This window comes from Pseudomonas aylmerensis, assembly GCF_001702265.1.
Taxonomy (GTDB): domain Bacteria; phylum Pseudomonadota; class Gammaproteobacteria; order Pseudomonadales; family Pseudomonadaceae; genus Aquipseudomonas; species Aquipseudomonas aylmerensis.
Genome location: NZ_MAUE01000028.1, coordinates 1 through 56,775, shown reverse-complemented (window position 1 = coordinate 56,775; position 56,775 = coordinate 1). Strand labels below are relative to the sequence as shown.

Sequence of the window (56,775 nt, the reverse complement as noted above, 5' to 3'; positions counted from 1 at the left end):
CACGAACGCGCCGCTGCCGAGGAACTCCACCAACCCCGACTGATCACCCGCCCCCACCGAATGCCCGGTGAGTTGCAGCGTGCGCAGCAGCGCTGGACGCAGCGCCTTGGGCACCACCATGAAGCCCACGCGCAGGCCGGGGAACAGGTTCTTGTTGAAGCTGCCGCAGTAGATCACCCGGTCGCTGGAGTCCAGGGACTTGAGCGCGGCCAGCGGCGCGGCGTTGTAGTTGTACTCGCTGTCGTAATCGTCTTCGACCACCCACGCCTCGGCACGGGCGGCCCAGTCCAGCAGCGCCAGGCGGCGCGACACCGACAGGGTCATGCCCAGCGGGGCCTGGTGCGCCGGGGTCACATAGGCCAGGCGCGCCGTGTCGGGGAGTTGGTCGGTGTCCAGGCCTTCGGCGGTCACCGGCACCGCGTGGATATGCGCACCTGCCAGGCTGAACAGGCGGCGCGCCGGCGGGTAGCCAGGGTCCTCGACACAGGCGGTGTCACCGGATTTGAGCAGCGTGCGGGCGATCAGGTCGAGCGCATGGCGAATGCCGGTGGTGACGATCACCTCGTCGGCCTCGCACTGCAGGCCACGGTAGCTGCGCAGGTAATCGGCGATCTGCGCGCGCAGCTGCGGCAGGCCCGCAGGGTGCGCGGCCTCAAGCACGCCGGGGCCCACAGACAGCAGCCCACGGGAAATACAGCGGGCCCAGGTTTTCAGATCGAACAGGCTCGCGTCCGGTCGCCGCGCGACAAAAGGCACGTGGCTCTGCACGCCAGCGTCCGGCTGATCCGGCACCACGGCGCGACGCGGCGCCTGCGCCACCGTCGGCGCGGCCATGAATTGTTCGGGGATCACCGCGCAGACCCGCGTGCCGGAGCCGGCCACCCGCTGCACATAGCCTTCGCTGTGCAGGCGCTCGAATGCCGCTTCCAGGGTGCCACGCGATACCTGCCAGCGCTCCGCCAGGCTGCGCGTGGACGGCAAGCGACCGCCTGCCGGCAACTGCCGATTGAGGATCGCACCCCGCAACGCCGCGTAGGCACCTTGTTGCTTGCTGGCATCGAGGCCATCGGGACGGGGCAGGTCCAGGGCGGAAGCAGCTTTTCCTCGGCTCATAGTGGTCCACTCTTTCCAGGCATAAATGGCCCACAGGATTAAACCACAAAGCCGCTAGAGTTCGGGCTCTACTCATTGCAAAGAAGCGTGCCATGACCCAACGCGCCCTCTCCTTCAGGTTCTGGCTGGTGCTGCTCACCATGCTGATCGGCCTGCCCCGCATCACCCTCGACATGCACCTGCCGGCCCTGCCCGCCATGGCCGACTATTTCCACACCCGCGACAGCCAGCTGCAGCTGATCCTCACCCTGTACACCCTTGGCTCGGCGATTTCCCTGCTGGTCAGCGGTCCGCTGACGGATCGCTTCGGCCGCCGCCCGGTGTTGCTGGCGGGCTTGTTCACGTACGTGGTCGCCACCGTCGCGTGTGCGCTGGCCGACAGCCTCGGCGTGCTGATCATTGCCCGGTTGTTCCAGGCCCTGGGCGGGTGCTGCACCACGGTCATTGGCCGGGTGATCGTGCGCGACTACTTCGACCGCCATGAACAGGCGCGGCTGCTGGGCCTGATCTCCATAGCCATGGCCGTCTCGCCAATGGCCGCGCCGGTGCTGGGCAGCCTGCTGTTGCCGCTGGTGAATTGGCGCGGGCTATTCGTGCTGCTCGGCCTCATCGGCGCGGTGCTGTACCTGGTGGTGTATCGCCGCCTGCCCGAAACCCGTCCGCCGGAGGTGGCCGCCGCGCCGCCGAGCAACCTGCTGCGGATTTATGCCCAACTGCTGCGCGATCGCTACTTCCTGCGCTATTCCCTGGCGATCGGCTGCGTGTACAGCACCTATTTCCCCTTCATCAGCGAGTCGTCGGCGCTGCTGCAGCGTGGTTTTCACCTGACGGCGACCGCCTATGCGCTGGTGTTCGCCGCCACCATCAGTGGCTACATGCTCGGTGCCAACCTGTTCCGTCGGCTGGTGCAGCGATTCGAACCGGATCGCCTGATCAACGCGGCGATTGCCCTGAATGTGCTGGGCAGCCTGCTGCTCGCACTCGCCACCCTGGCGTTGCCGCAGCAATGGCTGGCGATTGTGCTGCCGATGGTGGTGATCATGGTGTCGGTGGGGATGGTGATTCCGGCGTGCCAGCTGTCGGTGCTGCAGCCCTACGGCGCAATCGCCGGGACGGCGTCTGGCCTGTTCTTCTTTACCCAGATGTTCCTGACGGCGCTGAGCAGCTGGGTTACCGGCCTGCTGTCCAACGGCACCTCGCGGCCCCTGGTGATCATGACCGCGCTGGCGAGCGGCTTGCTGCTGACCAGTTGGCTGGCCCTGCGCACAAACAAACGTGGGAGCGGGCTTGCCGGCGAAAACGTTGTGTCAGTCAACTCATGAGTCACTGACACCGCGCATTCGCCAACAAGCCCGCTCCCACGTATTTACCGATTAAGACGGCAATCAGTGCATAAAGATCGCGATCAGGATGATCACCGGAATAGGCACACCGAGGAACCAAAGCAGTAATGAGCGCATGTTGTTCTCCTTGAATTAACGAACGAAGTGTTCAGTTTCGACATACACCACCGCATCCCGGCGACGACCGCCGAAGGTTGCAGCGAAGCTGGCGAAAAACGCACCGATCAGCAGGGCCACGAACATCCACAGGGACGTCCAGGCAGCAACTTTGGCGGCGGTATCAGCGGCTTGCTTGGCTTTGAGCTTGGCGTCTTCGAGGGCTTTACGGGCGTCACCGTAGACCTTGTCGATACGCGCCTCGGCGTCAGCCTGGCTGAGGTTGGTGCGCTGGCTGATCAACTGGGCCAGGTAGGCACGGTCTTCAGGGGCCAGTTGGCCGTCGTTGCTCAGGGTGCGGGCAAAGATGCGCGCAACCACGCCGTGGACCGCGTCATCACTGACGGCGGCTGGGCGGTCGTCCCGGAACAGGCTGTCGACGTAGTAGCCGAAGTCCTGGCCGTTGGCACCTTTGGCCGCACTGCCGGCGGCCTGGGTGACACCGCTGGCAGCACCGGACGCCACGCTGGCACCTGCTTGCACGCCACCGCTGACCACGCTGCTGACCGAGCCGACCACCAGGGTCGCGGTAATCAACGTGGCCACGGCCCAGGCCAGGAAGCCATGGGCGGTGTCGCGAAAATACACCTCATCGCCGTGCATATTGGCCCATTTCACGCGCAACCGGCCGGCGATGTAACCGCCCAGGCCGGAGGCGACGATCTGGGTAAACGCCAGCCAGATAATGGTGGAAATGCCAAGCCCCTTGGCGCTGATGCCGCTATCGGCCCACGGCGACACCGCCGAAAAGCCCAGGCCGAAACCCAGCAGTACCAGAATCAGTGACAGTGCAGCCGCGGCTGCGGCCCCGGCAAAAATCGCCCCCCAGGAAACCCCGGAGAGCGCGCTCGACTCTTGCAGCGTGGATGAGGATGTGATCATTGTTGTTTTGCTCCCGGCAGGAAAAATAGTGTTACAACTCTCAAAAGGGACAGTGCAGGCAGCGTGCCAGTCGCTCGAAAATTTAAAATCCTTATATTTCAACAAGTTAACTAAATTGAACTAATTTGAACCATGCAACTTGCAAGAAATGACCGAACAAGGCGGGCGTTATGCAATCCCAGGCTGAACACTCACCTGTAGGCGCCGGCGTGTCGGCGATAGCGCGATTCCCGGCGCCCAAAGCGCTGACGGACACACCCCTATCGCCAGCAAGACGGCGCCAGCGGGATCGCGTGCCAAGTGATGAAATTTTTGTCAGTTTTGCCAACATGACGTTTTATTTAGGAAGCGTTCAGCCATTTATTGGCAAAATGCTCCCACTTCTGTACGCGCCGGCTTGCCGGCGATTGCGGTTTTCCTGTGTGAAAGGTAATCCCATGACCCGTATTTTGACCATCGAGGATGACGCCGTAACGGCCCGCGAGATCGTCGCCGAGCTGAGTAGCCATGGACTGGACGTAGATTGGGTGGACAACGGCCGCGAAGGCCTGGTCCGTGCCGTGAGCGGTGATTACGATCTGATCACCCTCGACCGCATGCTGCCCGAACTCGATGGCCTGGCCATCGTCACCACCCTGCGCACCATCGGCGTCTCCACGCCGATCCTGATGATCAGCGCCCTCTCCGACGTCGACGAGCGCGTGCGCGGCCTGCGCGCCGGCGGCGATGACTACCTGACCAAGCCTTTCGCCTCGGATGAAATGGCCGCCCGCGTCGAAGTGCTGCTGCGGCGTAAAAGCACGGTCAAGGAATTCGAGACCGCCCTGCGCGTGGCCGACCTGGAACTCAACCTGATCAGCCGCGAAGCCAGCCGTGCCGAACAGCCGCTGAGCCTGCTGCCGACCGAATACAAACTGCTCGAATTCCTGATGCGCAACACCGGGCAGATCCTGTCGCGGATGATGATCTTCGAGGAAGTCTGGGGGTATCACTTCGACCCGGGCACCAACCTGATCGATGTGCACATCGGTCGCCTGCGCAAGAAAATCGATCCACCGGGCCTCACGCCGCTGATCCGCACGGTACGAGGTTCCGGTTATGTCATTGCTGAACCCCTCTAAGGGCTGGCGTTCCTCCAGCAGCCGCCTGCTGGCGCTGTACAGCTCGTTGTTCGTGGCCTGGAGCTGCATCCTCATGGGGGTGCTGTACTACGAAGTGTCGGGTTACCTGGGTGATCTGTCGCGCCATTCGCTGATGCAGCGCCAACATTTGTTCCAGCGTTTCGACGGCGAGGAACTGGTGGAAGCCCTGACCACCAGCATGACCTTCGACATGAAGGGCGTGGACGCCTACGGCCTGTTCGACGAGCAGTTTCGCCCCTTGAGCGGGCCGATCCGCGCGATTCCTCCCGACTTGCCGCTGGACGGCAAGATCCACGCGCTGGCCAACTGCGTCGATTCCGACGACCCCAAACTGCCCAAGGACAGCTGCGACGCCGTGGCCACCCACACCGACGACGGCCGCTGGCTGGTGCTGGTGCGGGCCAACGGCTCGTTGTTTGGCGTGACACGGATCATCTGGCACGCGCTGTTGTGGGCGCTGTCGCTGACGATCATTCCCGGCGCCGCTGGCTGGCATTTGCTGCGCCGCCGCCCGTTGCGCCGGATCCGTGGGATCCAGGCCAGCGCCGAAGCCATCGTCGCCGGCGACCTCACTCACCGCCTGCCGCTGTCCAACCGGCGTGACGAACTGGACATGCTCGCGGCCATCGTCAACGCCATGCTCGACCGCATCGAGAAGCTGATGAACGAGGTCAAGGGCGTGTGCGACAACATCGCCCACGACTTGCGCACGCCGCTGACCCGCCTGCGGGCGCAGCTCTACCGCATCCGCCAGGAAGCGGAGGCCGACTCGCACTACGCGGTAAAACTCGACGATGCAATTACCGAGACCGACACCCTGATGGCACGCTTTCGCGGGCTGCTGCGGATCTCGGAATTGGAGGACCATCAGCGCCGCTCAGGCTTCCTGGTGATGGACCCGCTGCCACTGCTGCGCGAACTGCATGACTTCTACCTGCCCCTGGCGGAAGAAGGCGAGTTGCAGCTGCGCCTTGAAGTCCCCGAGTCCTTGCCGTGGATCACCGGCGACCGCGCACTGTTGTTCGAAGCGTTGGCCAACCTGCTGAGCAACTCGATCAAGTTCTCCCCACCGGGTGGCGAGGTGATCCTGCGGGGTCTCAACGATGCCGGCAGCACGCGCATCGAAGTCCACGACTCCGGCCCGGGCATCCCGGCCGCCGAACGTGATGCGGTGTTCCAGCGCTTCTACCGCGTGGATGAAGGCGACCAGCAAGGCGGGTTTGGCTTGGGCTTGTCGATTGTCGCGGCGATCATCAACCTGCACGGGTTCAAGCTCGAAGTCGGCAGCAGCGAGCAAGGTGGCGCCCGCCTGATTCTCGAGTGCCGCCAGCAACTGATGCCGGAAGCCTGAGGTCTCCCCCGGGTCAATAAATGTGGGAGCGGGCTTGCTCGCGAAAGCGGTCTGTCAGTCACCAACAGTATCGGCTGATCCACCGCATTCGCGAGCAAGCCCGCTCCCACATTGGAATGGTGTTGCCTGGCTGATCGAGTCAGGCCGGGAAATTGGCCCGCAGCGCCTCAAGCCCGCCGCTGTACACCCCGGCAAACAACTCTTCCACCGCCGCGTCCGTGGTTCCCGCCGCCGGCGTGAACACGCCGGACCAGGTCACTTTCGCCGACGATTCGCCAAGGGCCTCGACCTGCAAGGTCGCGAGGTAAGCACTCACCGGAAACGGCGATTGCTCAATGGTGTAGCTGTAAGTGCGCCCGACGTTATCGAAGGCCTGCAGGCGCTCGACCACCACGCCGCCGTCGGCAGTCTGCAGGTGCCGCACGCGGCCGCCATCGCTGGGCTCGCTCTTGACGATGAACGGCAGCCAGTCCGGCAGGCTGTTGAAGCCGCCCACCAATTGCCAGACCTGATCGGCCGACACCGGAATTTCAATCACAGAAGACGCTGTTGCCACGATAAATACTCCAGAAGGTAAAAAATTCAGATCGCCATGCTATCGACGACACCACCATCGACCCGCAACGCGGCACCGGTGGTCGCGGAGGACAGGGGTGAAGCAATGTACGCCACCAGGTTCGCCACTTCATCCACATTCGCTGCGCGCTGGATGATCGAGGTGGGTCGCGCGTTTCGCACAAACACATCGGCCTCGTCCCGTGCGCTGCGCCCGGACTTCGCGGTGGCGTCCTTGAGCATCTGCTCCAGGCCGTCGGTGAAAGTCGGGCCCGGCAGCACCGCGTTGACGGTCACCCCAGTGCCGGCCAGGCGCTTGGCCAAGCCATGGGACACGGCCAGGTTGGCGCTCTTGGTCACGCCGTAGTTGATCATGTCCGCCGGCGTTGCCACCCCGGATTCCGAGGACAGGAAAATCACCCGCCCCCAGGCCTGCTCGACCATGCCTGGCACGTAGTGCCGCGCCAGGCGCACACCGGAGATCACGTTGACCTCGTAGAAGCGTGTCCATTCGCTGTCCGGCGCTTCGAAGAAATCCACATCGTTGAAGATGCCCAGGTTGTTGACCAGGATGTCGGCACGCGGTTCGGCGGCGAACAGTGTGTCGGCGCCCTCAACGGTGCCCAGGTCCGCCACCAGCCCGCGCAGGTTGGCGCCGGGCACCGCCTGGCGAATGCTCGCCAGTGCGTCATCGACCTTGCCCGCTTCGCGCCCGATCACCACCACGGTGGCGCCGGACGCTGCCAGGGCCTGGCTGATACCCAGGCCGATGCCTGCCGTGCTGCCGCTGACGATGGCTACTTTGCCGCTTACATCAATCTTCATGCTTGAATCCTCGTATTAGAGCGGCAGTGGTGCGCGGTCCGAGACCAAGTGGGCATCGCGCAGGGCCTGCCAGAAGGCTGCCGGAATCTTCTCTGACAACGCCGCGACGTCTTCGGCAATCCGCCCCGGACGACTGGCACCCGGAATGACCGCCGCCACGGCAGGATGCGCCAGGGAGAACTGCAGCGCCGCCGCCTTCACACTCACGCCAAAGGCCTGGGCAATCGCCTTGATCTGCTCGACCTTGTGGATGATCGCCGGGCTCGCTGGCTGGTATTCGAAGTGCGCGCCCCCGGCGAGGATCCCCGAGCTGTACGGGCCACCGACGACGATTTCGACCTGCTGCGCCAGGGCGGCGTCCATCAAGCGCTGCAGGGCGCGGTCGTGGTCCAGCAAGGTGTAGCGGCCGGCCAGCAGGAAACCGTCGGGTTGGGCTTCGGCAAGGTCCAGGGTCAGCTCGCAGGGCTCGACGCGATTCACGCCCAGGCCCCAGGCCTTGATCACGCCCTCTTCACGCAGGCGGGTCAGCACCTTGAAGGCGCCGGTACGGGCCTGGTTGAAGTAGTCCAGCCACTGGTCGCCGTAGAAGTCCTGGGCGATGTCGTGAATCCAGACGATATCCAGGCGATCGGTCTGCAGGCGGTTCAGGCTGTCTTCGATGGAGCGCAAGGTGGCATCGGCGCTGTAGTCGTTGACCATCTTGTTCGGGCGACCGTGTTCGAACACGCCGCTTTTTTCACCGAGATCACGCGCGCTTTCTTCGACTTCGTCGAGGATCAGGCGGCCGACCTTGGTGCTGAGCACGAAGTCGTCGCGACGGTATTGCGACAGGGCCTGGCCGAGGCGGATTTCCGACAGGCCCGAACCGTAGAACGGCGCGGTATCGAAGTAGCGCACGCCCTGGTTCCAGGCGGCCTCGACAGTGGCCTGGGCTTCTTCCTCAGGGATGGCGCGGAACATGTTGCCCAGCGGGGCCGTGCCAAAGCCCAGTTGGCCGGGCAATTTGTCTTTCAAGCTCATGGTGGATCCTCAATCGGGTTCAGGGTCGCTGTGACCGTTGAGCAGATCGTAGATTGCCTAGATCGGACCGTCCAAGACATACTGCGACCAACTTGAGTCCCAAGAGGTCTTACATGATTGATCTACGCCAGTTGCGCTACTTCGAAGTGGTCGCTGAAGAAGAACACGTCGGCCGCGCCGCCGAGCGCCTGCATATCTCGCAGTCGCCGTTGAGCCGGCAGATTGCCCAGCTCGAAGAACGCCTGGGCCTGACCCTGTTCGAGCGCAGCCAGCAACGCATCCGCCTGACCCGCGACGGGCAGACTTTTCTCGCCGAGACCAAGGCCCTGCTGACCCACGCCAATCGCCTCGAATCCCTGGGCAAGCGCCTCGGCCGTGGTGAAGAAGGTGGCCTGTGCATCGGCTACATCGAGAACGCCATGCACGCCGGCGTGCTGCCGAATGCCTTGCGCATCCTGCGCGACGACCGGCCCACCGTGCACATCAAGCTGTACAACCTGCCCTCCCTCGAACAACTCGAAGGCCTGCGCCAGCGCAGCCTGGACATCGCCCTGGTGGCGGAACCACCGGCCGCCGATGACCCGGACCTGACTGCCCTGCAAGTGCTGGACGACCCGATGCTCCTGGCCCTGCCCGAGCATCACCCGCTGGCCAGGCAGACTGAACTGCTGCCCGAGCACCTGGCCGATCAGGAGTGGATTGGCGTGCAGCGCAAACCCGGCGCCAACCCCGCCGATGACTTTGTCGCCGCCTGCATCCGCGCCGGTTTCACCCCGCAGATTCCCATGGAAGCCAGCGAGCCGTTCACCGCCTTGGGCCTGGTCGCCTCCGGCTTGGGGGTGGCGATGGTGCAAAAAGGCCTGAGCCGCAATGCACCGCCGGGCGTGGTGCTGCGCGAACTGCCCTGGCTGACCTACACCACGCCACTGTGGGCGGCGTGGCACCGGATCAACCTGCGCCCGCTGGTGGAAACGTTCCGCAAGGTACTCACCGAACCCACGGGCGAATAGGACTCCAACCGTCAACACCTTCAGCCACGACGCCAATCCTGAGCCCTGCATACATCCAAAATGTGGGAGCGGGCTTGCTCGCGAAGGCGTTGGTCCAGCCAATACATGCGGTGACTGACAGACCGTATTCGCGAGCAAGCCCGCTCCCACATTTGGAGGGCGGCGTCGGCTAGATCCATTCCTTCAGGCGATACCACAGCATCCCCAACGCCAGCAGTGGCGAACGCAAGGCCTTGCCGCCGGGGAAGGTCATGTGCGGCACCTGGCTGAAGATATCCAGCCCCTTGCTGTGGCCGGCGTGGATACCTTCGGCCAGCAGCCGTGCGCACCAGTGAGTGACGTTGAGCCCATGCCCGGAATAGCCCTGGGCATAGAACACATTCGGGTACTGCTGCAAGCGCCCGACCTGGGGAAAACGATTGGCCGTGATGCCGATCTTGCCGCCCCACTGGAACTCGATGGCCGTGTTGGCCAGTTGCGGGAATACCTTGAGCATTTTCGGCTGCATATAGGCGGCAATGTCCGCTGGATCGCGTCCGGAGTAGTGACAGGCGCCGCCGAACAGCAGGCGGCGGTCGGCGGACAACCGGTAGTAATCCAGGCCGACTTTCTGGTCGCACAGCGCCAGGTTGTGCGGGATCAACTGGTTGGCCATCTCCTCCGACAACGGCTCGGTGGCGATGATGTAGCTGCCCGCCGGCAGCACCTTGCCGCTCAGGCGCGGCTCCAATTCGTCCAGGTGCGCATTGCACGCCAGCACCAGGTTGGCGGCGCGCACGGTGCCGCCGGCACAGCGCACCTGCACCGTGTCGCCGTGGAGCAGTTCCAGCACTTCAGTGTGCTCGAAAATCCGCACGCCGAGGGACTCGGCCACATGCGCCTCGCCCAGCACCAGGTTCAACGGGTGCAAATGCCCGGAGCCCATGTCCACCAGGCCCCCGGCATACAGCGTTGAGCCGACCACTTGCTGAATATCCCCAGGGCCGACCAGGCGCGTTTCATGGGTATATCCCAGCGCTGCCAGGTGCGCCTGCTCGCCCTTGAACGCGGCGAACTGTGCCGGCGTATTCGCCAACTCACAAAAGCCCCAGCGCAGGTCGCAGTCGATGCCGTGCGCGCGAATCCGCTCGCCCACCAACGCCACCGACTCGATGCCCGCGCGCTCCAGGTAACGCACGCCCTCCTCGCCCACGTACTTGGCAAACCCCGAGACGTCATGACCAATCCCGCGAATCAACTGCCCGCCGTTACGCCCGCTGGCGCCCCAGCCAATGCGCCGGGCCTCCAGCAGGATCACCGAGAGCCCGCGCTGGGCCAACTCGATGGCGGTGTTGACGCCGGTGAAACCGCCGCCGATCACACACACATCGGCCGTCAGGTCGGCGCCCAGCGACGGGCGCGCCGGCATGGCGTTGGCCGAGGCGCGGTAGTAGGAACGGGCGTGGTCACTGGATGGGATCATTTATTGGTCTTCACTTTGCTCCAGGCGCGGGTCATCAGGCGCATGGTCGCCGGGGTCGGCGTGGTGGATATGTAGAGTTTGTCGAGCACTTCCTGGGACGGGTACACCTCAGGGTTGTTCACCAGTTCCGGGTCCATGAACGCCTTGGCCGCGGGGTTGGCGTTGGCATAGCCGACCGAGGCACTGACTTTGGCGATCACTTCGGGGTCGAGCAGATAGTTGATGAAGGCATGGGCTTCCTTCGGGTTGCTGGCATCGGCGGGAATCGCCAGCAGGTCGAACCACAGGTTGGAACCTTCCTTGGGAATCGAGTAGGCAATGTTCACGCCGTTCTTGGCTTCCTTGGCGCGGTTGGCGGCCTGGAAGACGTCGCCGGAGTAACCGAAGGCCACGCAGATATCGCCGTTGGCCAGATCCGAGATGTACTTGGAGGAATGGAAGTAGGTGATGTAGGGACGCAGCGTCAGCAGCTTGGCTTCAGCTTCCTGATAGTCCTTGGGATTCTCGCTGCGTGGGTCCTTGCCCATGTAGTTGAGGATCGCCGGGAACAGCTCATCTGCCGAGTCGAGGAACGCCACGCCGCACTGGTTGAGCTTCTTGATGTTCTCTGGCTCGAACAGCACCGCCCACGAATCGATATGGTCGATGCCCAGCACTTGCTTGACCTTGTCGACGTTGTAGCCGATGCCATTGGTGCCCCACAGGTACGGCACCGAGTGCGCATTGCCCGGGTCGTTTTTCTCCAGCAGCTTGAGCAGCTTGGGGTCGAGGTTCTTGAAGTTGGGCAGCTGCGCACGGTCGAGCTTGAGGAACGCGCCGGCCTTCACCTGGCGTGCCAGGAAGTGGTTGGACGGCACCACCACGTCATAGCCGGTGCGCCCCGCGAGCAACTTGCCCTCCAGGGTTTCGTTGGAGTCGAACACGTCGTAGATCACCTTGATCCCGGTCTTGGCCTGGAAATCGGCCAAGGTGGTCTCGCCGATGTAGTCGGTCCAGTTGTAGACGCTCACTGTCGGCGCGGCCTGGCTGGCACTGCTGAACGCGGCCACCAGGGCCAGCGGGAGAAGCTTTTTCACGAGACGCATATCGACACCCCTTTTTTGGTTTTTTTAGACGCTCAGCAACAGGAACTCACGTTCCCAGGAGCTGATCACCCGCTTGAAATTCTCGTGCTCGGCGCGCTTGACCGCGACGTAGCCGCGCACAAACTTTTCGCCCAGGTACTGCTTGACTGTGTCGCAATCCTCCATGCGCGCCAGGGCGTCTTCGAGGGTGAACGGCAAGCGCAGGTTGCGGCGCTCATAGGCACGGCCTTCGACCGGCGCACTGGGTTCGATCTGCTCGATCATGCCCAGGTAGCCACACAGCAGACTAGCCGCAATCGCCAGGTAAGGATTGGCATCGGCGCCCGGCAGGCGGTTTTCCACGCGCATCGCGTCGGGGCTCGAGGTCGGCACGCGCAGGCCGACGGTGCGGTTCTCTTCACCCCATTCCACGTTGACCGGCGCCGAGGTGTCCGGCAGGAAGCGGCGGAACGAATTGACGTTCGGCGCGAACATCGGCAACAGCTTGGGGATGTATTTCTGCAGGCCGCCGATATGGTGCAGGAACAGTTGGCTCATGCTGCCGTCGGCGTCGACAAACACCGGCTTGCCGGTGGCGATGTCGACCACGCTCTGGTGCAGGTGCATGGCGCTGCCCGGCTCGTCGGCCACTGGCTTGGCCATGAAGGTCGCGGCCACGTTGTGCTTGAGTGCGGCTTCGCGCAGGGTGCGCTTGAACACGGTGATCTGGTCGGCGAGGTCGAGGGCGTCGCCGTGGCGGAAGTTGATTTCCATCTGCGCCGGGCCGTCTTCGTGGATCAGCGTATCGAGGTCCAGGCCCTGCGCTTCGCACCAGTCATAGACGTCTTCGAACAGCGGGTCGAACTCGTTGGCGGCGTCGATGGAAAATGACTGGCGTCCGGTTTCGGCGCGACCGGAACGGCCAATCGGGGTCTTCAATGGCAGGTCCGGGTCCTCGCAGCGCTGGGTCAGGTAGAACTCCATTTCCGGCGCCACGATCGGCTGCCAGCCCTGGTCGGTGTAGAGCTGCAGGACCTTTTTCAGCACGTTGCGCGGCGACAGCTCGATAGGATTGCCCTGCTTGTCGAAGGTGTCGTGGATCACGATCGCGGTGGGTTCGATGGCCCAGGGCACCACGTAAGTAGCGTTGGATACCGGGCGGCAGATCATGTCGATGTCGGCCGGGTCGAGCAGGTCGTAGTAGATATCGTCGTCGACAAAGTCCCCGGTTACCGTTTGCAGCAACACACTTTCCGGCAGGCGCATGCCTCGCTCATGCAGGAACTTGTTGGTGGGTGCAATCTTGCCGCGGGCGATGCCAGTCAAATCACTGATCACGCATTCGACTTCGGTAATCTTGTGTTCTTTCAGCCAGGCGGACAGCTGATCGAAGGGGGCGTTCATAAGGACCTCGTCATGGGTTGGGTGCATGCGCCGGCTTGTACTCCTGGCGCATTGAGGTCTATCTTGGGCCAGCCTTCACAGGCCATCTATCCACTTTGCACGAACCACAACGCACCAATAGAGTGCGCACGGATCACCCATGACACAGGCAACAGCTTTGCGCGTACAGGCCTTCACCACCGGTGATGTGGCCGCTCAATGCAGTGCGACACCCGGCTGGGTGCAGCAGTACCAGCAGATGTCCCCGGGGCATTTTGCCGGGCAGATCCGCTACCTCGACCTGCAGGGCGTCGAGGTCTACGAAGAGTGCATGAACACCCGCGTGGAGCAGCACTTCAACGCGCCACCGGGCTCGCTGGCGTTCTGTTTCGATGGCAGCGACAACGCGCTGTACATGCTCAATGGCGAGAGCCGTAACACCTGGATCACCCCGGAAAACTACCGTGAAGTGGCGGTGGTGTTCGGCCCGCAGTTCGTGCAGCGCCATGGCCTGGACGTGGCGAAACTCGAAGGCTTGTTCATGGCGCCGCTGACCTGCCAGCAGAATGCGCTGTTCACCCGCTGGCTCAGTGGCACGCTCACGCGCCTGGCCACGGTGATCGATCCGATCAGCCGCGATGCCCTGACCCAGCAGTTGCTCGACGATTGCCTGTTCATTCTCGACAACGCCTGCGTGTGCCTGGACCGCAGCTCGTTGCAGCGGCGCAGCGAAGAACGCCGGTTGATGGCACGCATTGGCGAGTGGGTGGCAGATGCGCCGGATGAGACCATCAACCTGCTGGAGCTGGCCCAGATTGCCGGCGTGCCACTGCGTCAGTTGCAGCAGGGCTTCAAGACCTACACCGGGATGAGTCCGGCGCAGTGGTTGCGGTTGCGTCGGTTGAATGGTGCGCGGCGTGAACTGTTGAGCTCAGAGGGTTCCACCGTCGCGGAGGTAGCGATGAACTGGTCGTTCTGGCACCTGGGGCGGTTTTCCAACAGTTATCGGGCGTTGTTCAAGGAACTGCCCAGCGAAACCCTCAAGCGTCATGGTTGATACACGATTAACCCCGTGGGAGCGGGCTTGCTCGCGAAAGCGCTGTGTCAGGCAATGAATGTCTGACTGACCCACCGTATTCGCGAGCAAGCCCGCCCCCCCATTTGATTGCTATCAGGCTTGAGATTTGAGGAACAGACTCAGCAACTGATTCACCTGCTCCGCCGCCTCCAACTGCACCATATGCCCCTGCCCCGGCACAATCTCCACCTGGGCCTGCAACCCCTCGGCATGGCTGGCCGGGATGATTGCATCGTCACTGCCCCAGATCACCAGGCTCGGCTGGCGACCCACCACGCTGCGCAAATCCCGCGTCTGCCGCCCCCCATCAAACAGCTGCGCATTCAGTTGCCGCAGGGCCCGGTCCACGCCTTCCAGTCGCTTGAACTTGAGCATGTCCTCGAGCATTTGCCGCGTCACCAGCGCGGGGTCGCTGAACAGTTGCACCAACTGCGGCTTGAGCGCGTTGCGGTTGTTGGCTTCGGTGAACCCTTGCAGGTAATCGCCGTTGATGTCCGCCCCCAGGCCGGCGCTGGCGATCAGGCTGAGTGAGGCAACATGCGCGGGGGCCTGGTCGGCAATCGTCAGCGCAACCAGCCCGCCCATGGAGTGGCCGGCCAGGTGCACGCGGTCGAGCCCGAGGTGATCGAGCAAGGCCAACACGGCCTGGCTCAACTCTTCGGCATCGCCGTTGTGCAGGTGTTTGCCCGACTCGCCATGCCCCGGCAAATCCAACGCGATCACGCGCCGCTCGGCCGCCAAGGCCGGTTGGTTGAACAGCCAGTTGTTCAAGTCGCCGCCAAAGCCATGCACCAGCACCAGCGGCGTGCCGCCCTCACCCAGGTCGAGGTAACGCAGCAAACGCCCGCCGACCTCGACCTTCTGCGCACTCGGTCCCGACGCTTCGGCTTCAGCGTTGCTTGAGACGAACCCTGCATTGAAACGCGCCACCACCGCATCGATCTCTTCTTCGGTGGCTTCGCCCTCCACCACAATGGCCAGCAGCGCGCCCACCGGCAGGGTCTCGTCACTCAGCGCCAGCACCCGGCGCAGCACACCACTGAATGGCGCTTCGACACTGCTGGAGATTTTGTCGGTCTCCACATCCAGCACCTCCTCGCCCTTCTCCACCCGGTCGCCCGGTTGTTTGAGCCAGACATCGAGGCGGCCTTCAGTCATCGACAGGCCCCATTTGGGCATGGTCAAGGTATGGATCATGCGGCATTCCTCTTGTCGGCGATCTTCAGCACGGCAGCCTCGATTTTCGCCGCGTTGGGGATGTACAGGTCTTCCAGTGCATCGGAAAACGGCACCGGCGTGTGCGGCGCGGTGACCATCTCGATCGGCGCGCGCAGGAACGAGAACCCCTGCTGGGCCACCAGTGCGCTGATGTCGGTGGCGATGGAGCAACGTGGGTTGGACTCGTCGATCACCACCAGGCGCCCGGTTTTCTCCACGCTTTCAAGGATGCTGTCTTCGTCCAGCGGGCTGGTGGTGCGCAGGTCCAGCACTTCGCAGTCAATCCCCTGGCGGGCAAGGTTGGCGGCGGCTTCGAGGGCGACATGCACCATGCGCCCGTAAGTCACCAGGGTCACGTCGCGGCCTTCGCGGACAAAGTTCGCCTCGCCGAACGGCACCGTGTACAGCTCTTCCGGCACCTCGCCCTGCAGGCTGTAGAGCAGTTTGTGCTCGAGGAAGATCACCGGGTCGTTGTCGCGGATAGCCTGGATCAGCATGCCCTTGGCGTCATACGGCGTGGCCGGGCACACCACCTTGAGGCCGGGGATGTGCGTCCACATCGAGGTGAGCATCTGCGAGTGCTGGGCCGCAGCGCGCAGGCCGGCGCCGTACATGGCGCGCACCACCAGCGGCGTGGTGGTCTTGCCGCCAAACATGTAGCGGAACTTGGCGGCCTGGTTGAGCAACTGATCGAGGCAGCAGCCGATAAAGTCGACGAACATCAACTCGCACACCGGGCGCATCCCTCGGGTCGCGGCGCCGACGGCCATGCCCACGTAGCCGACTTCGGACAACGGCGCATCGAGGACCCGCTCGGGAAATTCGGGGTACAGGCCCTTGGTGACCCCCAGCACACCGCCCCAGGCGTCCTGCTCGCCCGGTGAGCCGGTACCGCCGGAGACGTCCTGGCCGATGATGAACACGCTCTGGTCGCGGCGCATTTCCTGGGCCAGGGCTTCGTTGATTGCCTGCTGATAGCTGATTTTGCGAGCCATGAAATTCTCTCCGAGTATTGTTGTTATTAGCGGTAGGCGACGTACACGTCACTCAACAGATCGGCGGCCAGGGGCTTGGGATCGGACTTGGCCAGGCGCACGGCGTCTTCGATCAACTGTGCGACCTCGCCGTCGATACGCTCGAACTGCGCGGCATCGAGCCAGCCTTCGGCGCTGCACCGCTGGCGGAACAACGCCAGGCAATCGTGGGATTCGCGCAGGTTCTTCACTTCATCCGGGCCGCGATAGGTTTGCGCATCGCCCTCGAAGTGGCCGTAGAAACGGCTCAGCTTGACCTCCACCAGCGTCGGCCCCTCGCCCTTGCGTGCCCGCTCCACCGCGACGCCAAGCGCCGCATGCACGGCGAAGAAATCATTGCCATCGACAATCACCCCCGGCATGCCAAAGCCCACGGCGCGCTCGGCAATGTCCTTGCACGCCACCGACCAGCCGGACCCGGTGGCCTCGGCATAGCCGTTGTTCTCGGCGACGAACAGGCACGGCAGTTTCATGATCGCGGCCAGGTTCATGGCCTCGAAGACCGCGCCTTCGTTGGAGCCACCATCGCCAAAAAACGCCACGGCCACGCCTTGGCTGCCCTTGAGCTTGGAGGCCAGCGCCGCGCCTGCGGCCAGCGGTGCACCGGCGCCGACAATGCCGTTGGCGCCGAGCATGCCCTTCTCCTGGTCGGCGATGTGCATGGAGCCGCCCTTGCCGCCGCACACGCCGGTTTTCTTGCCGTAAATCTCGGCCATCATGCCGAACACATCCACGCCCTTGGCGATGCAATGGCCGTGGCCACGGTGGTTGGAGGCGATGCAATCTTCATCGTTGAGGTGGGCCATGACCCCGGCAGCGCTGGCTTCCTGGCCGGCGTACAGGTGCACGAAACCGGGGATCTCGCCGGTGGCGAATTCCACGTGCAAGCGCTCTTCGAAATCACGGATGGTGCGCATCACGGTGTAGGCATGCAGCAATTGATCGGTGGACAGGTGAGTGGACATCTTGTTGTTCTCCAGGTTGTCTCGACACACAAAAGGCTGGCGTCGGCCAGCTGCAAGCGGTTCAGCACAGCCTGTGCCAAGGCGCGAAAAAACCTGGCTAAGCCTTGATCCAGAGCAGTGCCGTGCGGTTGTACCGGGGCGCGATGCCTGCGCAGAATGAGACGCGCCATTGCAGCCTGCAGGCTGCGTCTCAGGCCTGGTGAGACGCTGCGTCTCACGCCCGGCTGTTGGTCAGGCCGCCCTTGTCCGCCTGCGCCCATAGGCGCTTAATGGCCGGCATAACAACAAAGATCGAGAACCGGAGGCCTTATGCTCGCCGCGAACTCCAGAGAGCACGTCGACTGCGTCAGTCGCGTGGTCCGCAATGCCGATCGCCTGCCCCAGGCGCCGGTGCCGTCGCTGATTTTCGACTCCTGGCGCCGCTCCATGGAGCAACATCACCTGGACCCCGGCTCCCTGCAGGGGCCGCGCATCCTCAGCGAACCCCTGCTCAAGGAATGCCGTGAGCGCGCCGAACTGTTCATGCGCATCGCCGGCGAAGCCGTCGGGCAACTGCACCACCGCGTGCGCCACGCCGACTACTGCGTGATGCTCACCGACGCCCAGGGCCAGACCATCGACCACCGCGTGGACACCGCCATTCGCAGCGACTGCCGCAAGGCCGGCCTGTACCTGGGCACGTGCTGGTCGGAAGCCGAAGAAGGCACCTGCGGCGTGGCCACGGTGCTGACCAGCAAGGCGCCGGTCACGGTGCACAAGCGCGATCACTTTCGCGCGGCCTTCATCGACCTGACCTGCTCGGCCGCACCGATGTTCGACCCGCAGGGCAACCTGCTGGGGGTGCTGGATGCCTCGGCGCTCAAGTCCCCGGATGACCGACGCAGCCAGCACCTGGTGCGGCAGATGGTGGCGCAGAGCGCGCAGGCCATCGAAAACGCCTTCTTCATGCACAGCGCTCGCCAGCACTGGGTGCTGCAGGCCCACAGCACGCCGGGCTATGTCGACAGCCAGCCCGACCTGCTGCTGGCCTGGGACCAGGACGGTCGCCTGCAGGCCCTCAACAGCAAGGCACGCCTGGCGCTGCGTCGGCGCTTTGGCCAGGTGCCGGAGCATATCGGCGAGGTATTCGACCTGGATGCCCTGCGCGCAGTCACCGATCAATCGGCCCAGCACCTGCAATGGCTGGGCGAACCCGGCGTGCTGCACGTGCGCGTCAACACGCCGCGTCGCAGGCCCGCGCGCGCGGTTGCGATCACCCAGGTCGACCCGCGTGTGGATGAACACCTGCGCCTGGCAGTGCGGGTCAAGGACCGTAACCTGCCGGTGCTGGTGCAAGGTGAGACCGGTGCCGGCAAGGAAGTCTTCGCGCGCCAATTGCATGAGCGCAGCGCCCGGCGCGAGGGGCCGTTCGTGGCGGTTAACTGCGCGGCGATCCCGGAAAACCTGATCGAAAGCGAGCTGTTCGGCTATGTCGCCGGGGCGTTTACCGGCGCATCCAGCAAGGGCATGCCGGGGCTGTTGGTGCAGGCCGATGGCGGCACGCTGTTCCTCGATGAAATCGGCGACATGCCGCTGGCCCTGCAGACGCGCCTGCTGCGGGTGATGGCCGAAGGTGAAGTGGCGCCCCTGGGTGCGGCGAAAACCCGTGCAGTGGATATCCAGGTGATCTGCGCCAGCCACCGCGACCTGGCGGCACTGGTGAGTGAAGGACGTTTTCGCGAAGACCTGTACTTTCGCCTCGGCTGCGCGCGTTTCTGCCTGCCGCCGCTGCGCGAACGCACCGACAAACTGGCCCTGATCAATCGGCTGCTGGAACAGGAGGCCCGCCACAGTGGCATCGCGGCTGGCATCAGCCAGGCGGCGCTGGAAGTGCTGTTGGGCTACGCCTGGCCGGGCAATGTGCGGCAACTGCGGCACGTGCTGGCGTATGCCTGTGCGGTGTGCGAAGGCGGCATCCTGCAACTGGCGGATTTGCCGGTGGAAGTGCGTGGGGAACAGGTTGCGCTGCAGGCGCAGGTTCAACTGAGCCCGGAGCGCCAGGTGGTGCTGGATGCGCTGATCCGACATCGCTGGAAGCCATCGCCGACGGCGCAGGCGCTGGGGATCTCACGGGCGACGCTGTACCGTCGCGTCAACCAACTGGGCATCGATATGCCTGGTAAACAGTGAACCTGTGGGAGCGAGCCCGCACAATGGAATTGTGGCAGGCACAAGAATCAGTCCAGCCACAAATCAGTGTGGGAGCTGGCTTGCCTGCGATGGCGGTGGATCAGCTGCATCATGGTTGACTGAAACTGCGCCTTCGCGGGCAAGCCAGCTCCCACAGTGGAACTGTGTCAGGCACAAGAATTAGGCCAGTCCCTCCAAAACTGTGGGAACTGAGCCAGGCACAAGATTCAGTCCAGCCCCTCTAAAAACTGGGGGAACTGAGCCAGGCACAGGATTCAGTCCAACCGCAAATCAGTGTGGGAGCTGGCTTGCCTGCGAAGGCGGTGGGTCAGCTGCATCATGGTTGACTGATACACCGCTTTCGCGAGCAAGCCCGCTCCCACAGTGGAACTGTGTCAGACACAGGAATCAGGCTACCCCCTCCAAAATCTGTGGGAACTGCGCCAGGCACAAGATTCAGTCCAGTCCCTCCAAAACTGTGGGAACTGAGCCAGGCACAAGATTCAGTCCAGCCACACATCAGTGTGGGAGCTGGCTTGCCTGCGAAGGCGGTGGGTCAGCTGCATCATGGTTGACTGACACACCGCTTTCGCGAGCAAGCCCGCTCCCACAGTGGAACTGTGTCAGGCACCGGAATCAGTCCAGCCCTTTCAAAAACAATGGGAACTGAGCCAGGCACAGGATTCAGGCCAGCCCTTCCAAAAACTCTGGGAACTGAGCCAGGCATAGGATTCAGTCCAGCCACAAATCAGTGTGGGAGCGGGCTTGCTCGCGAAGGCGGTGGATCAGCTGCATCATGGTTGACTGACACTGCGCCTTCGCGAGCAAGCCCGCTCCCACATTTTTGAACGCGTCAGCCAAGCACGTCAGCGGTAGACAAGCCCGCCGTCAATCAACGGGGCTTGGCCGGTCATGTAGTCCGAATCCGGCCCGGCCAGGAAGGCCACCAGCCCGGCAACGTCTTCCGGCGTTTCCGCGCGGCCCAGGGCAATGCCCTCCACGTACTTCTTGTATGTCGCGCCGACGTCAGCGCCGGTAATCTCGGCCATGCGCTTGTCGATCTCGACCCACATATCGGTGCCCACCACGCCCGGGCAGTACGCATTGACCGTGATACCGGCGCTGGCCAATTCCTTGGCCGCCGCCTGGGTCAAGGCGCGCACGGCAAACTTGGTCGCCGAGTACACCCCGAGCAGCGCGAAGCCTTCATGGCCGGCGATGGAGCACGCGTTGATGATCTTGCCTTTCTGCTCAAGCGCCATGAATTTCTTGCCGGCGGCCTGGATTCCCCACAATACGCCCTGCACGTTGATGCCCAGCGTGCGTTCGACCTGTTCCGGGCTGACGTCCAGCAGCGAATCGATCTGCGCCACCCCGGCGTTGTTGACGATGATGTCGAAGCCACCCAGGGTCTGGTGCGCATGTTCGACGGCGGCCACCACCTGTTCGCGCTTGGACACGTCGGCGACAAACACCGAGGCCTTGCGTCCCAGTGCGACCACTTCAGCAGCTACGGCTTCGAGCTTGGCGCCATTGATGTCCACCAGGGCGATGTCGGCACCGTCCTGTGCCAGGCGCAGGGCGATGGCCCGGCCAATGCCCTGCCCGGCGCCGGTGACCAGCGCGATTTTTCCAGCAATCCCCATGACGATCTCCTGCAATGATGAGAGAAGCCTTTGTCTATCGCAGGTCGCCGGGGCGGCTGTCGAGGCGCGCAGCAATTGGCGTGGGGGCTGAGACGGGATGTCTCAGCGTGCGAATCATTCTCGAAAACTTGTAAAAGCACGCACTTATGCCTAGCTTATGCGCCCCCCGCCCTGCGCTTTAAGGCCCTGCCCCCATGGTTTTGCGTTTTCGTCCCGTCGTCACTTCACGTTTTGCCCTCGGCCTGCTGCTCAGTGGCGGCATCGGTCACAGTCTGGCGGCGGAGCTGGAGCTGCCAGCGGTGCAGGTCCAGGGCCAGGATGAGTCCGGCTATCGCGCTGAAACCGCCTCGGTCGGGGGCTTCGACGAGGTGCCGCTGCTGGACACGCCGGCCTCGATCACGGTGATCAACGCCGCGATGATCAAGGACCAGCAGGCGCGCCTGCTCAGTGAAGTGCTGCGCAACGATGCCTCGGTGGGCGACAGCTATGCGCCCATCGGTTACTACGAAAACTTTGTGGTGCGCGGCTTCTCGCTGAATGCTGCCAGCAGCTACAAGATCAACGGGCGCACCATCACCGGCGAGCAGAACGTCGCCCTGGAAAACAAGCAGCAGGTGGAAGTGCTCAAGGGCCTGGCGGGCCTGCAAAGCGGCATCTCCGAGCCCAGCGGCGTGATCAACTACGTGACCAAGCGCCCGGAGGATGTGCGCCAGGTGACGGTGTCCACCGATGATCGCGGCAGCGGTTATATCGCTACCGATGTCGGCGGCTGGTTCGGCAGCGAGCAGCAATTCGGCCTGCGTGCCAACGTCGCCCATGAAGACCTCAATTCCTACGTGGAACACGCCAATGGCCAGCGCGATTTCGTGTCCCTGGCCTTTGACTGGAACATCAGCCCCGACGCCGTGCTGCAGCTGGATGCGGAATACCAGGACAAGCAGCAACGCTCGGTGCCCGGCTACCAGTTGCTGGGCGGCACTGAAGTGCCACACGGCGCATCACCGAAAAAATTGCTCGGGCACCAGAGCGGTTCCAAGCAGGTGGGCATCGATTCACTGAACCTCAACGGCAAGTTCGAATACCGCTTCAGCGACCAGTGGAAAGGCAACCTCAGCGCGGCGCGCAGCAAAGTGGTGATCGACGACTACAGTTCGTTTGCCTATGGCTGCTTCTACGTGACCGATTGCGGCACCGCCTTCTTCAGCCCCACTGGCGACTACGACGTCTACGACTACCGCAGCCCCGACGACACCCGCCGCGACGACGAAGTGCAGGCGGCCATGACCGGGCTGTTCGACACGGGCAGCCTGGGCCATGAACTGACCTTCGGCACCAGCGCCTTTCGCCGGGTGGTCGACAAACGCAAGTCGGTCAACGAATACATCGGCAGCACCAATATCAACGTCGATGCTCCGACGTTCACCCCCACCGACAAGCCGCTCAACGACAGCCATCGCAACCTCGACAGCCGCCAGTACGGCCTGTTCGTCACCGACCGCATCCGCTTCAACGAGCAATGGCAAACCATCCTCGGCGGCCGTGAAGTGCGCCTGGACGAAAAAGCCTTCGACGGGACCACTGGCAACCAGGTTCGCCACACCCAGCAATACGTGTTCCTGCCGCAGGCTTCGTTGATCTACAAGCCGGTCGAAAACATCTCGCTCTACACCAGTTACAGCAAAGGCCTGTCCCTGGGCGGCCAGGCGCCGTGGACAACCACCAACGACGGTGAAACCCTCGCGCCGACCGTTTCGCGCCAGATCGAAGCCGGGGTGAAATACGACTGGCGCCGCATCAGCTTCGCCGCTGCCGTATTCCAGACGCGCCAGGCCTACCAGTACGCCAAGCCGGAAGGCGCCGATCAGTTCATCTATGTGCAACAGGGCGAGCAGAAGAACACCGGGCTGGAGTTGTCGGCCAACGGCTGGGCCACCGACCGTTTGCAGATCGCGACCAGTGTGGCGGCGATTCGCGCGCGGGTGACCGGCAGCGGTACGCCGGAATACGAAGACCACCAGGCGATCAACGTACCCAAGCTGCGCGCCAGTGTGTACGCCGACTATGCGTTGCCGTGGGTGAATGGATTGGCCGTGCTCGGCGGCGTGCAGTACAGCGCCAAGAAGTACGCGAACCGTACCGGGAATGTGGAGGTCGGGGATTATGCGGTGGTCAATGTCGGCAGCCGCTACACCACCAAGGTCGACGGCTACGAGACGGTGTTTCGCCTGAGCGTCGACAACCTGTTCGACAAGCGCTACTGGCGCGACGCGGGCGAGTACATGGGCGATGACTATCTGTTCCAGGGCGCGCCACTGACGGCGCGCCTGAGTGCTTCGGTGAATTTCTAAGGCTTACTTGGGCATCTTGCGAAAACCCACCGCGAGGCGGTTCCAGCTGTTGATGGTGGCGATGGCCACGCTCAGGTCGACCTGCTCCTGAGCGCTGAACTCAGCGGCGAGTGCATTGAAGTCTTCATCCGGCGCGTGGGTCTGGCTGAGCAGGGTCAGGCTTTCGGCCCAGGCCAGTGCGGCGCGCTCACGCGGGGTGAAGAACGGCGTTTCACGCCAGGCCGACACGGTGTACAGGCGACGCTCGGTCTCACCGCCCTTGCGGGCATCGGCGGTGTGCATGTCGAGACAGAAGGCACAGCCATTGATCTGCGAAACACGCAGGCGGATCAGTTCCAGCAGGGGCAACTCGATGGACAGTTTGCCGACAGCGGCTTCCAGGGCGAGCATGGCTTTCATGGCGTCTGGGGAGGCGGTGTAGAAATCGGTACGCGCTTGCATGGTGGTTCTCCGGAACGGTGGGGGTTGATGGCTAGGTTAGTGACCGGAGGTGGTGGGAGGAATATCCAATTCCGGGGAAGAATGGGTGACCAATTCCTGGTGGGCTGTGCCCACCTCCTCAATCAAGCCCCCGCCATGTGCTCCGAAATCCTCGCCCGCAACCACCGCTCCGCCGGGTCATTGTCATGCACCCCGCTCCACACCATCGACAGCTCCGCTGCCTCTATCGCAAACGGCGGGTCCTCGGCTCGCAGCGACGTGCCCTCGGTCAACGCGCAGGCCGCGTAATCCGGCACTGTGGCGATGATCTGCGTGCCCGCCAACAGCGCGCGCAACCCACTGAACTGCGGCACCGCCAGCACCACCCGGCGGGCCCGGCCGATACGCGCCAGGTCCAGGTCAATGTTGCCGCTCAAATCCCCCGAAAACGACACCATCGCGTGGGGCCGCTCGCAGTAGTCGTCGAGGGTCAGCGGTGCCACGCCGGCGTCGCCGCGCAGCACCTTGCAGGGAATTTCGCGCAGCTTCTTGCGCTTGGCATTCGCCGGCAATTCAGTGGTGTAGCTCACCCCCACCGTGATCTCGCCACTGGCCAGCAGCGACGACATCAACAGGTAGTTGGCGCGACGCACCACCACGATGATGCCCGGCGCCTCTTCGCGCAGTTGGCTGAGCAAAGGCGGGAACAGGCCGAACTCGGCGTCGTCGGAGAGGCCGATGCGAAACACCGCGCAGCTGGTGGAAGGGTCGAAATCCTTGGCGCGGCTGACCGCGCCGGAAATAGTGTCCATGGCCGGTTGCAGCTCCTTGAGTATCGCCAGCGCCCGTGGCGTGGGTTCCATGCCCCGGCCGTTGCGCAGCAGCAACGGGTCGTCGAACAGGTCGCGCAGGCGCCCGAGTGCCGCACTGACCGCCGGTTGGCCCATGAAGAGCTTTTCGGCGACGCGGGTCAGGTTCTTCTCGAACATCAGCGCTTCGAAAATCACCAAGAGGTTCATGTCGACGCGGCGCAGGTCGTTGCGGTTCATGGGGCAATCCAAACGGCTGAAAGGCCCACAGATAAGCACGCGAGCCACCCGTGGTATTGCATGGCTGTGCTGTCTTTTCCGCCGGTTTTTGCCGCCTGAGCTGGCAAAATTAACAACGATTAACTCGTCAGCCAGACGGTCCGGCGCCAAGAATGCAGCGGTCTACACTGCATCCATTCACCGGGAACGCTCCCATCGACTGCGGATATCTGTCATGGCCCGACTTGAGTACTGTGCTCCCCGCTTGCCCGCGACCGGCGGCCTCTGCCCCCGGCGCGAACGCATTGCCAAGCAATTGATCCTCGCCAACCTCGGCGAAAGCCTGGCGATTGCCGACCTGGCCCAAGCCTGCGCGCTGTCACGCAGTCATTTCTCCCGCGCGTTCAAGTGCACCACCGGGCTGTCGCCGCAGGAATGGATTCGCCAGCAGCGCATCCAGCGGGCCAAGGAACTGATCACCGGTTCCGCCCTGAGCCTGACGCAGATCAGCCTCGAATGCGGCTTCTGCGACCAGGCGCATTTCTGCCATATGTTCACCCGCAGCGAAGGCGTCAACCCGATGACCTGGCGAAATCACCAATTGCGTCACAAGCCCGACGTGATCGCGGCCTAGTGGTGGCGGCGCACCTGGCCTATGCTGGCCGCACTCCTTTTTCCGAGCATGGCGCGCCATGAGCGACCTCAGCGACCAGGCCGTACATTTCGGCCCCTACCGCGTCTATCCGCGCCAACGCCTGGTGCTGGAGGCCGGCCAGCCATTGCGCCTGGGCCGGCGCGCGCTGGATATCCTGCTGATCCTGCTGGAGCAGGCCGGCAACGTAGTGAGCAAGCAGGCCTTGATCGCCCGGGTCTGGCCGCACAGCGTGGTGGAAGACGGCAACCTGCGGGTGCATATGGCCGCGTTGCGCAAGGCATTGGGCGACGGCCAGGCCGGGCAGCGCTATATCGTCACGGTGGCCCAGCGTGGCTACAGTTTTGTTGCGCCACTGAGCATCGAACCGATGACCTTTCCGGCTGATGGCACCCCGCAAGCCCAGGGCCATAACCTGCCACTGCGGCGCACCCGCGTGATCGGCCGCCAGGCCTTGATCGACCGCCTGGTGCAACAGCTGCCGCAACAGCGCTTTATCACCCTGACCGGCGCCGGCGGCATCGGCAAGACCACCGTCGCGTTGCGCGTGGCCGAACTTCTGATCGGACATTACCGCGACGGCATCCACCTGCTGGACCTGGCGCCCCTCAGCGCACCGGCGCTGATCCTGCCCAACCTCGCCGCCCTGCTCGGCCTCACACACGTCGAGCATGAACCCCTGGACACCTTCGCGCGCCGCCTGCAGGAACGCCAGTGGCTGCTGGTGATCGACAATTGCGAGCACCTGCTGGACGACATCGCGCTGATCAGCGAAAGCCTGCTGCGCCATGCGCCCCGGCTGCATATCCTGGCCACCAGCCGCGAGGCCCTGCGCGCCGAGGGCGAGTCGGTGCAACGCCTCGACCCCCTGGCCTGCCCGCCTGCCACCGGCAATCGCGCCCAGGCCATGGGCTACCCGGCCCTGCAATTGCTGATCGAGCGGGCCATGTCGCACCAGGACCGCTTTGAGCTGAGCGAAGCCGAACTGCCGTTGGCGATTGATATTTGCCAGCGCCTCGACGGCATCCCGCTGGCAATCGAGTTGGTGGCGGCGCAGATCGAACGCTTCGGCCTGCCGCGCCTGCTGGTGCAGATGGAAGACAACTTCCGCCTGCTGACCCGTGGCCGGCGGAGCGCCCTGCCCCGTCATCAGACCTTGCGCGCCACGCTGGATTGGAGCTTCGACCTGCTGACCGCGTGCGAGCAGGTGTGCCTGCGTCGCCTCGCGGTGTTCCGTGGCGGTTTCAGCCTGGCCAGCGCGGCGGCGGTGATTGCCGGCGAGCAGATTGCACCGGCCGAGGTGCTGGGCTCGATCACCCAGCTGGTGGCCAAATCCTTGCTCAATGTGGAGCCGGGCGATGACGAGATGGTCTATCGCCTGCTGGACATCACCCGTACCTACGCCCTGGAAAAGCTCAACCTTGCCAACGAGCTGCACGCCACGCGCGAGCGCCATGCGGTGCGCTGCCTGACGCTGATGGAGCAAGCGCAGGACGACTGGGAGTTGATCGCGACCCAACCGTGGCTCGACCGCTACGCGCCACTGCGCGAAGACGTGCGTGCCGCGCTCGACTGGGGCCTTGCCGAGGGCGGCGAACACCTGCTGGCGATCCGCCTGACGGTCAGCGCCATGCCGCTGTGGCAAGAATTGTCGCTGGTCAGGGAGCATGCGGTGTATGTCGACAAGGCGCTGGCGCTGATGGCCGAGGCCAGTGCGCCCTGCACGCAATTGACGATGCAGCTGCAATTGGCCCTGGGCAGCCTGTCCTATCACGCGTTGGGCGGCGCACCGCGGACCATCGCCGCGTTTGCCAGCGCCAGGCAACTGGCCGAGGAACGCCAGGACCTCGCCGGCCAATTGCGCGCGGTCTCCGGCCACATGGCGGTCAACCTGTGCGCAGGCCATTATCGCCATGCACAGGCACTGAGCGTGCAATTCGACCACCTCGACCCGCGCACCGAGCCGCTGCTGGAGCTGAGTACCCAGCGCCTGCACGTGCTGGCGCAGCATTACACCGGCAACCAGGCACTCGCCCGGCACACGGCCGAACAGGTCATCCAGCGCATGGCGCACAGCGGCTCGCTGAATCGCTTTGCCTATCGCTTGGGCGTGCAATATGACCAGAGCGTCGCCTCACTGACGGTATTGGCGCGCATCCTGTGGTTGCAGGGCTTTCCCGAGCGCGCCTGGGCCGTGGCCAGCCAGGCGCTGGAGTTGGCGCTGCAGATCAATCACGGCACGTCGATCTGCTACACCCTGGCCCTGGCCGGCGTGGTCATCGCCCGCTACAACGGCGATGACGAGGCGGCGCAGCGCCTGCAGACGCTGCTGCTGGAGCAGTCCCACAAGCATTCGGTGCAGTTGTTCCAGACCTGGGCGGGGCACTACGCCGGGATTCCCGGCCACCAGGACCTGCAGGGCCTGGGGCTGATAGACGACATCCTGATCACGTTCGGCGCGCGTGTCGTCGATGAGCAAGCCTTCGAGCGCGCCCGCACGGGGGCAGCCGGCTGGTGCGCCGCCGAAGTGATCCGCGTGCACGCCGAGGGCATGGCCGACACCCGCACCGCCGAAGCGCTGCTGCTCGAATCCCTCGGCCTGGCTAACCAGCAAGGCGCGCTGGCCTGGGAACTGCGTTGCGCAACCTCATTGGCACAACGCTGGCAGCAGCAAGGTCGCCTGCAGCCTGCGCGCGATCTGCTCGGTTCAGTCTACGGGCGCTTTACCGAAGGCTTTGCCACCCGCGACCTACTGCGCGTACGCCGCCTGCTCGACGAGTTGCAGGACAAACGTCCGGCCTGAAAACGCCCCCAGATAATGCCCATACCCCTGCTGCAACCGTGCCACCTGCGCCGGATCGCGCAACTGCGCGAGGGCGTAGCTGCGGGTGCTGTTGAGCAAACGATAACGCGCGGGCCCCGGGCCCGGCTCGACGTTCAGCAACGAGGTACTCACCAGTCGCGCCAGCAGGTAGGCAAGGTCGGCGTGTTCCAGCTCGGTGCCGGCGACCAGCACGCTCAAGGACGGCAAGGTCACGGCCATTTTGAACAAGCCCAATTGCAGGAACAGCCAGCGCTCCGGCAGGCTCAGGCGTTCGTAGCTCCAGTCCAGGGCAGCGGCCAGCGATTGGTGGCGCTCCACGGCCGTGCGTCGACCGCGGCTCAGCGTCTGTATGCCGCTGCGCAGCTGCGCCTGTAAACCGCGCACGCCCAGGGCGTCGACCTGGGCGGCCGCCAGTTCCAGGGCCAGGGGAAGGCCGTCGAGGCGTCGGCAGATGTCGCGCAGGGGTGCCAGGTCCTGGGGGCGCAAATCATAGTCCTGCTGACTGGCACGTACGCGGGCGACGAACAGTTGCACCGCCGGGCAAGCCATCGCGTGGTCGACGCTGCCCAATACCGCCGGTGCAGGCACCGCCAGCGGCGGCACGCGCAGCACCCATTCGCCAGGCACTTGCAAGGCTTCGCGACTGCTGATCAGCACGCTGACCTGCGGCGCCTGCTCGTGCAGCGCGCGCACGAGATGCCGGCAGGCACCCAGCAGCGGGTCAACGCCGTCGAGCACCAGCAATAACTGCCGGCCGGCCAGTTGGCGGCATAGTTTGACGGGGCTACGGGTGGGTACCAGGTGCAGCACTGTGGCCAGGTGCTGTAGCAGCATTGTCGGCGCCTGCACGGTGGCGAGGTCCACCCACCACACGCCGGCGCGATAGCGTGGCAATACGCGCTCGGCCAGCGCCAGGGCCAGGGTGCTCTTGCCGACGCCGGCACAGCCGGTGAGGGTCATCAGACGCTGCCCGGAAAGGCGCCGCACCAGCACGCCAAGCAATTCATCGCGCCCCATCACCGGGCTGAGCCGCGTGGCCAAATTGTGCCGGGGCAACTGCGACGATAGCTCGCCGTGCACCGGCGCAATGAAACAGTAGCCGCGCTGGGGATCGTTGAGGATGCAGCGTTGCCCGTCGAGGGCACGGCGCAAGGCGGCGATGTGCACGCGCAGGTTGCTTTCCTCGACAACACTGCACGGCCAGACGCGCTCGATCAGCGTGGCCTTGTTGATGAACTGCCCGGGCGCCTCGAGCAGCACCGCGAGGATATCCAGCGCGCGGCCGCCCAAGGGCACCGGCCACCCGGCCTTGCTGAGCAGCCGCTGTTGCCGGTGAAAGGCATAGGCACCGAAACGCACCGTGCCGTTCGCATCCATCGCCTGAAGGTTGTTCATCGCTGTCATCGCGCTGGAACACCCGGCCTTGGGCGTTTGCGCGTCCTGTTCCATGGGCCTGTGGCTATCTTGCCACTTGGCGATGACAGGACAATGCTGGCACGGGGAGCGACACGGACATTCGAGTGCGCGAGACGGACATCCTGGCGCTAACTGAACTGCTGCCGGTATTGGGTCGGGTTGAGACCGAGCTTTTCACTGAACAGAAAACGCATATGCCGCACGCTGCCAAAACCTGCGTGGAAGGCCACGGTCTTCAGCGGCAGGTCGGTGGCCTCCAGCAGCTGGCGGGCGCGGTCGATACGCGCGCCCTGCAGGAAGGCCATGGGCGTCATCTGCACCTCCTTGGCAAACAGCCGCGCGAAGTGGCGCGCACTCATGCCCGCCAGCGTGGCCATCGACTCGATGCTGAAGGGCTGGTCCAGGTGGTCGAGGACGTGCTGCTGCACGCGGGTGATCGCGGTTTCCTGCGGCGCGACGGCGGCTGTCATCGGGCTGAACTGGGCCTGGCCGCCCTGGCGCTTCATTACCACCAGCAGCACCTTGGCTACGTCCACCGCGACCTGCTTGCCGTGGTCCTGGGCGACAATCGACAGCGCCAGGTCGATACCGGCCGTGACCCCACCAGAGGTAATCAATCGCCCGTCCTGCAGGTAGATGCGGTCCGTCTCGACGATGGCCTTGGGGAAGGCCTTGATCAGGCGCTCGGTGTAGTGCCAATGGGTGGTCACGCGGTGATGATCGAGCAGGCCGGCATGCCCCAGCACAAACGCTCCGGTGCAGATCGACCCAAAGCGCCGGGCACGCGGCGCGGCCTCTTGCAGCCAGGGCAACAGCGCGGGATGGCATTCGTTATAGGCGCCGGGCCCGCCGGGCACCAGCAGCAGGTCGTAGGCCGCGTGCGCCTGGCCCAGCAGGAGGTCGGCCTGCACCACCACCCCATTGGAGGCGCGCAACGGGCCAGGCTCGGTGCCGATGGTGAGTATCTGGTAGTGGTCGGCCGCAGGCAGGTAGCGGTTGGCGATGGAAAACACCTCGAGCGGCCCCGCCATGTCGAGCAGGAGGAAGTCCGGAAACAGCGCCATGGCCACGGTTTTCATCAAGCGGGAGACCTATAAGGAAGGGAAAGCGTCAGCCATTATGGCACGTCGATTACTGTCAACCTCAAGGAGACAGTTATTCAGATTTCATCTCCTTAATGAATCCAACGGTAACCAGTAACCTTCTTCTCAACGCCAGCGCCCTGCATCTCGCAGCCCGCGCTCACTTGAGGACACCACCATGCTGACCCTTCGCAAAGCTTCGGAACGCGGCGCCGCCAATCACGGTTGGTTGAAGTCGTTCCACACCTTTTCGTTCGCCAACTACTGGAACCCCGCCGAGCAAGGTTTTTCCGACCTGCTGGTGATCAACGATGACCGCGTCGCCGCCGGCAAGGGCTTCGGCCAGCACCCGCACCGCGACATGGAGATTTTCTCCTACGTGCTCGAAGGCGCCCTGGAACACAAGGACACCCTGGGTACCGGCTCGGTGATCCGCCCCGGTGATGTGCAACTGATGAGCGCCGGCAGCGGTGTGGCCCACAGCGAGTTCAACCACAGCCAGAGCCGTGGCGTGCACTTCCTGCAGATCTGGATCGTGCCCGCCGTGGCCGGTGCCGAGCCGCGCTATCAACAAGAGCATTTCAGCGCAGCGCAGAAACGCGGACGCCTGCAGTTGATCATTTCGCCGGACGGCGCCGACGGCTCCCTCAGCGTGCGCCAGGACGCACGGGTGTATGCCGGGCTGTTCAACGCTGACGAAAGCGCCACCCTGGACTTGCCGCCAGATCGCCATGTGTACGTGCATGTGGCCCGAGGCAGCGTTGAGGTCAACGGCCAGCGCTTGCAGGAAGGCGACGGCGCCCGCGTGCGGGATGAGCGGCAGATCCGCCTGGGCCACGGCGAGGATGCCGAGGTGCTGGTGTTCGACCTGCGCCCCAATGAGCTGCCGCAGATGCCATGACCGGCTCGGCGAAGGTCCGCGCAAGCGGGCCATCGCTGGCGTCGATAGTCACCATCAGCCCAATGAAGTTCTCTTAAAAAATCCAACGCGTAACATCAAACCCATACCGGCAACAACCCAACTAAAACACTCGGAGCACACTCACATGAAACGCCAAATCTTGCTTAGCCTCGCTTTCTCGGTACTCGCTGCAAACGCATTTGCCCACCCTGTCGTCGCTGAAGGCGGTGCGGATCGCCTGATCGAAAGCCGTGTTGCAGAGGGTGGCTCGGACCGCCTGCAAGGCAACCGTTTCGCTGAAGGTGGCGCTGATCGCCTGCAGGAACGTGGCCTGGCTGAAGGCGGTGCGGATCGTCTGCAGGAACGTGGCCTGGCTGAAGGCGGTGCGGATCGCCTGCAGGAACGTGGCCTGGCTGAAGGCGGTGCGGATCGCCTGCAGGAACGTGGCCTGGCGGAAGGCGGTGCGGATCGCTTGCAGGAACGTGGCCTGGCTGAAGGCGGTGCGGATCGTCTGCAAGGCAACAACGCATAATCCCGCGCTGTTGGCGGGAACCCCAAACCGGCCTGATCAGCCGGTTTTTTTTTGCCTGTCATTAATCCAAGTCGCGGTCCACCCACAGCACCGCCTTGCCGATCTGTTGCCGAGCCTCGATACGCGCATGCACCTGCTGCACGGTTTCCAGGCGGTAGTAGCCTTCGATCTCCACGCTCAACCACCCTTCGAGCATTGCCGCGAACACCGCATTGGCGCGGCGCTGCACCGTCGCACCGTCGGCCATATGGTCGGCCAGCCGTGGACGGGTCAGGAACAGCGAACCGGCCTCGCCCAGCTCAATCGGATCGAGGTCGGTCAACGAGCCCGAGACATTGCCGTAATTGACGATCAGTCCGCGTGTGCGGCAGGCGCGGAAGCTGTCACGCAGGGTACTTTTGCCCAGGGAATCGAACACCACGTCCACGCCCTGCCCGTCGGTGGCTGCCAGGACACGCTCGACAAAGCCGCCGTCATCATAGGTCCAGGCCTGGTGGGCGCCGCGCTGCAGGGCAATCGCGCATTTTTGTGCGGTGCTGCCCGTGGTGAACACGGTCGCCCCCACGTGCCGGGCCATCTGCACCAGCAACTGGCCGATGCTGCCTGACGCCGCGTGTACCAGGCAGGTGTCGCCCGCCTGCAAACGGGCCACATCCTCAATCAAGTAGTGAGCCGTGCACCCCTGGAACATCGCCGCAGCAGCCTGATCGAAGGTGATCGCGCTGGGTATCTGCGCAACCTTGTCGACCGGCACCAGCGCGTATTCGGCATACGCGCCCCAGGCGATGCACCAGGCCACGCGGTCGCCCACGGCCAAATGATGCACGTCCGCGCCGACCTCCACCACGACACCGGCGCCTTCCATGCCCAACGTACAGGGCAGGCGCACCGGGTACGTGACTGATTGGGCGTACTTGCCCTGGCGCGTGTGAATGTCCATGAAATTGATCCCGGCGCAGGCCACCTTGATCAACACGTGGCCCGCGCGTATCAGCGGTTTGGCCACATCCAGCTGCAGTTGCGCGACATCCGGGCCGCCGTAGGTTTGCAAGGTGATGGCTTTCATACAGGAATAACTCCATGTGCACGGGGAAGCGGCCATGGTAAAAGGACGCAATCCGGTGGAATATTCCCCAAACCGTCCCAGCCTCTGTGCGGAAATTACCCGATGTTCGATTGGCAGGATCTGTATTACTTCACCGTATTGGCCCGCAGCCAGTCGCTGTCGGCCGCTGCCCGCGAGTTGCAGGTGGAGCACGCCACGGTGGGCCGCCGGGTCGACGCCCTGGAAAAAGCCCTGGGCGTGAAACTGGTCGACCGCTTGCCGCGCAGCCGCCCTCTCACCGCCCAGGGCCTGGCGCTGGCCGAACTGGCCGCCGGCATGGACGAGATGGCGACCCAGGTGCTGCGCCTGTCGCGGGTGGCGTCCATCGAAATGGCTGGCACGGTGCGGGTCAGTTGCCCGCCGTCCATTGCCAATTACTGCATCGCCCCGCATGTGGCGCGCTTGCGTGCCGAGTATCCCCAACTGAACCTGGTGCTGATGCCCTCCACCCACTTGGCCGCGCTGGACAAAGGTGAAGCAGATATCGCCCTGCGCACGCTGCGTCCCGATGAAGACGCGCTGGTGCGCAGGAAGGTCGGCGTGGTGCGCTTCGGGCTGTACGGCCCGCCGGCGTTGCAGCAACTGCCCACCGAACAATGGACCTTCATCGCCTACGACAGCAGCCGCGACCACCTGCCCCAACAGGCATGGATGCACCAACTGCGCGGCCCGCGCGCGATTGCCTTTGCCGCCAGCGAGCTGATCACCCAGCAAATGGCAGCCAGGGCCGCAGTGGGTGTGGTGGTGCTGCCGACGCTGGTGGGCGATCACGACCCGCAATTGGTCAGGCTGCCGACGGCGACCGAGGGTCCGCAGCGCGATATCTGGCTGACGGTGTACCCCGATATGCGCCGCTCGCCGCTGGTGAAGGTGGTGATGGAGTTTCTGGTGGGGTGCATCGAGGGCGAAATACAGCTAAGACGGTGAGGCACCGACGGTACTGTCGGCGGTCAAACACCAGGGCGCGATGGGAACCCTTCTCACCCCTGGTGCTCGCCTGGCCTGGTGGCGTCGGCGCCTGGGAAAGGCAATGGCCAACCTCGCGTGCAATCAAAAAAATCGTTTGGGCTAAAATACTTATAGGCGATTAAAAATTTGCACTAGCATATGTGTAAGTCCGCACAACCCCTTCGCAAACTGTGCCTATTAGCCCTCCCCGCTCGTAAAAACAAAGTGGCGAATGTTAAAATTTGTCACGTTTTAGCGTATTCAATTCGATTAGTATCTAAACGCTAGCAGCGATTGAACTGACGGCCTGCATGCCGGAAAAGGGAGTAGGGTAATGCATTTTTCCAACGTCCTCGCTATTGCCCGGACTCAATCGAAATCGGAGGACTTTCGGGCGTTTTTAGTTCGCACTGTAGCGAATAATTTAAAAGTCGATACACGTTGCTACGGACAACTAATTGACCCTCAGCAACACCACGGACATTACCGTGCCATCATTATAGAAATCGATACACCCTCCGCCAGCCAGCAAACCCTGGACATAATAAGAAAAACCCGCGAAGAGCACCCGGGCTCGACCATATTTGTGGTCGTTACGTTTGCCTCGACCTTGAGCAAAACAAAATATTATCTGGCCGGTGCGGATTACTGCGTCAAGGCCGTGGAAACTTCTGCGGAAAAAAAGATAAGCCTGTTTGATACCTTTCTCAACGAGAGCGAGCGACTTCATCGCGGACTGGTATTGGACCAGGACCGCATGTGCATCTACGGCGATGGCAAGAAGCTGGAAATATCCTTCGTCGAAATGAAAGTACTCGAAGCGCTCATTCATAACCGACTGCTCAGTCATAATGAGATCGCCGCCGTCATGGGCCTTAATACCAAGTACTACGACTCCCGCGCACTGGAAAAATCCATCAGTCGCCTGCGCAGTAAAATCAAGGCGCACTACGGTGAAAACATTATCCAGAATATTCGCGGTTACGGTTACAAACTAAGCCGGGGTCTAATTTGCGTCAGCGACTTCCCGCCCGCCAAGGGGAGTTCGCACGGTGAATAACGAACACCAACCCTGTGCCACTACCACGGGCTACACGCTCATCCGGCAAGCCATCGTCGACCGTCGTCATGCCTTATGGGGCAGTGAAATCAGGGCGGAACATCACGGTGAGGACGCGCTGCCGGAAAGTGCCTGGCGCGAGGCAATGCTGCGCATCAACCCGCGACGCAAGACACTCCAGGTCACAGGCCAAGGGGTTCGTCACGCGTTCCTGCGTATCGGGCAAGCGGCCTTGATGAACGAAGACACGTTCAAGGCAATTATCCAGACCGCGCAGTCATTGGAAAAACATCGCCAGCCCCTCACCCTCACGCTCGACAACCGTCTGGATGCCCTGCCCGGCCCGGTCGAACGCCGGGCCATGGTGCGCCAGTTATATAAGTTGAAAGATCACAGTGGTATTACGTTGGCCTACAACAACTACAGACTCGACACAAAGCCTGGGGACCTGCTGATCGACCTCAAGTTGTACGACTATATAAAAATGCCTTTTCCGGATTCCGCTCTCAGGCTCAGTCTGAATACGCGCTCGGACCTGTTCGACAGGCTCTACGACCGCATGCTGGCGCTGATCAGTGCCAGCGGGGTGCGCTTCATCGCCGACACGGTCGAGTTCGCCGACAGTGCGATGCTGGCTAAAAACCTGCCGTTCGAATACTTTCAGGGCGGTTATTACTCCCCTGCTGACTGCCTGTAAAACTGCCCCTTCCTGATATCGGTGGACACTATGAGCTCCCTCAAGAAACATGCCTTCACTGCGACACTTCCTGCGATAGCGCTGCAGGACTTCACGCCCAATGCAGAGTTATTCCATTACGAACTCACTGCGCCTAAAACGTCATCCTTCCTCGACCCACAACCGACCCGCGCGCGGTTCAATACTTATGTGATTACCCACTCCCTCGGTTTGCACGCGCAGCCGGTTAACGCTGCGCGGCAGGCTTCAAGAATGCCAGCGCCCGAGGCGCCGGACAGTCCGCCAACACCCCACACTCGAACGACGGAGATCAATAGCGAAAGACCCCAACTGCACCCGCAGGATTTCTGGCTGCTGACCCAGCACGACCGCACCCTGGTCAAAGGTGGCCTGCGGATTTCATTGACCACCATTGAGTCGGCTTTAATTAAGAAGATGCTGCACCATGAAGAACGCGTGGTCAGCAAAGAAGAGTTGATCCGTAATATAGGGCGTGAACCCGAGTTATACCGGGGACTCGAAATGTGCTTAAGCCGACTGCAGGAAAAGTTCAAACGGGTCAACGATGGCGAGCGCCTGTTTCGCGCCGTCAGGAACCGTGGTTATTGCCTCACGCAAAAAATCAAGAAGCCGTTAGAGCTGACTCCCGCGCGTCGCTAAAATAAAAAAAACACCCGGACTCTATTAAAAACCCTGCCATTTACTGCCTCTCTCAGCTGCCATTTTATAACACCCACTTCTAATAAATACGCACCTGACCTTGTTATAAGTCGTCAGCCATTGCCCCCGGCCGTTCATTACCATTCATGGGTACGCGCTTGCGCGTGCCTGTTGTTTTTTCATTAAACCCTGCCACCACGTGCGTGGTCACCACCGGGAGCAGAAGTATGCTGAATAACACTAGAATGCATCGCAACCTGACCCCCAAGGGTTTAACCTTCTGGGGCCAGTGGATGCTTGCATCCAGCCTGGTCGTTGCGCTGTTGTTTATGCTGGTTTTCCTCAAGACGGGACAACTTGAATATAACTACCGCGTGCTCGCCGCCTTCACCATTCTGGCCTCGCTCCCGGCGTACAGTGTGTGTGATGTCTACAGTAAAAAAGATGATTACGGCGTAGGCCTGGGACGACTGTTCATGGGGTGGCTGTTGACCGTGGGCATCGTGTTTATTGTCGGCATTGTTTGCAATGCCAGCGAACTGTTTCCGCTGGAAACGTTATTACTGTGGGCGGCGGTCAGTTACCCGTTACTTGCCCTGTGTTATATCCCGCTGCACAGTGCCTCCCGGTATTACCACCGCCAACTTCATGAACGGCACAAGTCACTGATTGTCGGCACCGGCAAGCTCGCCGTGGACCTGGCCAAGACCCTCTCGCGGCAGAAACGCTCGCCGCTGGTGGGCCTCGTCGGTAGCGACAGCGAGATCGCCGCTGACGCACCCGCGCAGATCCTCGGCGACCTGCCGCAATTGCCCCAGCTGATCCGACAGCACGGTATCCGCCGGCTCTATATCACCCACTCACTGCAGGACGCCACGCACATCGAGGCGCTGTACCTCAACCTGCTGGACATCAGCGTGGACGTGATCTGGGTGCCCGACCTGAACAACATGCTGCTGCTCAATCACTGCGTGGCCGAAGTGGACGGGCTGCCGGCGATTTTCCTCAATGAAAGCCCGCTGACCAGCCGCCCCACCGCCGCCTTGAGCAAGTCATTGCTGGACAAGAGCATCGCCCTGCTGGCGATCCTGCTGCTCAGCCCGGTGTTGTTGGTGTTCGCCCTGTTGATCAAGCTCACATCCCCAGGCCCGGTGATTTTCAAACAGGACCGCCACGGCTGGAATGGCGAAGTGATCAAGGTGTGGAAATTCCGCTCGATGCGTGTGCATGACGACCATGAGGTACGCCAGGCCAGCCGCAACGACTCGCGCATTACCCCGGTGGGCCGGTTTATCCGCCGAACCTCAATCGATGAATTGCCGCAGTTCTTCAACGTGCTGCAAGGCAATATGGCCCTGGTCGGGCCGCGCCCCCACGCGATTGCGCACAATGACTACTACTCGGGGAAGATCCACGCCTACATGGCCCGCCATCGCATCAAGCCCGGCATCACCGGCCTGGCCCAGGTCAGCGGTTGCCGGGGCGAGACCGAGACCTTGGAAAAGATGCAACGGCGCGTGGACATCGACCTGCGCTATATCAATACCTGGTCGCTATGGCTGGACATCAAGATCCTGATCAAGACGCCGTTCACGCTGCTGTCCAAGGACATCTACTGACCCAAAAAAGGGGGGCATCCTGCCCCCCTTCCCGCCTCACTCAGTGATCTTGTCGATGTTCTTGTAGAACAGGTCACTGTCGCGTCCATCAGTCATCGAATGCAGTGAATACGCGCGGTTCAACCTGGCCCCGCCATCACGGGTCAGCGGCGCCCACACCAGGTTGGCGCGGCGCATCGTCGACAGGCTCATCAACTCATCGAAGGGAACGGACAGGTAGAGGCCCTTATCGAAGCTGCCTTCGCCAAAGTCTTCCTTGGACACGTTGGTGCGCGTGACCCAGGCCCCAATCCGCACGCCATTGTTGAATTCGCGCGACAGGTCCAGGGTGGCCCCCCAGTCCCTGGCCAGGTAGCGGCCTACGCTCAATGCGCCCTGCAGGTTGAACGGCAACTCGCTGTAGCCGGTGATATGGCCGGTGACGGTGCGGTAGTCACGCAGGCTGAAATCCTGCTCGAAACCGCGTTGGCGCACGTAGTTGAGGTCCGCTCCCAATGCCCAGCGCTGGCCCATCGGGCGGTACAGCACTTCACTGCCGACCCCGGCATACATCGACTCCAGCAGGCCGCCGTAGACCATGCCGTACAGGTCCTGGTCGAGTCGCTGCGCATGGTTGAGCTGGAAGGTCGGCAGGGTCACATCGGAGCTGGTCATGTAGCGGCGCAGGTCGGTGCGCACCCTGGGCAGGCCAGTGGGGGCGTCGTAGGTGAAACCGTCGTAGTTGTTCAGCAGGTTGACACTGAGCAGGCCACTCCACCACGTATTGCGGGTGAAGCGGTACTCGGCGTCGAGGTCGGCGGAGACCTGGTAGAGCAAGCCATCCGGCCCGCCGACATTCTGCTTGTAGCCCAGGCCCAAGCCATAGCTCAAGGGCTTGGGTGGCTGGGTATAGAGTACGGTCGGTGGAGTGGCGCTGGGCCGATTGACTTCGGCCTGGCGGTGCAGGTTCTCCAGGGGCTCACGGTTGTCGACCACCTCGCGGAAGGTCTTGCGCGGCACACTGGTTTCCTCGATCGGCATGGCGTAGCGCTCGCTGACCAGGGTGAACCAATCGATCTGGTCATTGACGCTGTTGTCGAGGATCCGACTGGCGCGACCCACTGCCTTGGCACTGTAGAAGTAGCGCTGCTGCTCGCCATACACCAGCAACTCCGGCCCGCGCTGGGCGATACGTTGCACGTTGTAGCCGGCGTTGTCGTGCAGGCGCTGGGACACGGCGGCCCAATCGACCTGGTCCATCGGCGTGGTGGGCGGCATCGTCGGCAGCTTGGGCGGCGGTGGATCGTAGGTCTTGACCGGCGCTTTGCGGCTGACGAAATTGGTGTGCAAGGTGATGCCGAACATGGCGGTGTTGCCACGCTCCCAGGCGGCGCTCACGTCGATGGAGTCAGCGAGCTTGTAGACCATGCCCAGGTTGATCGGCGAGTCCTGGCGAAAGTGGTTGTCGCGGGGCTCGTGCTTGTAGTCGTTGCCCTCCACTTCGAGCTTGAGGCTCAGCGGCGCCCAGGGTGTCTGGTAGGCGACACCGCCAAACACTGCGGGGCGGCCGCGAAAGTAGCCGTTGGAAAAACTGCCGGAGCCTTCGGCGGTGGGCCGCGTGTTGAAACTGTCGTCCACCGCGCCCAGCGGGTTGCCGAAATCGCCGCGACTGCCCAGGTAGCCCCAGGCGATGCCGGCGCTGAAATCCAGGTCGCCGTAGCGCTTGTTGGCCACCAGGTATTCGCTGGAGAACAGGCCGGTGCCGCCCAGGTCCATCAGCCCCAGCGCCACCTCGGGCAACCAGTGGCTTTCCTGATAGAGGCGCACCTTGGCATCGACCGCCTTGTCCTTGTAACTCTGGCCACCACTGAACGACTCGGCGCCATACGGGCGGTTGGTAATCGCGGTGTAGCGAAAGGTGCCTTCCAGCCAGTCCAGCGGCTGCGCGGAAAAACTGTAGCGACTGTAGGGCTCGGTCCGGTTGGCGTTCACGCTGAGTTCGCCGGCGGGCGCCATGCGGGCGGTGGGCGTTTGCAGCAGCCCGACGCCGCCGAAATCGCTTTGGGTATAACGGGGATCGCCATGCACGACGCCACACGGCACCAGCAGCACGGCTGCAATACATAATTTCAAGGCGAGACCTCGGCCAGGGGTTGGGTGCCAATAAACTCGGCCAGTTGCGGGTTCAGCTCGGGCGTGGGAGTGTCCAGGTCATCGCTGCGGATCGGCACCAGCAGCGTGCTGCCGGGCGCGAGCGGCAGGCCGTCTGCGCGATTCCAGGGGGCAACGCCCAGGCGCGTGACATGCCCATCGGGCTGGATCAGCCACACCTGGTCGGCATCCGCCTCTGCCAGGGCCGGACAGGCGCGCAGGTAAGCGCGCGCCAGTTGCATCGGCTGGAATGCCAAGGTGCAGGTGGCGACGACGGCGCCGAACACGCGCACGGTGTCGGGTCGTGACGGGTAGATCAGGCGATCACCCTCACTGACCGGCAGGTTGGGCGCAAAGCCGACCTCCACTGCCACCGGGTCGAGCTTGGCGATCTGGCGACCGGTGACCGGCAGCGCCAGTACCTGTCGATACAGCTGCGCCGCTGCCCGCGCCCGGCTCTCACGCCCGGCCGCCCACGCGGCACGGCGCAGGGTGTCCAGGTCAAACAGCACGCCGGCCTTGAGCCGTGCCTGGCGCTCCAGCAAGGGTTGGTGCAGCCAGGCCGCCGCCAGCCAATAGCCCTGGGCATCCGGTTGCGCGGCGGTCATCACGTCGAGCAGGCGCATACCCGGTCGCCAGCTGATGGGCTGCGTGTCGCCGCTGACGGTCACCGCTGCCTGGCAGGCCGTGGCACAGCTCCACAGCAACGCCAGGGCCCATCTTCTGCGCAGCGTCATGGCGCCTCCTTGCGGGCGGGTTTGAGTTGGGTGATGGTCAGGCTCAAACGGGGGGTGAGGTGCTGCTCGCTCTGCACGATCGTGCCGTCAACCGGGTCGACCCAATAACGGTTGCGCGCATGAAAACCCAGGGCCTGGGCCTCGATGTCCTCATCGATGCGCAGCAAGGCGTAGGGTTTGTCGAGGATCTCCAGGGTCTCGATGCCCCGGCGTTGAAAGCGGCTGGTGATCGTGATCCCCAGCTGATAGCCCTCGACCACATCGATCTGGCGTGTGCTGCGATAGCCGTCGGGCACGCGGTGCAAGCCCTGCTGGAACGGCGACCGGCCTTGCCAGCGCGTGCCATCCAGATCGGCGCCCAGGCCGACCGTACGCACCACCAGGCCATCGCGTATCAGCAGCACCTGCTTGCCGGAAGCGACCCAGAACTGCAGGTCGCCGCGCTGGCGAATCAGCGCCATCACGCCTTCGCTGGACACCGTGGTGACCTTGATCTGGGGAAAGGGCACGGCGTCCACCTGGGCCTGGCTCACCACCAGCGGCGAAGGCCCGCCAGCCGCCGCCTTGAAGGTATCGAGCGAGGCCTGCATCAGTGGATTGCAGGCACACAGTAACCACGCCGTAGACGCGTAAATCGTACGCTTCAGACTGTTCACGCAAGGTCCACCTTATCGGCTGCTGGCTTCGCTCAGGTTGTTTTGAGTGGAAGCGCCGATGCCAATGATCGAAGCGGACGGCAGCAACTGGCTGATAAAACGGTTCCAGCGCGTGATATTGGCGGGGCCGACAAACACCACGTCCTGGGGCTGCACATCAAAGCGCGTGGCCAGGGCCATGGCGGAGGGCGACGCGGCTTCCAGCTGGAACACCTTGGCCGGCTCCACCTCGATGTTCTGTGCGCCACGGATCACGTAGATGGCGTCGGCATTCGAGGTGTTCTGGTTGACCCCGCCTGCCGAGCCCAGCACATCGGAGAGGTTCATGCTGCGGGTCTTGAAGCTCAGGGCGCGGGGCTGCATGACCTCGCCCATCACATAGATACGCTTGCGGTCGTTGTAGGGCAGGTACAGCTGGTCGCCGTCCTTGACGTAGATATCGTTGAGGCGCGACGGGTCCTTGTTCAACGTGTCCAGGTCGAGGGTGTAGCGCTTGCCGCCACGGGTCAGGGTCAGGTTGGAGAGGTCGGCATTCTGCGGGTCGATACCCGAGGTGGCCACCGCCTCCATCACGCTCATCGGGATCGTGGTGATCGGCACCGGCCCGGCCTTGGCGACCGCGCCGGTCACGACCACGCGCTGGCTGGCAAAGCGCAGGACGCTGACATCCACTTGCGGGCTGTCGATGTATTGGCGCAGCTTCTCGGTGATCTCACTGCGCAGCGCGGCCAGGGTCCGGCCCTTGGCAACCACTTCACCGACATACGGGTAGAACAGGTTGCCATCCGGATTGACCAGCCGGCCGTTGGCATCGATCTGCTGTTGCGGGCCGGACGGCGCGGTCAGTTCGGGGTGGTCCCAGACCGTGATATACAACGCGTCATTGGGACCGATCAAATAAGGCGCCGGTTTATAATCCAGTAGTTCTTTGGGTAATGAATAAGGCTCGCGCGTGGCGGCGTCCATGGCCAATAACTTTGGGGTGATCGGAATTAACTCCACGCGGCTACTTTCAGCGCTACCCTCCTGGGTCATTGCCTCGGTATTCATATATTGGCCCGGGGCAAACATGCAACCTTGCAACAATGCAGCGGCCACGGCCGCAACAGGAAAAAGACGCCTCATAGTGCTCGGACACTCGCGATATTCGACAAGAAAAAAAGACCACTTGGACGGGGATTCCAAGCGGCCTGTAAAAGGAAGGTCTACAACTTAGTTGCCGGTGCCCGTGGTACCGGTCGTGCCGGTGGTGCCCGTGGTCGTGCCACCGTTGGAACTGCCGCCGCTGTTGGACGCAGCCGCCACGCCGGCGACAATCGCGCTGCCGATCAGCAGGGTTTCGCCGACCGTCACCGAACCCACCACGGTCGTGTCGAGGCCCAACGGCAACTCGGCAGCCAGCGCCGACGTACTCAAGAGACTGAGCAACATAATAGCCAGTGGTTTTCTCATAACAGACTCCTTATCGTCAGTGAGTAGTCCGGCCGATAGTGCCATTCAACTAAACCGCACACCAGATGGATAAAAACGTGCTCACTCAGTTGAAAATAACGTTTTAGCGATGAAGCGCCCGGCAGTGCGTGCATTGGTAGCAATGGGCGTCAGGGCGAATGTTATTAATTGTCGAAAACTTCAGGCCCTGCCGTACTTGTCTTCAAAGCGCACAATATCGTCCTCGCCCAAATAAGCGCCCGACTGCACTTCAATTAACTCGAGTGGGATCACCCCGGGATTTTCCAGCGCATGCACCTGGCCGATGGGGATATACGTCGACTGGTTTTCCGAGACCAGGTAGGTCTGCTCGCCATTGGTCACCCGTGCCGTACCGCTGACCACGATCCAATGCTCGGCGCGGTGGTGGTGCATTTGCACCGACAACTTTGCCCCCGGCTTCACGGTGATGCGCTTGACCTGATAGCGCGGGCCAGCGTCGACCGAGTCGTACATGCCCCAGGGCCGGTACACCTCGCGGTGGTTGAGGTGCTCATGGCGGCCGGCCTGCTTGAGCTGGTCGACGATAGCCTTGACCTGCTGCACCTGGTCCTTGTGGGCCACCAGCACCGCGTCCTTGGTCTCGATAATGATCAGGTCCTGCACGCCCACCGTGGCCACCAGCCGACTGTCGGCGTGCACGTAGCTGTCGCGCGTATCCAGGGTCAACCCGTCGCCGCGTATGACGTTGCCACGGGCATCTTTTTCACTGGCCTCCCACAACGCCGACCAGGAGCCGATATCACTCCAGCCCGCCTGCAGCGGCACCATCACCGCGTCGGCGGTTTTCTCCATCACGGCGTAGTCGATGGAGTCATCCGGGCAGGCCGCGAAGGTGGCTGCGTGAACCCGGGTAAACGGCTGGTCCTGGCTGCCGCCCTCGAGTGCCACGCGGCAGGCTTCGAGGATCGCCGGTTGAAAGCGCTCCAGCTCCTGCAGGTAACGGCTGGCGCGGAACATGAACATGCCGCTGTTCCAGAAATAACCGCCACTGGCCACATACGTTGCCGCGGTGGCCGCGTCCGGTTTCTCGACAAAGCGCCGGACCTGGTAACCGCCCTCGCCTACCTCGTCCCCCCGCTCGATATAGCCATAGCCGGTGTGCGCACGGGTGGGTGTGATGCCGAACGTCACCAGCTTGCCAGCGCGGGCCAGCGGCAGCGCCACCTCGAGGCTGGCATGGAACGCCGGGATATCCTCGATCAAGTGGTCAGCGGCCAGCACCAGCAGGATCGGGTCCTCGGCCTCGGCCAGCGCCTTGCACGCCGCCAGCGCAATCGCCGGCGCGGTGTTGCGCCCCACCGGTTCAAGCAGGATGCTCGCGTGCTCCAGGCCCAGCTGGCGCAATTGCTCGGCCACCAGGAAACGGTGCTGTTCGTTGCAGATCAACTGCGGCACGGCGACATTGGCGCCTTCCAGCCGGGCGATGGTCTGCTGCAGCATCGACAGGTGCGCGTCGGTCAGGCGCAGGAACTGTTTGGGGTTCAACTGCCGCGAGAGCGGCCACAGGCGCGACCCCGACCCTCCCGCCATGATCACCGGTAATAACATCAGAGCATCCTCGGGAGAATCAGAAATAGGCGCGGGTGTTTTCGTGCACCCGTGGGCTGAAACGCAGTTCGTCCTGGGGCCACCAGCGATACTGCCGGTGTTGCTCCGTGGGCGGCTGCAGCGTCTGGTGGTCAGCCAGCTCCAGGCAATAGCTGAGCACCACGTAGTGGGTGTCCGGCCCGGCTCCGGCGTTGGCAAATACGCTGTCATCGTAGAAGTGTTCGAACACGCCCAGCAGCCGTGCATGGGCGCGCTCGAACGGGTGTCCCAGTTCGTCGCGGCTGATGCGCCGAAACGCGCTGTCGAGGCTTTCGTTCTTGTAGATACGCCCGCCGGGCACGAACCAGTACCCATAGGCCGGGCGATTGACGCGCAGGCCCAGCAGCGCATCGCCTCGGCTGTTGCGCACCACCAGGTCAATCGCCACCAGCGGCGTCGATGCCACGACCGTCTGGAAGGTCGGTAAATCAAGCCACATACACGTCAAACCTGTGCCAGGAAACGTTGCAGAATGCGTTCCTTGTCGAGGAACTCCTTGGCGTAGTTCAACGCCACCTCATTGCGCGCGGGCAGTGCCAGCACGCGCTCGATCCCGGCGTTCAGCGCGGCGACCGACTCCGGTTCGATCAGCACGGCAATGCCCTGGTGCTCCTCGCACAGGCGGCCGAGGGTAGTGCCTGGATCGGCGGTGATGATCGCGTTGCCCCCCACCGCCAGAATGTTGGTGAGCTTGGACGGCAGCACCGCGTCCGCCACCCCGCGCTTCTGAATCACCAGGTGCGCGTCTGCCGACGCCAACAGGGCCGGCAGGTCGGCATACGCCTGCAACGGTGCAAACAGCACATTGCGCAAGTCATCGCGTTCGACGCGCTCCAGCAACCGCGCCTTGCCCGTACCCTCGCCGACAATCAGAAAGACCAATTCCGCACGCTGGGCATGGGCCTTGGCAGCCTCGAGGATCAGTTCCAGCCCCTGCTTCTCGCCGATGTTGCCCGAGTACAACAGCACCCGCGCACCCACCGGTACCCCCAGACGTTGCAGCAATGCGCAGTTGCGCGGCACCTGGCGAAAACGCGCGGTCTCCGACCAGTTGGGAAAAAACAGCAACCGCTGGCTGTGCACGCCTTTGCCACGGGCCTTGTCGAGCATACCGGTGGAAATCGTCGACACCCGGTCGAACCGCCGCAGCAACCAGCGTTCAATGCCAAACGCCACGCGCCGCAACAGTGATCCGCCACCGAGGCCGAGGCCGAACATTGCATCGACTTCGTAGTCCTGAATATGCAGCACCGAGCGCGCGCCGCTGAGCTTGGCCAGCAGCAACGCCTGGGGCGCACAAAACAATGTCGGCACTACCAGCATTACCAGGTCCGGCTTCCAGCGCAGCTGCCCCAGCACCGCCAACGACGAGCTGGCGCAAAAGCTGATCAGGTGCAGCAACCGCGTCAGCGCGGTGGGCTGGTGTGGCACATACAGCGGGCAGCGAATCACCGTCACGCCATGGTCTTGTTCAGTGCGATAGCGCCACGGCGAATAGCCCGCGCCCACCTGCCAGTGCGGGTAATACGGCGGCGCCGTCACCACGCGCACGTCATGCCCCTGGCTGGCCAACCAGCGCGCCTGTTCACCGCTGTACTTGCCGATACCGGTGAGTTCCGGGCTGTAATTGATGCCGTACAGAAGGATTTTCATCACTGGCCCCGTGGCTGTTCAAGGGCGGCGAGATAGGCGTTGTAGGCATCGCGCAGGCCCTCCTCCAACGGCACATAGGCCTCCCAGCCCAAGGCATTGATGCGGCTCACATCGAGCAATTTACGCGGGGCGCCGTCGGGCTTGCTCGCGTCAAAGCGCAAGCGCCCCTTGAAGCCGGTGACCCGCACCAGCGCCTGGGCCAACTCGGCGATGGTGCAGTCCACGCCGGTGCCGACATTCAAATGCGAGCGCGTCGGCTGGGTCTGCTCGCGATAGCGCTCGGGGCTCAGCTCCATGACATGCACGCTGGCGGCGGCCATGTCGTCCACATGAAGGAACTCACGCCGGGGCCGGCCGCTGCCCCAGATCACCACTTCGTCATCGCCACGCTGGGTTGCCTCATGGAAGCGCCGCAACAGCGCCGCGATCACATGGCTGTTTTCGGGGTGGTAATTGTCGCCAGGGCCATACAGGTTGGTCGGCATCACGCTGCGGTAGTCGCGGCCGTGCTGGCGGTTGTAGCTTTCGCACAGCTTGATGCCGGCGATCTTGGCCACCGCGTAGGGTTCGTTGGTGGGCTCCAGCGCGCCGTCGAGCAACACCGCTTCGATCATCGGCTGCGGTGCATGCACCGGGTAGATGCAGGAGGAGCCGAGGAACAACAGTTTTGCCACGCCATGGCTGTGGGCGGCGTGGATCACGTTGGCCTGGATCATCAGGTTCTGGTAGATGAAATCGGCCGGGTACGTGGCATTCGCATGAATCCCGCCGACCTTGGCAGCCGCCAGGTACACCTGCTCCACCTGCTGCTCGGCGAAGTACGCCTGCACCGCCGTCGGGTCGAGCAGGTCGAGTTGATCACGGCTGGCCGTGAGGATTCGGGTATAGCCCAAGGCCCACAGGCGCCGCACAATGGCCGAGCCGACCATGCCGCGATGGCCGGCGACAAAAATCCGCGCATCCAGATCACGTGCCATGCTCAGTTCTCCACGGCAATCGGTGCATCATGCCCATGCAGGCGCAACAAGGCATGGCGCTGGGCGACCTTGAGGTCTTCGCGCACCATCTCCGCACACATTTCCTGGGCGCTGATCTCCGGGGTCCAGCCTAGTTTGTGCTTGGCCTTGGACGGGTCGCCCAGCAGCGTCTCGACCTCCGCCGGGCGGAAGTAACGCGGGTCCACCCGCACAATCACATCGCCGACCAGGACGCCCGGTGCCAGGTCACCGTCGATGTGTTCCACCACCGCCACTTCCTCCACGCCTTTGCCGACAAAGCGCAGGCGCACGCCCAGTTCCGCCGCCGACCAGCGAATGAAGTCACGCACCGAATACTGCACGCCGGTGGCGATCACAAAGTCCTCGGGGCTGTCCTGCTGCAGCATCATCCACTGCATGCGCACGTAGTCCTTGGCATGGCCCCAGTCGCGCAGCGCGTCCATGTTGCCCATGTACAGGCACTGCTCCAGGCCCAGCGCGATGTTGGTCAGGGCGCGGGTGATCTTGCGCGTCACAAAGGTTTCGCCGCGACGCGGCGACTCGTGGTTGAACAGGATGCCGTTGCACGCGTATAGCCCGTAGGCCTCGCGAAAGTTCACGGTGATCCAGTAGGCATACAGCTTGGCCACCGCATAGGGCGAGCGCGGGTAGAACGGCGTGGTTTCCTTCTGCGGGGTTTCCTGCACCAGCCCGTACAACTCGGAGGTCGAGGCCTGGTAGAAGCGGGTCTTCTTTTCCAGGCCCAGCAGGCGGATTGCCTCAAGGATGCGCAACGTGCCGAGGGCATCCACGTCGGCGGTGTACTCCGGTGAATCGAAGCTCACGGCGACGTGGGATTGCGCGCCGAGGTTGTAGATTTCGTCCGGTTGGATCTGCTGGATGATGCGCGTCAGGTTCGACGAATCCGCCAGGTCGCCATAGTGCAGGATCAGGTTTTTGTGCAGGGCTTGGGGGTCCTGGTAAATATGATCGATGCGCTGGGTATTGAACGACGATGAACGCCGCTTGAGACCGTGCACGGTATAGCCTTTTTCCAGCAGCAGCTCCGCCAGGTACGAGCCGTCCTGACCGGTAATCCCGGTAATAAGCGCAACTTTGTTCATGTCTGTCTCCCGATTGATAGGCGAGCGAAGGCCTTCACCCAAACTTGGGTGTTTGTTAAAAACGGTCAGTTACTTCGGTGTGGGCAGGTTCAAGTTATGGCCGGTCAACTTCGAAAGTTCCCGGACAATGGCTTCCTTGTCGGTTAAGTGAGCAATCGCGGTTTCCAGTTCGAGCACTTTTGCGCCCACCAGGAAGCGGTACCAGTAGCCCTGCAGCAGGTGATAGACCAGGCCACTGCGGCCATCGAGAAACCCCAGCTGGATGATGTAGCGCCACAGGAAATACGCGGTGGAACTCAGGGTGAACGGCACGCGGTTGTACAGGCGGTTCTTCACCAGGCGCTTGGTGCGGGCCTGCAAGGAACTCTGCCCGGTGTGCAGTTCATCGCGGATCGCAAACAACCCCAGCCGTGCGTTCAGCACTTCGATCGCCTCGCGGGTGGCGTACTGGTTGTGCTTGTGGGTGAAGAAGGTCAGGTCATGCAGGTTATGGTCGGCAAATCCGCCGTCGAGGGTGATGGTGCGGCCCTCGGCCACCGAGATGTGCTCATCCATCCAGCGGTCTTCCACGCGCCCCAGCCCGCTGCGCCACAGGCGCAGCATCTTGAGCGGGTAACGCCCGCCGTGGCGCACCCAGCGCCCCATGAAAATATGCTTGCGCTTGAAGTTGATGCCGGTGATATCGCCGGCCAATGTCGGCAAGCGGGTATTGATCGCGGCGGCGAGGTCAGCCTCGATGATCTCGTCGGCGTCCAGGCGCATCGTCCAGTTACCGGTAATCGGCAGGTGGTCCAACGCCCACTGGAACTGCTTGGCCTGGTTGACGAAGGGGTGCTGCACCACCAGCGCGCCGTGACGGCGGGCGATGTCGCAGGTGTCGTCGGTGGAGAACGAGTCGACCACCAGCACCTCGTCGCTGAAAGCGCGTGCCGAGTCGATGGCACGGGCGATGTGCAGGCTTTCGTTGTAGGTCAGGATAATGACGCTGACGGTTTCGCGGGTCATGGCCTCGACTCCTGCACGTGTTGGGTGCGCTGGCTGATCTGCCGCGACGGATGCCCGGCATGCACGGTCCATGGCTGCGCGATGCTCTTGATCACCAGGGTGCGCGCGCCCACCACCACGCCATCGGCAATACACACGCCAAGGGTGATAAAGGCCTCGGCACACACCCACACGTGCTCGCCCAGCACGATGGGCTTGGCATACAGCTGGAAATTGCGACTGTTGTAGTCGTGGGAGCCGCCGCACAAATGCGCGCCCTGGGAAATCACGCTGTAGCGCCCGATCCGGATCAACGCCATGTTGTAGAGGGTGGTGCCATCGGCAATCCCGACGTGGTCACCCAGCTCCAGGTTCCACGGTGCCCAGACTTTCGCCCGTGGGTACACGTGCACGCCCTTGCCCAGTCGCGCCCCGAACAGGCGCAGCAAGAACGCCCGCCAGGCATGAAACGGGCGTGGGCTGGTGCGAAACAGCACCACGTACACCATGTTCCACAGCTGACGGCGGATCCGATGGCCGAGTGAAAATGACGCCGAGCGATGCGGGTCATTGCCTTGGAGAATCATGGGCAACACTCCCGCACGATTTCCAAAAGACGCTGGGCGCCGCGGCGGATATGAAAGCGTTGGCTGAAACACACCTTGGCGCGTGCCGACATCTGCGCGTAGCCCGGCACATCGAGCTGCAGCCAGCGTTGCAGGTTAAGCACGGTTCCGGCGGCGGTGTCTTCACTGACAAACCCGACGGCGTCCTGGTCGATTTCACGCCAGATATTCACCTTGTTGCTGATCAGCACCGGCTTGCCGCAGGCCAGGGCTTCAGCCACGACCACGCCAAAATTCTCCTGATGGGAAGGCAGGCAAAACACCTCGGCCGCATAGAACGCCCCCCACTTGGCGGCGCCTTGCAACATGCCAGGCCAGCTCACGCGGTGGGCGATCCCCAACTGCTCCGCCTGCGCCCGCAGCGCCTGGCCCCAGCCGCCTTGATCGGGGCCGGCCATCACCAGGTGCAAACGCGCGTCCTGGCCGGCAACCTGGGCAAACGCCTGCAGCAGGTGATCGCAGCCTTTTTTGACGTGGATGCGGCTCAGGAACAGGATCAGCCGCTTGCCCTGCAACTCGGGGTGATCCCCGATAAAGGCCTGCGCCAGGCGCGCGCCGTCAGCCGGTGGGCTGGCGGTGCCGTAGGCGGTGATCGTTTCGTTGGCGCGATACAGCCAGAACGACTCACGCGCGCGGATTTTCTCTTCCTCGCTGGTAAACACCACGCGCTTGGCATCCCTCAGCACCCGGTACTCACCCCACGGCCAGTACAACCATTTCTTCAAATGCTTGAGCGGGTATTCGTGCTTGAACCAGGGGTCGAGCATGCCGTGGGTATACACAATGTACGGCCTATCCTGCGCGTTCAGCACCTGGCGGGCGACAAAACCGTGGTACTGCCACAACCCGTTGATGATGAAGAAGTCGTACTCGCGCGCGTGCTGCTCCAGCCATTGGCGGATATTGCCGTTCAGCCCATAGCCAAACCGACTCGGCCCCATGAAGTGCACAGCGCCCGGGTAGTCGACCGCGAAGTGCGCATCCAGCGTCAAGACATCCACCCGATGCCCGTCCTGGACCAGCACTTTGTCAATTTCCCGAGCGGCGTTGATCGGGCCGCCATTTTCCGGTTTAACCGAAGAGATGATTCTTAGTAACTTCAAGTGCTGTCGTCCGCTGATGCGTTGAGTGGATTCAGGATTTCTTGCAGGCCGCGAGAATCAGGCAGGCGTAGAGCACGCCAAACGCCAGGAACGTGCCCTGCATGGTCATCACCCCGTTGAACAAAATCGGCGCGAGGAACCCGCACAGCAGCAACGGCACCCCCGTGCCCTGGCGCACCAGCGCCTTATAGGATTTGAGCAGCAACCAAAGCAGGACAAAGATCCTGAACAGGATGAACATCGCCCCGGCAGGAAGGCCCATCTCCAGGACAATTCGCGACCACTCGTCCTCGGCCAGCAAGAAGCCTGCGCCCTGCTCGCGCCCGGCGCGCAGCAGGGTCGAGGCGGCATTGGTGCCCGACCCGATGCCGTGCCCCCACAGCGGCGCGTCGTCGACCACCCGGGTAAATGCATACAGGCTGGAAAATGCGCGGGTCACCGGTGAGCCTTCACTGGCCACCGCGCTGCGGTTGCGCTCGACCAGGACCTGGTAGCTGTCGGTCGACATGAAGATCAACAGGCTGACAAACAACGCGGCCGCCAGCAGGAACAGCGCCAGCAGGTTGCGCTGCGACTTCTTGATCAAGGCCACCACCAGCGCAGCGAGCAATACGATCGCCGCATAGGCATAGATAGCCCTTGAGCCGGTGAGAAAACACATCACCGCCACCGAGGCCGCAGACACCGCAAAGAGTCCATAGCGCCGCGCAAACACCGCCTGGAACAGCGCCTTGTCGAAGATCGACGCGACCAGGAACGCAAAGCAGGCGGAGACATACACCACGTGCCCGGCGGTAAAGGTAAAGGTCCCATACGGCCTGACGACACCGTCGGCGATCATGAAGATGAAGTCGTCATCGCCGATGCCTTTGTTTACGTACGCCTGGGGCCCGGACGAATATTGCAGCACCACCAGCACGCTGATCGGGATCGCGGCAAACAGTGTGATGCGCGCGAACCGATAGACATCCGTCAGCCTGAGGGTCTTGCCGGCCACGAAGATCAACGGGAAATACAGCAGGTAGTTGCGCACGCCGTAGCCGTAGATGACGAACCCTTCAGGGCTGCTCAATAAAAACGCCGACACCAGCACGAAGAACACCATGACCAGCACCACGAAGTAAGCCGACACCAGGTTTTTCGAAAAGAACCCGAACCTGAAGGCACACCAGTAGATGTAAAGGACAATCGGGTCCTTGATGAAATAGATCACCGAGCTGAGGCCGGGCACCACCCACTTGCGCAAGATCCCTTCGAACAGGATGAGCAGGTAGATGAGCACGAACGCACTGACCACGCGGGTCCGGTAGCGCTCGTGCAGGCTGAGCCGTTCAGGGCTGGCAAAGGATTGCATCCAGCACCTCCCTGGCGTAGCTGTCCCAGGTCGTGCCGCCGGCAGACAGCAGCGCGTTGTGCTTCAACGTCGCGAGTTTTTGCCGATCACTGGCCAGTTCCACCAGGCGGCTGGCAATGGCTTCGGCAGACCTGATCGGCACCACGTAGCCATTGACCCCTTCGACGACCAGGTCGGCCGCGCCACAGTTCTGCGAGACGATCACCGCCGTCCCCGTGGACAGCGCTTCACCCACCACCAGGCCGAACGCCTCGGCGAGTGACGGCAGGACCAGCACGTCGGCCTCCTGCAGGTGGCGAATCACCTGGTCGTGGGAGGCCGAGCTGAACCACTGGACCTTTTTCAGCTCGGCGTTGAGCGTCGGGTTACGGCCGTTGGCGTAGTCCCCACCGATCACCGTGACGTCGAGGGCAACACTGCTGGCGGCCAGGTTCAGCGCCTCGAAGAAGTACGAGAGGCCTTTCTGCTGGGTCAGCGCGCCGATAAACATCACCTTCAACCGCGCACCGGGGCGCACCGCTGCCGGCGGATGTACCAGCGGCGCAGGTGCACCGTAGGGTGTGATCGAGACCTTGCCCGGGGCGATGCCAAAGTCACCCAGGGTTCGCTTGGCAAACGTGCTCGCGACGATGATCCTGTCCGCCAGCGCCAACTCGGTGGTCTGCTTGCGCACGGTGTCGTCACTGATGTTGGGGATGCTGGCGCGCCACGCGGGGTTGGCCTCGCGCTCATGCTCGAGGACTTTGCACGCGTAGGCGACCGAGCCAAAGGCCGCCTCATAATTGAGGGTGATCCCGCCGATGTCGCGAGCCGCGCGGAACAAGGCCAGGCACTTGCCGTCGTAGCCGTACACGTGCCGGGGTTTGCGCGCGGAGCGGTACAAGAACTGCGCGCTGGACTGGTCAATGTGCTGGTACACATTTTCCGGGCAGAACATTCCGCTGTTGCGCTGCGTGAGGCGAAACCACTTGAGCTTGTCGCAGAGCACGCGCGGCACGTCGTAGCGCGGGTAGCTGTGCAGCAGCGCGCCATCGACCTGGTCAAAGGTGCGGCGCAGGCACTCCTTGCCCACGATAGGCAGGCGGCACAACAGCGAATCCTTGTGCAGCGCCAGCGAGGTATGAAAGGAATGCAGCAGCTGTCGTTGATTCAACGCACGCAGCAACGCACGGACATTCTGGTTACCGACGGGATGGGCGACGAGAATCATTTTATTTCCCCATCCAGGCTTCGACGATGGCACTTGAACGCGCCGGACTGTAGGTGAACGTGCGCGTGGCACGCTGCCTGACGACCCGCGCCGGGTTGCCCGCCACGACCGTGAAGGGTTCCACATCGCGGTTGACCACACTGCCCGCCCCCACCACGGCGCCCTCGCCGATCGTGACGCCCGGCAGGATCATCGCGCCGGTGGCTATCCAGGCGTAATCACCGATCACCACCGCTGCAACCTTCAGGCGCCAGGCGGGGTCATCGATGGCATGGGTACCGGTCAGGATCCTCACGCCCTCATTGATCGCGACGTGGGCGCCGATGCGCACGGGGGCGTGCAATTGAATGAAGCTGCGCTGGCCGATAAAGCTGCCGGTACCAATGCTGAAGCGCTCCAGCGCCCCTTCGAACTCGCAAGCGTTGATCATCACCAGCGAGCCCAGCGTGGCGCCCTGGCGACGCAATGCACGCTGGCGGCGACTGGCCTTGAGCAGCCGGCCCAGCAACAGCAAACGCTTGGCCAGGTACTTGAGGCCCTCCAGCGTCAGCGGGTTGACTTTCAATCGCTGCCGAATCAAGTCATTGATCAACACGGGCCATCCTCACTTCAAGACGATGAAAACCGTGCCTGGCAAAGCAGAACAACACGACTTCCGTGGCCACCAGCACATAGCAGACGCCAAGCAGGCCGAAGGGTTGTGCCAGGCCGAAAACCGCCAGCACACTGGCTATCGACACCAGCATGAACACCAGTGCGAAGCGCGAGTAGGACGCCGTCGCCATCAACGCGACCCAGTACACCTGCCAGGCCACATGGGTCAGTGCGCCGAGGGTCAGCACCAGCATGATGGTGCTGGAGTAATCGTCCTTTCGGCCCGACCACACATCGAATATGGTGCCGCCAAACACCACCACCAGCACCCCCATCACACAGGCGATGGGCAGTGAAAACTTCAAGGCGTAGCGAATCATCTTCCTGACCAATTGGTTGTCTCCGACCGAAAATGCATAGGAGATCTCCGGCCACAGGGACTGGTTGACCACCGTCGAGAACTGCACCAGCACCCTCGAAATGGTGCGGTACAAGCCGAAGATCGCCGCATGGGCCGGCGACAGCAGCACCGACAGCAGGATGATCAAGCCCTGCACGTTCAGCGCCAGGCCGATAGGAAACGCCAGCGAGGCAATCGAGGGTTTGATCAAGGTGGTGAACGCACGCTTGCCGATCGCCGCCGGATCGAAACGCAAGGTGATGCCCAGCCGATTGGCAATCAGGTTTTTGCTGAGGAGGCCGATCAGGCGCACGCCCAGCAACGTCAGGCTGGTAGCGACCAGGCTGTGGGTGAGCGAGGCGCACACCAATGCGGCCGTCCATTCGAGCATCCTGATGACGTTCATGATGAAGGCCGACAACGGCAACGCCTTGCTGGCCCGGTAGCGGATCGAGATCATGTTCGTGAACAGGCACAGCAGCGAATAGCCGGTGAGTGCCGACAGGATCAACACCCCATCGTGGCTCCTGATGGCGTGGAGATTGAGCACGCCGAACAGGTCGAAAAACGCCATGGCCCCGAGGGCCAGCACCAGCACGCTGAGCCCCGCCAGGACTAAAAACGCAAAGCTGGTGCTGTAGACCGCACGGGCCACCCTGACCCGCCCGCGTTCATGCCAGATCACCACCTTGCTCGACGCCGCCGTGGTCACGCCCAGGTCAGACAGCGCCAGGTAGGTGGGGATCGCCGACAGCACCACCCACTCGCTGTAGGCGCCAAAGCCCCAACTGGCGATCAGTACCGGCACACTCACCAACTGGATCAGCAGGTTGACCACCTGGCCGAACGAGTTGGCACCAATGCCATTGACGATTCTTTTAACTACGCTCATGGGATGACCTATACGGTGTCGAGAGGTCGCCCGATGGAAATGTAGTGAATGCCTTTCTTCAGCACACTCGCGGGGTCGTACAGGTTGCGCCCGTCAAAAATCAACGGCTGTTTGAGCTGCTGCTGGATCACCGTGAAGTCCGGTGCCTTGAACACCTGCCACTCGGTGACAATCATCAAGGCGTCGGCGCCCTTGAGGGCGGCCTCCTTGGTCCCGCACAGGCGCAGGTCGTCGCGGTCGCCGTAGAGCCGCTGGGTTTCTTCCATGGCCTGCGGGTCAAACGCCTGCACCTTGGCGCCCGCACGCCAGAGCGCTTCCATCAGCACACGGCTGGGCGCCTCGCGCATGTCATCGGTATTGGGTTTGAAACTCAGCCCCCACAGCGCGAAGGTCTTGCCCGCCAGTTCACCCTTGAAGTGACTGGACAGTTTGTTGAACAGGGTATTTTTCTGTTCGGCGTTGCGCCGTTCCACCGCCTTGAGCAGCGTGGCGTCGAAGTCGATGCCATCGGCGGTCTGGATCAACGCCTGGACATCCTTGGGAAAA

51 protein-coding genes (1 of these 51 only partly in view) are annotated in these 56,775 nt (G+C 63.0%); 16 read left to right on the top strand and 35 right to left on the bottom strand.

What is annotated here, in order from left to right; translation table 11 throughout:
- Window positions 1–1,113: the 5' portion of a MocR-like pyridoxine biosynthesis transcription factor PdxR gene (pdxR, locus tag BBG20_RS19865; RefSeq protein ID WP_065906270.1), read on the bottom strand. 309 nt of this gene lie to the left of the window's left edge; 1,113 of the gene's 1,422 nt are visible here — the first part of the coding sequence; its start codon is at window positions 1,111–1,113; the stop codon falls past the left edge of the window.
- A 92-nt stretch (window positions 1,114–1,205) separates the two neighbouring features.
- On the opposite strand from pdxR, the gene BBG20_RS19860 reads away from it, so the two are divergent.
- Window positions 1,206–2,435: a multidrug effflux MFS transporter gene (locus BBG20_RS19860; protein WP_065906268.1), complete on the top strand. Its 1,230-nt coding sequence runs from the start codon at window positions 1,206–1,208 to the stop codon at window positions 2,433–2,435.
- Between the two features lie 153 nt (window positions 2,436–2,588).
- Here the strand turns inward: BBG20_RS19860 and BBG20_RS19855 are convergent, their stop codons facing one another.
- Window positions 2,589–3,494, bottom strand: coding sequence for a hypothetical protein (locus BBG20_RS19855; RefSeq protein ID WP_065906266.1), 906 nt, complete (start codon window positions 3,492–3,494; stop codon window positions 2,589–2,591).
- A gap of 437 nt (window positions 3,495–3,931) precedes the next feature.
- Here BBG20_RS19855 and BBG20_RS19850 point away from each other — a divergent pair, with 437 nt between their 5' ends.
- Complete coding sequence (locus tag BBG20_RS19850) at window positions 3,932–4,615, top strand: response regulator transcription factor (RefSeq protein WP_003219726.1); 684 nt, start codon at window positions 3,932–3,934, stop codon at window positions 4,613–4,615.
- Window positions 4,593–5,987: a sensor histidine kinase gene (locus BBG20_RS19845; protein ID WP_065906264.1), complete on the top strand. Its 1,395-nt coding sequence runs from the start codon at window positions 4,593–4,595 to the stop codon at window positions 5,985–5,987. The genes BBG20_RS19850 and BBG20_RS19845 overlap by 23 nt, the downstream gene beginning before the upstream one ends.
- A 139-nt stretch (window positions 5,988–6,126) precedes the next feature.
- Here BBG20_RS19845 and BBG20_RS19840 read toward each other — a convergent pair whose 3' ends face one another.
- From BBG20_RS19840 to BBG20_RS19830, 3 genes are read right to left on the bottom strand one after another with little or no spacing between them, the layout of a single operon-like run.
- A complete protein-coding gene (locus tag BBG20_RS19840; RefSeq protein WP_065906262.1) occupies window positions 6,127–6,543 on the bottom strand; it encodes an SRPBCC family protein in 417 nt (138 codons plus the stop codon).
- A 26-nt stretch (window positions 6,544–6,569) separates the two neighbouring features.
- The gene (locus BBG20_RS19835; RefSeq protein ID WP_065906261.1) at window positions 6,570–7,367 is read right to left on the bottom strand and encodes an SDR family NAD(P)-dependent oxidoreductase; all 798 of its coding nucleotides are present in this window, start codon (window positions 7,365–7,367) and stop codon (window positions 6,570–6,572) included.
- A gap of 15 nt (window positions 7,368–7,382) precedes the next feature.
- Window positions 7,383–8,387: an aldo/keto reductase gene (locus BBG20_RS19830; protein WP_065906260.1), complete on the bottom strand. Its 1,005-nt coding sequence runs from the start codon at window positions 8,385–8,387 to the stop codon at window positions 7,383–7,385.
- 113 nt (window positions 8,388–8,500) lie between these two features.
- On the opposite strand from BBG20_RS19830, the gene BBG20_RS19825 reads away from it, so the two are divergent.
- Window positions 8,501–9,397 carry a LysR substrate-binding domain-containing protein gene (locus tag BBG20_RS19825; protein WP_065906259.1) on the top strand — a complete coding sequence of 299 codons (897 nt, stop codon included), beginning with the start codon at window positions 8,501–8,503 and terminating at the stop codon, window positions 9,395–9,397.
- Window positions 9,398–9,566: 169 nt separating this feature from the next.
- On the opposite strand, the gene BBG20_RS19820 is transcribed toward BBG20_RS19825, so the two are convergent.
- Genes BBG20_RS19820 through BBG20_RS19810 form a run of 3 tightly spaced genes read right to left on the bottom strand, consistent with a single transcriptional unit; the run spans window position 9,567 to window position 13,327 of the window.
- Entirely contained in the window at window positions 9,567–10,859 is a 1,293-nt protein-coding gene (locus BBG20_RS19820; RefSeq protein ID WP_065906258.1) for an NAD(P)/FAD-dependent oxidoreductase, read from the bottom strand.
- Entirely contained in the window at window positions 10,856–11,944 is a 1,089-nt protein-coding gene (locus BBG20_RS19815; RefSeq protein ID WP_065906256.1) for a polyamine ABC transporter substrate-binding protein, read from the bottom strand. Before BBG20_RS19815 ends, BBG20_RS19820 begins: the two co-directional genes overlap by 4 nt.
- A 24-nt stretch (window positions 11,945–11,968) precedes the next feature.
- Window positions 11,969–13,327 (bottom strand): glutamine synthetase family protein, encoded by a 1,359-nt coding sequence (locus BBG20_RS19810; RefSeq protein WP_065906254.1) that lies wholly within the window; start codon window positions 13,325–13,327, stop codon window positions 11,969–11,971.
- Between the two features lie 139 nt (window positions 13,328–13,466).
- Here BBG20_RS19810 and BBG20_RS19805 point away from each other — a divergent pair, with 139 nt between their 5' ends.
- The gene (locus BBG20_RS19805; RefSeq protein WP_065906252.1) at window positions 13,467–14,363 is read left to right on the top strand and encodes a helix-turn-helix domain-containing protein; all 897 of its coding nucleotides are present in this window, start codon (window positions 13,467–13,469) and stop codon (window positions 14,361–14,363) included.
- A 114-nt stretch (window positions 14,364–14,477) separates the two neighbouring features.
- Here the strand turns inward: BBG20_RS19805 and BBG20_RS19800 are convergent, their stop codons facing one another.
- From BBG20_RS19800 to BBG20_RS19790, 3 genes are read right to left on the bottom strand one after another with little or no spacing between them, the layout of a single operon-like run.
- Window positions 14,478–15,581, bottom strand: coding sequence for an acetoin dehydrogenase dihydrolipoyllysine-residue acetyltransferase subunit (locus BBG20_RS19800; RefSeq protein WP_065906249.1), 1,104 nt, complete (start codon window positions 15,579–15,581; stop codon window positions 14,478–14,480).
- Window positions 15,578–16,597, bottom strand: a complete 1,020-nt coding sequence (locus BBG20_RS19795) for an alpha-ketoacid dehydrogenase subunit beta (RefSeq protein WP_065906247.1) — start codon at window positions 16,595–16,597, stop codon at window positions 15,578–15,580. Before BBG20_RS19795 ends, BBG20_RS19800 begins: the two co-directional genes overlap by 4 nt.
- 26 nt (window positions 16,598–16,623) lie before the next feature.
- Complete coding sequence (locus tag BBG20_RS19790; protein ID WP_065906245.1) at window positions 16,624–17,601, bottom strand: thiamine pyrophosphate-dependent dehydrogenase E1 component subunit alpha; 978 nt, start codon at window positions 17,599–17,601, stop codon at window positions 16,624–16,626.
- A gap of 309 nt (window positions 17,602–17,910) precedes the next feature.
- On the opposite strand from BBG20_RS19790, the gene BBG20_RS19785 reads away from it, so the two are divergent.
- Window positions 17,911–19,770 carry a sigma-54-dependent Fis family transcriptional regulator gene (locus BBG20_RS19785; protein ID WP_065906243.1) on the top strand — a complete coding sequence of 620 codons (1,860 nt, stop codon included), beginning with the start codon at window positions 17,911–17,913 and terminating at the stop codon, window positions 19,768–19,770.
- An 866-nt stretch (window positions 19,771–20,636) separates the two neighbouring features.
- Here the strand turns inward: BBG20_RS19785 and BBG20_RS19780 are convergent.
- Window positions 20,637–21,416 (bottom strand): acetoin reductase, encoded by a 780-nt coding sequence (locus tag BBG20_RS19780; protein ID WP_065906241.1) that lies wholly within the window; start codon window positions 21,414–21,416, stop codon window positions 20,637–20,639.
- Window positions 21,417–21,610: 194 nt separating this feature from the next.
- Here BBG20_RS19780 and BBG20_RS19775 point away from each other — a divergent pair, with 194 nt between their 5' ends.
- On the top strand, window positions 21,611–23,764 hold the full coding sequence (locus tag BBG20_RS19775; RefSeq protein WP_065906240.1) for a TonB-dependent siderophore receptor: 2,154 nt from the start codon (window positions 21,611–21,613) through the stop codon (window positions 23,762–23,764).
- Between the two features lie 3 nt (window positions 23,765–23,767).
- On the opposite strand, the gene BBG20_RS19770 is transcribed toward BBG20_RS19775, so the two are convergent.
- Together BBG20_RS19770 and BBG20_RS19765 are read right to left on the bottom strand one after the other, a co-directional pair.
- Window positions 23,768–24,205, bottom strand: coding sequence for a carboxymuconolactone decarboxylase family protein (locus BBG20_RS19770; protein WP_065906237.1), 438 nt, complete (start codon window positions 24,203–24,205; stop codon window positions 23,768–23,770).
- A gap of 122 nt (window positions 24,206–24,327) precedes the next feature.
- On the bottom strand, window positions 24,328–25,233 hold the full coding sequence (locus BBG20_RS19765; RefSeq protein WP_065906235.1) for a LysR family transcriptional regulator: 906 nt from the start codon (window positions 25,231–25,233) through the stop codon (window positions 24,328–24,330).
- 214 nt (window positions 25,234–25,447) lie between these two features.
- On the opposite strand from BBG20_RS19765, the gene BBG20_RS19760 reads away from it, so the two are divergent.
- Window positions 25,448–25,846, top strand: a complete 399-nt coding sequence (locus tag BBG20_RS19760; protein ID WP_065906233.1) for a helix-turn-helix domain-containing protein — start codon at window positions 25,448–25,450, stop codon at window positions 25,844–25,846.
- 58 nt (window positions 25,847–25,904) lie between these two features.
- Window positions 25,905–28,667: an ATP-binding protein gene (locus BBG20_RS19755; RefSeq protein WP_065906231.1), complete on the top strand. Its 2,763-nt coding sequence runs from the start codon at window positions 25,905–25,907 to the stop codon at window positions 28,665–28,667.
- Here BBG20_RS19755 and BBG20_RS19750 read toward each other — a convergent pair.
- Window positions 28,614–30,137, bottom strand: a complete 1,524-nt coding sequence (locus BBG20_RS19750) for a winged helix-turn-helix domain-containing protein (protein WP_065906229.1) — start codon at window positions 30,135–30,137, stop codon at window positions 28,614–28,616. The genes BBG20_RS19755 and BBG20_RS19750 overlap by 54 nt on opposite strands.
- Before the next feature lie 95 nt (window positions 30,138–30,232).
- Entirely contained in the window at window positions 30,233–31,183 is a 951-nt protein-coding gene (locus BBG20_RS19745; RefSeq protein WP_065906227.1) for a GlxA family transcriptional regulator, read from the bottom strand.
- A gap of 181 nt (window positions 31,184–31,364) precedes the next feature.
- On the opposite strand from BBG20_RS19745, the gene BBG20_RS19740 reads away from it, so the two are divergent.
- Both BBG20_RS19740 and BBG20_RS19735 read left to right on the top strand, forming a co-directional pair.
- Window positions 31,365–32,087: a pirin family protein gene (locus tag BBG20_RS19740; protein ID WP_065906226.1), complete on the top strand. Its 723-nt coding sequence runs from the start codon at window positions 31,365–31,367 to the stop codon at window positions 32,085–32,087.
- Between the two features lie 145 nt (window positions 32,088–32,232).
- Window positions 32,233–32,619 carry a hypothetical protein gene (locus tag BBG20_RS19735; protein WP_065906224.1) on the top strand — a complete coding sequence of 129 codons (387 nt, stop codon included), beginning with the start codon at window positions 32,233–32,235 and terminating at the stop codon, window positions 32,617–32,619.
- 61 nt (window positions 32,620–32,680) lie between these two features.
- Here the strand turns inward: BBG20_RS19735 and BBG20_RS19730 are convergent, their stop codons facing one another.
- The gene (locus tag BBG20_RS19730; RefSeq protein ID WP_065906222.1) at window positions 32,681–33,685 is read right to left on the bottom strand and encodes a quinone oxidoreductase family protein; all 1,005 of its coding nucleotides are present in this window, start codon (window positions 33,683–33,685) and stop codon (window positions 32,681–32,683) included.
- A 102-nt stretch (window positions 33,686–33,787) separates the two neighbouring features.
- Here BBG20_RS19730 and BBG20_RS19725 point away from each other — a divergent pair, with 102 nt between their 5' ends.
- The 5 genes from BBG20_RS19725 (at window position 33,788) to BBG20_RS19705 (ending at window position 38,708) form a co-directional block, all read left to right on the top strand.
- Entirely contained in the window at window positions 33,788–34,651 is an 864-nt protein-coding gene (locus tag BBG20_RS19725) for a LysR family transcriptional regulator (RefSeq protein WP_065906219.1), read from the top strand.
- 355 nt (window positions 34,652–35,006) lie between these two features.
- A complete protein-coding gene (locus BBG20_RS19720; protein ID WP_065906217.1) occupies window positions 35,007–35,732 on the top strand; it encodes a winged helix-turn-helix domain-containing protein in 726 nt (241 codons plus the stop codon).
- On the top strand, window positions 35,725–36,429 hold the full coding sequence (locus BBG20_RS19715; protein ID WP_065906214.1) for a YuxH family protein: 705 nt from the start codon (window positions 35,725–35,727) through the stop codon (window positions 36,427–36,429). Before BBG20_RS19720 ends, BBG20_RS19715 begins: the two co-directional genes overlap by 8 nt.
- Before the next feature lie 30 nt (window positions 36,430–36,459).
- The gene (locus BBG20_RS19710; RefSeq protein ID WP_065906212.1) at window positions 36,460–37,089 is read left to right on the top strand and encodes a winged helix-turn-helix domain-containing protein; all 630 of its coding nucleotides are present in this window, start codon (window positions 36,460–36,462) and stop codon (window positions 37,087–37,089) included.
- A 227-nt stretch (window positions 37,090–37,316) separates the two neighbouring features.
- Complete coding sequence (locus BBG20_RS19705) at window positions 37,317–38,708, top strand: undecaprenyl-phosphate glucose phosphotransferase (RefSeq protein WP_065906211.1); 1,392 nt, start codon at window positions 37,317–37,319, stop codon at window positions 38,706–38,708.
- A 36-nt stretch (window positions 38,709–38,744) separates the two neighbouring features.
- On the opposite strand, the gene BBG20_RS19700 is transcribed toward BBG20_RS19705, so the two are convergent.
- The 18 genes from BBG20_RS19700 to BBG20_RS19615 all read right to left on the bottom strand — a co-directional run.
- Window positions 38,745–40,820 (bottom strand): YjbH domain-containing protein, encoded by a 2,076-nt coding sequence (locus tag BBG20_RS19700; RefSeq protein ID WP_065906210.1) that lies wholly within the window; start codon window positions 40,818–40,820, stop codon window positions 38,745–38,747.
- Window positions 40,817–41,575, bottom strand: coding sequence for a capsule biosynthesis GfcC family protein (locus BBG20_RS19695; protein ID WP_065906208.1), 759 nt, complete (start codon window positions 41,573–41,575; stop codon window positions 40,817–40,819). Before BBG20_RS19695 ends, BBG20_RS19700 begins: the two co-directional genes overlap by 4 nt.
- A complete protein-coding gene (locus tag BBG20_RS19690) occupies window positions 41,572–42,231 on the bottom strand; it encodes a YjbF family lipoprotein (protein WP_083221445.1) in 660 nt (219 codons plus the stop codon). Before BBG20_RS19690 ends, BBG20_RS19695 begins: the two co-directional genes overlap by 4 nt.
- Before the next feature lie 12 nt (window positions 42,232–42,243).
- On the bottom strand, window positions 42,244–43,356 hold the full coding sequence (locus BBG20_RS19685) for a polysaccharide biosynthesis/export family protein (RefSeq protein WP_083221444.1): 1,113 nt from the start codon (window positions 43,354–43,356) through the stop codon (window positions 42,244–42,246).
- Between the two features lie 87 nt (window positions 43,357–43,443).
- Complete coding sequence (locus BBG20_RS19680; protein WP_065906202.1) at window positions 43,444–43,683, bottom strand: hypothetical protein; 240 nt, start codon at window positions 43,681–43,683, stop codon at window positions 43,444–43,446.
- Window positions 43,684–43,863: 180 nt separating this feature from the next.
- Window positions 43,864–45,273 (bottom strand): mannose-1-phosphate guanylyltransferase/mannose-6-phosphate isomerase, encoded by a 1,410-nt coding sequence (locus BBG20_RS19675; protein ID WP_065906200.1) that lies wholly within the window; start codon window positions 45,271–45,273, stop codon window positions 43,864–43,866.
- Between the two features lie 19 nt (window positions 45,274–45,292).
- Window positions 45,293–45,751: a GDP-mannose mannosyl hydrolase gene (locus tag BBG20_RS19670; protein ID WP_065906198.1), complete on the bottom strand. Its 459-nt coding sequence runs from the start codon at window positions 45,749–45,751 to the stop codon at window positions 45,293–45,295.
- A gap of 5 nt (window positions 45,752–45,756) precedes the next feature.
- Window positions 45,757–46,965, bottom strand: coding sequence for a glycosyltransferase WbuB (locus tag BBG20_RS19665; protein ID WP_065906196.1), 1,209 nt, complete (start codon window positions 46,963–46,965; stop codon window positions 45,757–45,759).
- Window positions 46,965–47,942, bottom strand: a complete 978-nt coding sequence (gene fcl, locus BBG20_RS19660; protein ID WP_065906194.1) for a GDP-L-fucose synthase — start codon at window positions 47,940–47,942, stop codon at window positions 46,965–46,967. Before fcl ends, BBG20_RS19665 begins: the two co-directional genes overlap by 1 nt.
- A 2-nt stretch (window positions 47,943–47,944) precedes the next feature.
- Entirely contained in the window at window positions 47,945–49,066 is a 1,122-nt protein-coding gene (gene gmd, locus BBG20_RS19655) for a GDP-mannose 4,6-dehydratase (protein ID WP_065906193.1), read from the bottom strand.
- A gap of 69 nt (window positions 49,067–49,135) precedes the next feature.
- Window positions 49,136–50,071 carry a glycosyltransferase family 2 protein gene (locus BBG20_RS19650; RefSeq protein ID WP_065906191.1) on the bottom strand — a complete coding sequence of 312 codons (936 nt, stop codon included), beginning with the start codon at window positions 50,069–50,071 and terminating at the stop codon, window positions 49,136–49,138.
- Entirely contained in the window at window positions 50,068–50,637 is a 570-nt protein-coding gene (locus BBG20_RS19645; protein WP_065906189.1) for an LbetaH domain-containing protein, read from the bottom strand. Before BBG20_RS19645 ends, BBG20_RS19650 begins: the two co-directional genes overlap by 4 nt.
- A complete protein-coding gene (locus BBG20_RS19640) occupies window positions 50,634–51,779 on the bottom strand; it encodes a glycosyltransferase (protein ID WP_065906187.1) in 1,146 nt (381 codons plus the stop codon). The genes BBG20_RS19645 and BBG20_RS19640 overlap by 4 nt, the downstream gene beginning before the upstream one ends.
- Window positions 51,780–51,810: 31 nt before the next feature.
- Window positions 51,811–53,133, bottom strand: coding sequence for an O-antigen ligase family protein (locus BBG20_RS19635; protein WP_065906185.1), 1,323 nt, complete (start codon window positions 53,131–53,133; stop codon window positions 51,811–51,813).
- A complete protein-coding gene (locus BBG20_RS19630; RefSeq protein WP_065906183.1) occupies window positions 53,111–54,343 on the bottom strand; it encodes a glycosyltransferase family 4 protein in 1,233 nt (410 codons plus the stop codon). Before BBG20_RS19630 ends, BBG20_RS19635 begins: the two co-directional genes overlap by 23 nt.
- Before the next feature lies 1 nt (window position 54,344).
- The gene (locus tag BBG20_RS33395) at window positions 54,345–54,938 is read right to left on the bottom strand and encodes an acyltransferase (RefSeq protein ID WP_319025273.1); all 594 of its coding nucleotides are present in this window, start codon (window positions 54,936–54,938) and stop codon (window positions 54,345–54,347) included.
- Window positions 54,925–56,229: a lipopolysaccharide biosynthesis protein gene (locus BBG20_RS19620; protein ID WP_065906181.1), complete on the bottom strand. Its 1,305-nt coding sequence runs from the start codon at window positions 56,227–56,229 to the stop codon at window positions 54,925–54,927. The genes BBG20_RS33395 and BBG20_RS19620 overlap by 14 nt, the downstream gene beginning before the upstream one ends.
- Before the next feature lie 8 nt (window positions 56,230–56,237).
- A partial coding sequence (locus BBG20_RS19615) for a UDP binding domain-containing protein (protein WP_141697305.1) occupies window positions 56,238–56,775 on the bottom strand: 538 nt, incomplete at its 5' end.

What these genes read in the sequence shown, in the direction of transcription:
- BBG20_RS19860 (WP_065906268.1), top strand. Translation starts at nt 1,206, where the DNA reads ATGACCCAACGCGCCCTCTCCTTCAGGTTCTGGCTGGTGCTGCTCACC.
- BBG20_RS19855 (WP_065906266.1), bottom strand. Translation starts at nt 3,494, where the DNA reads ATGATCACATCCTCATCCACGCTGCAAGAGTCGAGCGCGCTCTCCGGG.
- BBG20_RS19850 (WP_003219726.1), top strand. Translation starts at nt 3,932, where the DNA reads ATGACCCGTATTTTGACCATCGAGGATGACGCCGTAACGGCCCGCGAG.
- BBG20_RS19845 (WP_065906264.1), top strand. Translation starts at nt 4,593, where the DNA reads ATGTCATTGCTGAACCCCTCTAAGGGCTGGCGTTCCTCCAGCAGCCGC.
- BBG20_RS19835 (WP_065906261.1), bottom strand. Translation starts at nt 7,367, where the DNA reads ATGAAGATTGATGTAAGCGGCAAAGTAGCCATCGTCAGCGGCAGCACG.
- BBG20_RS19830 (WP_065906260.1), bottom strand. Translation starts at nt 8,387, where the DNA reads ATGAGCTTGAAAGACAAATTGCCCGGCCAACTGGGCTTTGGCACGGCC.
- BBG20_RS19825 (WP_065906259.1), top strand. Translation starts at nt 8,501, where the DNA reads ATGATTGATCTACGCCAGTTGCGCTACTTCGAAGTGGTCGCTGAAGAA.
- BBG20_RS19820 (WP_065906258.1), bottom strand. Translation starts at nt 10,859, where the DNA reads ATGATCCCATCCAGTGACCACGCCCGTTCCTACTACCGCGCCTCGGCC.
- BBG20_RS19815 (WP_065906256.1), bottom strand. Translation starts at nt 11,944, where the DNA reads ATGCGTCTCGTGAAAAAGCTTCTCCCGCTGGCCCTGGTGGCCGCGTTC.
- BBG20_RS19810 (WP_065906254.1), bottom strand. Translation starts at nt 13,327, where the DNA reads ATGAACGCCCCCTTCGATCAGCTGTCCGCCTGGCTGAAAGAACACAAG.
- BBG20_RS19805 (WP_065906252.1), top strand. Translation starts at nt 13,467, where the DNA reads ATGACACAGGCAACAGCTTTGCGCGTACAGGCCTTCACCACCGGTGAT.
- BBG20_RS19800 (WP_065906249.1), bottom strand. Translation starts at nt 15,581, where the DNA reads ATGATCCATACCTTGACCATGCCCAAATGGGGCCTGTCGATGACTGAA.
- BBG20_RS19795 (WP_065906247.1), bottom strand. Translation starts at nt 16,597, where the DNA reads ATGGCTCGCAAAATCAGCTATCAGCAGGCAATCAACGAAGCCCTGGCC.
- BBG20_RS19790 (WP_065906245.1), bottom strand. Translation starts at nt 17,601, where the DNA reads ATGTCCACTCACCTGTCCACCGATCAATTGCTGCATGCCTACACCGTG.
- BBG20_RS19785 (WP_065906243.1), top strand. Translation starts at nt 17,911, where the DNA reads ATGCTCGCCGCGAACTCCAGAGAGCACGTCGACTGCGTCAGTCGCGTG.
- BBG20_RS19780 (WP_065906241.1), bottom strand. Translation starts at nt 21,416, where the DNA reads ATGGGGATTGCTGGAAAAATCGCGCTGGTCACCGGCGCCGGGCAGGGC.
- BBG20_RS19775 (WP_065906240.1), top strand. Translation starts at nt 21,611, where the DNA reads ATGGTTTTGCGTTTTCGTCCCGTCGTCACTTCACGTTTTGCCCTCGGC.
- BBG20_RS19770 (WP_065906237.1), bottom strand. Translation starts at nt 24,205, where the DNA reads ATGCAAGCGCGTACCGATTTCTACACCGCCTCCCCAGACGCCATGAAA.
- BBG20_RS19765 (WP_065906235.1), bottom strand. Translation starts at nt 25,233, where the DNA reads ATGAACCGCAACGACCTGCGCCGCGTCGACATGAACCTCTTGGTGATT.
- BBG20_RS19760 (WP_065906233.1), top strand. Translation starts at nt 25,448, where the DNA reads ATGGCCCGACTTGAGTACTGTGCTCCCCGCTTGCCCGCGACCGGCGGC.
- BBG20_RS19755 (WP_065906231.1), top strand. Translation starts at nt 25,905, where the DNA reads ATGAGCGACCTCAGCGACCAGGCCGTACATTTCGGCCCCTACCGCGTC.
- BBG20_RS19750 (WP_065906229.1), bottom strand. Translation starts at nt 30,137, where the DNA reads ATGGAACAGGACGCGCAAACGCCCAAGGCCGGGTGTTCCAGCGCGATG.
- BBG20_RS19745 (WP_065906227.1), bottom strand. Translation starts at nt 31,183, where the DNA reads ATGAAAACCGTGGCCATGGCGCTGTTTCCGGACTTCCTCCTGCTCGAC.
- BBG20_RS19740 (WP_065906226.1), top strand. Translation starts at nt 31,365, where the DNA reads ATGCTGACCCTTCGCAAAGCTTCGGAACGCGGCGCCGCCAATCACGGT.
- BBG20_RS19735 (WP_065906224.1), top strand. Translation starts at nt 32,233, where the DNA reads ATGAAACGCCAAATCTTGCTTAGCCTCGCTTTCTCGGTACTCGCTGCA.
- BBG20_RS19730 (WP_065906222.1), bottom strand. Translation starts at nt 33,685, where the DNA reads ATGAAAGCCATCACCTTGCAAACCTACGGCGGCCCGGATGTCGCGCAA.
- BBG20_RS19725 (WP_065906219.1), top strand. Translation starts at nt 33,788, where the DNA reads ATGTTCGATTGGCAGGATCTGTATTACTTCACCGTATTGGCCCGCAGC.
- BBG20_RS19720 (WP_065906217.1), top strand. Translation starts at nt 35,007, where the DNA reads ATGCATTTTTCCAACGTCCTCGCTATTGCCCGGACTCAATCGAAATCG.
- BBG20_RS19710 (WP_065906212.1), top strand. Translation starts at nt 36,460, where the DNA reads ATGAGCTCCCTCAAGAAACATGCCTTCACTGCGACACTTCCTGCGATA.
- BBG20_RS19705 (WP_065906211.1), top strand. Translation starts at nt 37,317, where the DNA reads ATGCTGAATAACACTAGAATGCATCGCAACCTGACCCCCAAGGGTTTA.
- BBG20_RS19695 (WP_065906208.1), bottom strand. Translation starts at nt 41,575, where the DNA reads ATGACGCTGCGCAGAAGATGGGCCCTGGCGTTGCTGTGGAGCTGTGCC.
- BBG20_RS19685 (WP_083221444.1), bottom strand. Translation starts at nt 43,356, where the DNA reads ATGAGGCGTCTTTTTCCTGTTGCGGCCGTGGCCGCTGCATTGTTGCAA.
- BBG20_RS19680 (WP_065906202.1), bottom strand. Translation starts at nt 43,683, where the DNA reads ATGAGAAAACCACTGGCTATTATGTTGCTCAGTCTCTTGAGTACGTCG.
- BBG20_RS19675 (WP_065906200.1), bottom strand. Translation starts at nt 45,273, where the DNA reads ATGTTATTACCGGTGATCATGGCGGGAGGGTCGGGGTCGCGCCTGTGG.
- BBG20_RS19670 (WP_065906198.1), bottom strand. Translation starts at nt 45,751, where the DNA reads ATGTGGCTTGATTTACCGACCTTCCAGACGGTCGTGGCATCGACGCCG.
- BBG20_RS19665 (WP_065906196.1), bottom strand. Translation starts at nt 46,965, where the DNA reads ATGAAAATCCTTCTGTACGGCATCAATTACAGCCCGGAACTCACCGGT.
- fcl (WP_065906194.1), bottom strand. Translation starts at nt 47,942, where the DNA reads ATGGCACGTGATCTGGATGCGCGGATTTTTGTCGCCGGCCATCGCGGC.
- gmd (WP_065906193.1), bottom strand. Translation starts at nt 49,066, where the DNA reads ATGAACAAAGTTGCGCTTATTACCGGGATTACCGGTCAGGACGGCTCG.
- BBG20_RS19650 (WP_065906191.1), bottom strand. Translation starts at nt 50,071, where the DNA reads ATGACCCGCGAAACCGTCAGCGTCATTATCCTGACCTACAACGAAAGC.
- BBG20_RS19645 (WP_065906189.1), bottom strand. Translation starts at nt 50,637, where the DNA reads ATGATTCTCCAAGGCAATGACCCGCATCGCTCGGCGTCATTTTCACTC.
- BBG20_RS19635 (WP_065906185.1), bottom strand. Translation starts at nt 53,133, where the DNA reads ATGCAATCCTTTGCCAGCCCTGAACGGCTCAGCCTGCACGAGCGCTAC.
- BBG20_RS19630 (WP_065906183.1), bottom strand. Translation starts at nt 54,343, where the DNA reads ATGATTCTCGTCGCCCATCCCGTCGGTAACCAGAATGTCCGTGCGTTG.
- BBG20_RS19620 (WP_065906181.1), bottom strand. Translation starts at nt 56,229, where the DNA reads ATGAGCGTAGTTAAAAGAATCGTCAATGGCATTGGTGCCAACTCGTTC.